The following is a 56,739-nucleotide window of genomic DNA, read 5'->3' on the forward strand; positions in this document are numbered from 1 at the left end:
CGGCGGACGAGCCGGTCGACAGTGAGCGCACGGCCGTGTTCCGGGCGGTGAAGCCCGGTTCCGCTTCCGTCGGGGGCGAGGCCGCTCCTGCTGCCTCGAAGTCCCCGAAGTCCGCTGCCGACGAGCCTGTCGACAGTGAGCGGACCGCTGTGTTCCGGGCCGTGAAGCCCGGTTCCGCTTCGGCTCCGGGTGGGGCGGCCGCCGACGCCGTGAAGCCGTCGTCCGGGACGAACCCGGGTGCGGCTCCCGCTGCCCCGAAGCCCGCGGCGGACGAGCCGGTCGACAGTGAGCGCACGGCCGTGTTCCGGGCGGTGAAGCCCGGTTCCGCTTCCGTCGGGGGCGAGGCCGCTCCTGCTGCCCCGAAGTCCCCGAAGCCCGCTGCCGACGACCCCGTCGACAGTGAGCGGACCGCTGTGTTCCGGGCGGTGAAGCCGGCCGAGCCTTCGGACAGTGAGCGCACCGCCGTCTTCCGCGCCGTGAAGCCGGGTTCCGGTACCGCCGGGGGCGAGGCCGCCCCCGCTGCCCCGAAGCCCGCCGCCGACGAGGCCGCCGACGAGGCCGCCGACAGCGAGCGGACCGCCGTGTTCCGCGCCCCGAAGCCGGCGGGCGCGGCGCCGAAGGACAGTACGTTCGTACCGCTGCGCACCGATGACTCCGGGCAGCGGCCGAAGCCGGCGGCCACGCCGACCGCCCCCAAGCCCGCGGCCCCGGCCCCCGCCGCCCCGGCACCCGCGCCCAAGCCCGCGTCCAAGCCCGCGGCCCCGGTCGCCCCCGGACCGGCGCCCAGCAGCGAGCGGACCATGCAGCAGCCGCTGCCGCCCAAGCCGCCGCTCGACCTGCTCGCGGACCTCACGAACAATCCGCCCCCGCCGCCGAGCCCGATGCGCACCGCCGTCCGGCGGTTCAAGATCTACGCGCCGATCGTGGTCCTGCTGGCGGTCATCCTCGCCGTCGTCCAGCTGGTGCGCCCGCTGCCCGAGCCGAAGCTCGTGATGACCGCGAAGTCGTCGTACACCTTCGCCGGCTCCAAGCCCGACCTGCCCTGGCCCAGCGAGGGCCAGGCCTACATGGCCGCCGCCGGCCTCGGCACGCTCGGCCAGTCCGGCGAGCAGAAGCCCGTGCCGATCGCGAGCGTCACCAAGTCGATGACGGCGTACATCATCCTGCGCGACCACCCGTTCAAGAAGGGTGAGAAGGGCGCGATGATCGACGTCGACAAGACCGCGGAGACCGAGGGGCAGAGGGACAAGTCCGACAACGAGTCCACCCTCAACACGGTCAAGGAGGGCGACAAGATCTCGGAGTACGACGCGATCGCCGCCCTCATGATCCCGTCGGCCAACAACATCGCGCGACTGCTCGCGCGCTGGGACTCCGGTTCCCAGGAGGCGTTCGTCAAGAAGATGAACGACACCGCCAAGGAACTCGGCATGACCAACACCACGTACACCGACCCCTCGGGTCTGGACGCGACCACGGTCAGCACCGCCGAGGACCAGGTGAAGCTGGGCCTGAAGATCGTCGAGATGGACGCCCTGCTCGACATCACCAGGAAGCCGAAGTGGATCGACCCCTCGGGCAAGGAGTGGCGGAACTGGAACGGCCTGGTCCCGGCCAATGACTCGCTCGGCATCAAGACCGGTACGACGACGAAGGCCGGCGGAAACCTCCTCTTCGCCGCGCAGAAGAAGATCGGCAACACCAACCAGCTGATCGTCGGAGCCGTCCTCGGCCAGCACAAGTCGCCGATCATCGACACCGTCATCGCCGCGAGCAAGCAGTTGATGCTCGCCACCCAGAAGGCCCTCGAAGGCGCGGTCGTCGTCAAGAAGGGCGAGGTCGTGGGCTACGTGGACGACGGCCTCGGCGGCCAGGCGCGGGTCGTGGCCACGGCCGACGTGCAGGCGATCGGCTGGGCCTCGGTCACCGTCAACCTGAAGCTCTCGGACGGCGCCGGCGCGATCCCGCAGACCGCGAAGGCCGGCACCGAGATGGGCGTGCTGACCGTGGGCGAGGGCGCCAGTCAGGTGAAGGTGCCGGTGGCGCTGCAGAACGACCTCGTCGCGCCGAGCATCGGGAGCAAGCTGACGCGCGTCGGCTAGGCCAACTCGACCTGGACACTGCGGCGGAGAACTGCGGAACCCGTTGGTACGAAGTACCAGGCCGGCTAGGATCGAGCATCAGCAGAGCCGGGGAGGGCTACGTGGATCCGCAGATCACCGAACTCGCCAGGGTCGCGGGGACGACCATGGTGACGCTCATGGCGACCCAAACCTGGGAAGTGGCACGGAACGGCTTGGTCTCGCTGTGGCAGCGTTTCCAGCCGGACCGCGCTGCTGCCGTTGGGGAGGACCTCGATGCGGCCCGCGAGGAACTACTCGTCGCTCGGGATCGGGGCGACGAGGCTTCCGAGGCCGAGCTTGCCGCCGAATGGCAGGTACGGGTGCGCCGACTGCTCGTCACGATGCCGGAGGTCGCTGTCGAGCTGCAGGGCATCTTGGATGAGCTGAGTCCAAGGCTTCCGGAAGCCTTGGCGCCCGCGATCACGATGCACGCCCAAGCATCCGGCAATGGCCGCGTGTACCAGTCCGGCCGCGACCAGCACATCTCCGAGTGATGACGGGCGGCGCAGGGTTCCACGGACAGGCAGCGGACCAGGGGCGGATCTTCCACGCCAGTGGCGACCAGCACATACAGGAGCACCACCACCATTACGCGGCCGAAGCCGATCCGCTTCAGCAGCGGCTGCTGTTACGCCCCACGGTGCCCGGCCAGCGCACCACGGCCCCGGACTCCGTCCGGGTCCCCCTGGTCGGTCGCGTTCCCGGCATCCTCCGGGACCGCGTGGAGCTGATGGACTCCCTGCGTGAGGCCGTCGCACCCGCCGGCCACGGCATCCACGTCATCCACGGCATGGGAGGCAACGGGAAAACGGCGGTCGCGTACACCCTGTTCACCCATGCCGTCCGGGAGCACGGGCGCGCGGGATTCTGGGTGAATGCCTCCGATCACCTCTCCCTGCGTGCGGGGATGCTTGCCGTCGCCGGCGATCGCGGCGCGAGAACCGGAGAACTGGCCGCCGCAGCCGCGGGCCAGTACGCCGCCGCCGACCTGACATGGCGATACCTCGACCAGTCCGAGGAGCCATGGCTGCTCGTCCTTGACAACGCCGACGACCCGGGAGTCCTGGCGGAGGGGGGCTGGCTCCGTGTGAGCGCACAGGGCACCGTCTTGGTCACAACCCGGCACGCCACCTCATCGCTATGGGTGGGCGACGGCATCACCCGGCACCACCTGGACGTGCTCCCGCTCGACGATGCGGCTCAGGTGCTGTGTGACCTGGCACCGGAAACGGGCACGAAGGAAGCGGCACGGAAGGTCGCCCAGCGCCTCGGCTGCCTGCCCCTCGCCCTCACCCTGGCCGGCTCACATCTGGCCCACCAACTTCTGGAGTCGTGGTCCATGGACGACTACGCACGCAAACTGACCCAAGAATCCACGGCTCTGGTCGACCAGGGAGCGAGGTACTCCGGGAGCGGAAACTCGCGCCATCTCGTCGGTCGCACCTGGCAGCTTTCTCTGGACGCGCTGACCGCGCAGGGCGTGCCCGAGGCCACGACGCTGCTGCGCCTGCTGTCGCTCTGGGCAGCCGATCCCGTGCCGCTGGCCATGCTGCTGCCGGTGGCACGCGGACAGGTGTCACTGGCAGAGCTGGAACCACCGGTCGCCGCCGAACAGCTCGAATCCGCCCTGCTCGGACTCCTGGACCACTCGCTCGCCGAGATGGTCCAGGTAGGGGGCCTGCGCTGCGTCCGCGCCCACGGTGTACTCCTCGACAGCGTCGCCGAGGGAATGCCGCACTCCGCACGGCCGGTGGTGGCTGAGCGTGCCGCGGAGCTGTTCCGAGCTGCCCTGCCCGACGAGGATGCCCCGCAGGCCGGATCGCGCGACACCCTCGCGCTCCTGGCCCCACACGCGGTCGCTCTGCTGCGGGCCACCCCCACGGAAGCCGCGGCCGAGCTGCTGGCCCAGGTCCTGCGCCGGCTCCACGAGGCGGGCGAGTGGGCCGGTTCGCTCGCGATGTCCCAGTCGGCCACCGAGCAGCTGGAGCGCTTCCTCGGGCCGGAACATCCGATCGTCCTCGACGTCCTTGAAGTTACGGCGCGGGCGTTGTTTCGCACGGGCCGGTACTCCGAGTCCGAGGTGCTGCACCGACAGGTCCTCGCCAGCCGCGAGCGCGTACTGGGGCTGGACGACCCGGACACCCTGCGCAGCTGTTTCGGACTGCACCAGCCGCTGGACCTCCTCGACCGGCACGAGGAATCGGAGCAGTACATTCGCCGCGCGATCGACGGGCAGAGCCGTGTGCTCGGCGAGGATTCTCCGGAGACGCTGCTGAGCCGCACCTTCCTCCTTGAGATCCTGTCCAAGTTGGGTAAGGAGGAGGAATACGACGCGGAGGGTCAAGCGGTCGTCGTCGACTGCGACCGGCTGCTGCCGCCGGACCATCTCACCACTCTGATGGCCCACCATCAGTACAGCAACGGACTTCAGATCCTGGGACGGTACGCGGAGGCCGAGCCCATGGCCCGCAGAGCCTGGGCCGACCGGGCTCGGGTCCAGGGACCCGAGCATCCGATGACCCTTTCCGCCCTGTACAACGTCATCCTGATCGTGCACGCGCTCGGTATGTCCGACGAGGCGATCTCCCTGATGCGGCAGCTGATCGAGGCACGGGAGCGCGCGCTCGGACCCGATCACCCCTTCAACGTCATGCACCGTGGAGAGCTCGCGGCCTGGCTCGCACCGGAAGAGCCCTGACCTCGGGAAGAAGATACGGTCAAACGGCAGCGCCCCGGGCAACCCCGGGGCGCCGGCGCGCGTCTTGGGACCCGGGGCGCGTCTGCGCGTGTGGACCGAGGTGTTGGGGAGTGCGGCAGTGACCACTGCTGAGCAGCAGGGCCGGCGTCAGGTCGCCGCCGCCGACGAGAGATCAGGGGTACCGGCGCTCCCCAGCCCTGGCGGTGCGGGCGGGAGTGTCGGTCTTCGCGTCGGCTGGGCCCGGCGGCGGCCGGTGGTCGTGGCCATCGTGGTCGCGGGGTTGTTGCACGTCGTCTGGTTCTTCAGCTTCGCCAACAGCGGCGGCGATCTGGCCGCGCAGGACGCGTGGGCCGAGTTCGTCGGCCGGCACCCCGATTCCGCGTACAACCTCGCCTGGTACGGGGGCATGCACCCCGTCTCGTACAGCGTGGTCTCGCCGTACCTCATGCACATGCTCGGTGTCCGGACCACGATGATGATCGCGGGCACCGTCTCGGCGGGCCTGCTCGCGCTGATCCTGACCCGCTGCCGGGATGCCGTGCGCGCGCCGCTGTGGCCCGCCCTGGCCGGGGTGTACGGGCTGCTGTGCAACGCCCTGTCGGGCCGTGTCACCTTCGGACTCGGCGTGATGTTCGCGCTCGGCGCGGTCGCCGCCGTCTTCTGCTGGCCGCGCAAGTGGTCGCGGCGTCGCTGGGCCAAGGCCGCGGTGGCCGCCCCGCTGGCCGGGCTCGCGACCGCGGCCAGTCCGGTCGCGGGGCTGTTCCTGGGGGTGATCGCGGCCGCCCTGTTCCTGAGCGGGCGGCGCCCGGGTGCGTACGCGCTGGGCCTGGCCCCGGTGGCCGTGGTCGGGCTGTCGTCGTGGCTGTTCCCCTTCTCGGGGACGCAGCCGATGAAGTTCGGCTCGGCGTGGCTGCCGTTCGTGTTCGCGCTGGCGATCCTCTTCCTCGTACCGAAGCGGTGGAAGACCGTCCGGATCGCCTCGGGCGTCTATGCCCTCGGGGTCTTCCTGACCTGGGCGATCGACTCCCAGGTGGGTTCCAACGTCACCCGGCTGGTGATGCTGTTCGGCGGGGCCGTGCTGCTCGCCGCCCTCCCGTACGAGCTCCCGCGCTCGCGGCGCTGGTACGCGCTGGTGCTGGCCTTCGTCGGGCTGAACGTCTGGATCACCACCAACAGCGTCATGGACATCGTCCGCACCACCCCGGTGGCCGCCTGGAACCGGGAGCTGGCCCCGCTCGTCGACCAGCTCAAGAAGGCGGGCGCCGAGCGCGGCCGGGTCGAGGTGGTCCCGGCCAGCAGCCACCGCGAATCCTCCGCCTTCCCCTCGTACGTGAACCTCGCGCGCGGCTGGAACCGGCAGGCCGACCTGGAGCGGAACCCGCTCTTCTACGACGACACCCTCGACGCCGACAGCTACCGGGCCTGGCTGGAGCGCTGGGCCGTGCACTACGTGGTGCTGCCCGCAGACAAACCCGATTCGGGCGGGGAGGCGGAGGCGAAGCTGGTGCGCGCGGGGCTGCCGTACCTCCAGCAGGTGTGGGGCGACGCGAACTGGCAGCTCTTCAAGGTCCACGAGCCGACCGACCTGGTGGCCGGGCCGGCGACCGTGGTGCGGGCGAGCGCGGACCGGCTGGTCATCGACGTGAAGGAGGCCGGGCGGGTGCTGGTGCGGATCCCGCACTCGCCGTGGCTGGGGCTGGTGGACAAGGCGGGCAAGCCGGTGCCGCCGCCGGAGGAGACCTTCGCGTCGCGGGCGCGGAGCGGGTCCGGGAGCTCGCTCCCGAAGGAGTACGCGAATACGGCCGGATGCCTCTTCAAGGCCGCCCCGGACGCGGCCGGGGACGTGTGGACGGAGCTGTTGGTCCCGGCACCGGGGGAGTACCAGGTGGCGGCGAAGTACCAGCTGCCGCGGGGGACGCCGTGCCCGGAGGAGCTGCTCCAGCAGACGCTGGGGACGCCGAAGCGGCCGGCTCCGCCGCGCCCCTGATCCGTAATTCTTTAACGTCGGTCCGGGTGCGTTCGTCCGCATATCTGCATACGATCCCAATAGTCCGATTGGGTGCTGTGCTTCCCGAGGGAGTTGACGACGGGATGACCAAAGAGCAGAAGCAGGATGTCCGGGCAGCCATCGCGAAGGCGCAGGCGCAGGACCGGGTGCCGCCGCGCACGCAGGGTCACGGCTTCGAGGGGCCGGTGCCGACCAAGGTGAAGGGCGGACTGCACACGAAGGCCGCGCTCAAGCGGGCCGGCACTCCGCAGGGCGACCGCATCGGTGAACGCAGTAGCGGCCTGAGCTGATTCGAGGTGGCGAAGCCCTTCCGGCATGCTGTCGGGAGGGCTTTCGTGCGTCTCTGACCAGGGACTTTGGTCCCGTCGGGGCCCTTGATGTCTTCGTGGGGGAGCATCCGGACAACCGTTACATTGCCGACGGATGACCAACACATGACCCTCGTAACGTCGTCGTTGTCGCCAGGGCAAACCACCCAAATCGGGCGACGTCGACCCGAGGGGAACCATCCATGCGCGCCACCTTCCGTACCGCCGCCGTCGCCGCCGGTGCCGTCACCGTTCTGGCCCTCCCGGCCGCACAGGCCTTCGCGGCCGACGCCCCGACCACCCCCTCCGCCCCTTCCGCCCAGCAGAAGAAGGAAGTCAAGCGCGAGCTCGTGGGCAGCCCCAAGTTCGACAAGGGCTGGTCCGGCAAGGTCTACGACCTGGTGGAGTACGTGAACGGCGTACGCACGTCGAACCTGGGCTTCGAGGCCGACATCGCGAAGGACGGCCAGGGCAAGGGCACGCTGAAGGGCCACGACGGCCAGGGCATGGCCAAGACGGTCACCCGGAAGATTGACGGGGTCACCTTCACCCTCACCTTCAACGGGGACCTGACCGCCAAGGGGCTGCAGGAGGGCGCGGGTCAGCAGGGCCGCACGTTCGTGAAGGAGTACAAGGACCTCGGCGGCTCCGGCTTCGACGCCCGCGTCTACAAGACCAAAGCCGGCTACGAGGCCGACATCCTCAACGGCAAGGCCGTCTGGCACACCATGAAGACGGACGGCAGGAAGACCGACCGCGCGCGGCACAACGGCGCCCACTTCACACTGAACCCGGACGGCGCCCTGAAGGGCTGGACCGAGGGCGCCGGCAAGAAGCCCACCACCGCCCCCGCCCCCGACACCTCGAAGATCACGCCGAAGGGTGCGGTCAAGGCCGGTGCGGAGGGTGTCGAGACCTCGAACGACGGCGCGGCGCTGATCGCGGGCAGCGCCGGCCTGGCCGCCGTGGGCGCGGCGGGACTCGGCTTCGCCCTCCTCCGCCGGGGCCGCACGGCAGGCTGACCGGCCCGCCCGCTGCCGCCTGCGGCGCCGCTTCCCGGGGCGCCGCCCCGGACCCCGCGCCTCAAACGCCGGCGAGGCTGGAATTGCCCTCCGGGCAACCAGCCCGGCACCCGTTCCACCTTCCAGCCCGGTCCGCCCCGGCGGACCGGGGTTCCGCGCCTGCCCGGAGTACGCCATGACCCGCACCCCCGATCCCGCCCGCCGGACCCGCCTCGCCGGGGTCGTCGCCCTCGCCCTCGCCGTCTCCGGCGGCCTCGCCGCCTGCGGCACCGGCAGTGTGGCGAAGCCGGCGCCCGACCCGAAGGTCGGCAGCACCGCCGCCCCCGCCCCCGCCTCCGCGGCCGCAGGCGCCTCCGCGCTCCCCCCGTCCAAGCCGACCGGAATGAAGATCGACGCGGCCGGTGTCGACACGAAGAAGATGGTCGACCTCAAGGTGGACGCCGCCACCGGCGAGCTCGGCGTGCCGAACGCCGACACCGACGCGAACAACCCCGGCTGGTGGTCCCAGGGCGTCACCCCGGGCGAGAAGGGCGTCTCCGTACTCGTCGCGCACTTCGACACGCGGCACGGCCCGGCCCTGATGAAGGACGTCAAGAAGATCAAGCTGGGGGACCTCGTCGAGGTGCCGCGCGAGGACGGGAAGACGGCCAAGTTCAAGATCCGCGAGATCGAGGACGTTAACAAGAAGGACTTCCCCACGGACAAGGTCTACGGCGACACCGACCGCCCCGAGCTGCGCCTGCTGACCTGCGGCGGCGAGATCAAGGACGGCCACCGCACCAACAACGTGATCTTCTACGCGGACCTCGTGGCCTGAGCAGGGCGCGGCCCGGGCCGCCCGCCGCCCGCCGCCGCGCGCGTATTACCGTGAACCGACCGGGAACGATCACGCCGCAGATCATCCGCAACCTGTCGGAGCCCAGCCGATGACCCCGCGCCCACGCCTGCCCGCCTGGACCTCGACCCTCACCTGGAAGGCCGCGCTCTTCATCACGCTCATGTGCTGCGGCCTCGCCGCGCTCCTGGGCGGTCTCGTGCACGGCGCCATGACCCACCAGACCGTCTCCACGGCCCGCGAGAAGGCCCTGGGCAAGCTGGATCGGATCATCAAGGAGTACGAGACCGGCGGGCGCATGGCGCGCGGCGAGGGCATCGACCCCGTGGGCCTGCCCGCCGACCTGCGGGCACTGGCCGTGAGCGGCAAGCGCGGTACGGCCGTCGGCGAACACCGGGGCCGGTCCGCGATGTGGGCCGCGGCGCCCGCCGACAACGACACGGCCATAGCAGTCTCCGTGGACTTCACCAGCAGCGAGCGCACCATCGCCGAACTGGACCGGGCCATCCTCGGCTCCTCGGGGCTGGCCATCGGCGGGACCCTCCTCATCGGCGCGTTCGGCGTCACCCGGATCACCCGGCGGCTGCACCAGACGGCGCAGGTGGCCCGCCGGATCAGCGCGGGCGACCTGGACGCGCGGGTCGAGGACCCCGGGCGCTCCCGCGACGAGGTGGCGGCCGTCTCCCGGGCCCTGGACACCATGGCCTCCTCCCTCCAGCGCAAGCTCGAAGCGGAACAGCGCTTCACCGCGGACGTGGCCCACGAGCTCCGCACCCCGCTGACCGGCCTGAACGCCGCCGCCGAGCTGCTGCCGCCGGGCCGTCCGGCCGAACTCGTCCGGGACCGGGTGCAGGCGATGCGCGCGCTGACCGAGGACCTGCTGGAGATATCCCGGCTGGACACGCGCAGCGAGCGCGTGGAGCTGGACTCGTACGACCTGGCCGAGCTCGCGGCGCGCACGATCCGCGCCTCCGGCACCGACACCGCCCTGGAGGTGATCGCCTCCCTCCACGTGGAGACGGACCGCCGCCGCCTGGACCGCATCCTGGGCAACCTGATTGCGAACGCCCACAAGCACGGCGCGGCCCCGGTCACGGTCACGGTGGACGGCCCCACCCTGACGGTGACCGACGCGGGCCCCGGCTACCCGCCGTACCTGCTGACCTGCGGTCCGCAGCGGTTCCGTACGGAGGGCATGAACAAGGGCCACGGCCTGGGCCTGACCATCGCCGAGGGCCAGACCCGCACCCTCGGCGCCACGCTCACCTTCCGCAATCGCGGGTCGGGCGGCGCCGAGGCGACCGTCACCCTCCCGACGCCCGCGCGCTGAACGGCACGCCACACGACGAGGACCCCCGGCCTGAACGGTCGGGGGTCCTCGTGATCGTGCCCTCGGCAGGATTCGAACCTGCGACACCGGCTTTAGGAGAGCCGTGCTCTATCCCCTGAGCTACGAAGGCGTGGTGGCAGCCCGTGAGGGCGTAGCCACCGCGGTCAGTGTAGCGGGTGGAGCATGATCCGTCGGCGGAGTTACGGGCGACCCGGCTCGGGCCGCCAGAGCCTTGGGGATCTTGGTTCGGATGGCGCGGTCGCCGGGCCGGGCGGGGCCGGCCGCGGCCGTACAGGCGTTCCGTTTTCACGCCAAATCCGCCGATACTTCCGGGCTCCACCCCACCGGGCCCGTCATTGGCCGGTTCCTCATCATCGCCATGGCCGAGAAGGAAGATGGCTGGAGTATTAACCAGGCGTGACATCGGGTGCTGACCGGGTCTCGTAGAAGTCTACGAAGAGCGGTTCTCAGCCAGGGGAGTTTTCATGTCTTCGACCGCTAGCTGACTTCCCTCGGTTGCCTGTCTACTCGTCACGAGTTGCAACGAAGCAGGGGATAGCGCATGCCGTGTCCGCGTCCCCACCACTTGTGGGGCGTTTGGTGTGATGGCGGATTGCCGGCCAGAACCCAGGCCCCTCCTGACATCCGGCCGTACGAAGGAGGAGTGCCTTGACCGAGACGTTATCGGTTCGGCGCGTTGAGATCGCCTGGCCTGATCTCTCCCCCTCCGCGTCGTATCGGCTTGATCGCTTCGGTGACCTCGACCGGGAGGACTTCCCGGGCGGGCGAGTCGGACAGTGCTTTACCTGAATTGCCTGGGCGCCCGGAACTCGGACCCGTTCCCGTGGAACCCCGGAGAACACCTGAGCCGGCAGATCCCCGCTGTGGCTTGACACCCCCACAAGAAGGGTGGAGCTCGGCGGTGTTTCCACGTCGGCCGCGCCTGGTCGTGCTGATCTCCTGCGGGTATCGCCTACCGCCCCGATCTCACGGCGACACCCGCACTACCACATGTGTTACCCAGGATGTGGCGTCCGTCACGGGCAGAGCATCCGGTAAGTCCCCCACCGTCTCCAAAACAAGGAGTGACCATGACCGCGCACACCCAGGAAACGAGCGTCCAGGACCTCGAGCGCGCCTGGCTGGACGAGGCCATCAGACTGGCCACCGACAGCGTGGCGAACGGCGGCGGTCCGTTCGGCGCACTGATCGCCAAGGATGGCGAGGTCGTCGCACTCGGGAACAACCAGGTCACCTCCAACCTGGACCCGACGGCGCACGGCGAGGTGACGGCGATCCGCAACGCGTGCCAGAAGCTGGGCACCTTCTCCCTCGAGGGCTGCGTCCTGGTCACCTCGTGCGAGCCGTGTCCGATGTGTCTTTCCTCCGCCCTGTGGGCGCGAGTGGACCGGATCATCTTCGCCGCCGACCGTGACGACGCCGCGGTGGCCGGATTCGACGACCGCAAGTTCTACGACCTGCTCGAGGTGAAGGCCTCCGCGAACTGGCCGATGGAGATCGAGCGGCTCGACCTGCCGAACCGCACGGCGCCGTTCGACGCGTGGGTGGCCAAGACCGACCGCATCGACTACTGAGCCCCGGTGCTCGCCAGGCAACGCCACCAGCTCGGAGGTGGTGGCGCTGCTTGGCGGTGCGTCGAGAACATGAAGTTCTTCCCCGCGGAGACGGCGTGCCCGTCTACCGCGGGTGCTCCATTGATCAGGCAGGGGACGTCGGTCAGGGCCGCCGGCCGCGGGGTGTCCTCATCCCGGGGCCCCGCGCGGCTCGGAGTCGCCGACCGCGACGGGCGGCCGCGCGCCGGCCGCGTACAGGGCCCGGGCAGGTCGGTCGCCACGGGCGTCAGGGGCGGATGACCCGGACCTGGTAGCTGCCGTTGCGCAGTTCACCCACCACCGAGACGCTGATGCCCGCCTTCTCGTCGGTGAAGGTCTCGCCCGGCCGGAACGGCGCGTCGGAGAGTTCCGCGTGCACATTGGGCCGCCGGGTGCAGCCGCCGCTCGCGTTCGCGCTGTCCGAGACCGTCACCGGGCCGTGCCCGGTGTCCACGTCGGAGTCCACCTTGTATATGAGGACGCCCGGTTTGCAGACGGCCTCGTCGTTCCCGGCCAGGGTGCGGACTTCGATCGCGTACCCGGAGCTCTCCGAGGTGGGGATGAAGGCCATCTTCGTACCGCCCTCCACCGCGAGCGGCGACAGGACGTGGTCGCTGGTGCCCGACTTCGCCGCGCAGCTGATCTGCGTGCTGTCCAGCCAGCCCAGCTTCCACTTGTGCCAGCCCAGCAGGTCGTTGTTGGCGCCCCAGTCCTCGCTCATGATGTCCCAGTGCCCGACCGTGCCGCCGCCGTCGGAGGTGTAGAGGTCGGGCAGTCCGAAGACGTGCCCGTTCTCGTGGGGGAGCACCCGGTAGCCGGTCTCCCGGTAGGTGCCGGAACCGTCGTCCTGCCGGCTGTAGACGAAGGACGTGTTGGCCAGCGGCACCCCGTCGGCGATCGGCGCCTCGCCGTTGCCCGAGAAGGTCACCGACAGGACGGTGTCCAGGGCGGAGGGCCCGGCGTTCGGCGTGACCAGGATGTTGATCAGGTCGTACCGGCTGAAGTCCACGTCGGGGTCGGCGGCCTTCGCGATGTGCTCGACGAGTTGGCGGTAGCCGGGTTCGTACGCGGACCCGCGCTCGATCCCGTACTGAGCGAAGGGCATCGGCATGCGCAGCCAGTTCCTTATCGGCGCCTCGGCCCGGTAGGTGAGCCGCCCGTAGGAGCTGATCCGGAACCAGTCGGACGTCTGCGGGAAGAACTCCGCGAGCCGGTCCGCGGCCGTGCCCTCGCCCTTGGCGTCGGGGAAGTCGATCATCAGGTTCAGTGCCCGGACCTCGCCGGTCGAGCGGGAGTATCCCGGCGGCGTCGGCAGCCCCTCGGACATCTGCACGCCCATCGTGCCCGCGATGCGGCACGGCGCGAGGGCCGATTCGGCGCTGGTGGCCACGGGCCCCGCCGCGGAGTGGCCACGGCTGGATATCCCGGCGCTCGCGGTCGCCGTGACGCCGAGGGCCAGCGCGGTGATGCCGATGTACGCGCTGGTGCGACGTGGTCTGCGTATCCGGTGGCGCGTCTGCGGCATGGAGATCGCCTTCGGGTCCGCGGCAGCCGGCCCTGCCCGGTCTGCGCTCTGTTCGATCACCCTCTGACGGCTCCGGCGCGGCCGCGCGCCGGACGAGGCCGAACGTGGAAAGGGGTGTGACCCGGCTCACACCTATGAGTGAAATAACCGGGGAGCTGTTCCCCGTTTGTACGTGAGTCCCGCGAAGTGGGGACCGGCTCCCCGTTTGGGGGAGGCCGTACGGATCGCAGTGCCAGGGAGGCCCCGGAATGAAGCGCGCCACCACCGCCGAGGCGGCCGTATCCGCCCCCGAGGCCCTCGTGGACCTGGCGCTCCCGGACCCGCCCGCACCCGCGCCCGCCCCCGCGCCGCGCGCGGTCCCTCGGCCGCGGGCCGACGCCGTCCGCAACCGCGAGCGCATCCTGACGGCCGCCCGCGAGGCGTTCGTCGAGTTCGGCTCCGGCGCCCCCTTCGACGAGGTCGCCCGCCGGGCGGGCGTCGGCAACGCCACGCTCTACCGGCACTTCCCCGACCGCCCCACCCTCGTCCACCATGTCGTGCTCTTCGTGATGGACCGGGTCACCGCTTCCGCCGCGGCCTCCCTCGCTGAGGAGCCCGACGCCTTCGCCGCCCTGTGCCGCTTCACGCACGCCGCCGCCGACGAGCGGATCGGCGCCCTGTGCCCGATGCTCGGCGACGGCTTCGACGGCGACCACCCCGAACTCCTCGACGCGCGCACCTCCTTGGAGGAGGCCGTCGAAACCCTGCTGACCGCCGGTCAGGAAGCGGGTCTGATCCGTACGGACATCGGCGTGGGCGACCTGATGGTGGCCCTGTCGCAGCTCAGCCGCCCCCTCCCCGGTACCGGGTGCCTCGAGATCGACCGGTTCACCCATCGTCATCTGCAGCTCTTCCTCGACGGGTTGAGGGCTCCGGCCCACTCCGTGCTGCCCGGTTCGGCGGCCACGTTGGAGGACCTGAGGCGGAAAACCATGTGACTCGTAAATCCGGCTTAACTATTGTTCTTCAGTTCATTCCAGTCATTCCGCACCGTGAAGTGGGTACCCCCATGTCAAAAACAGCCGCGACACCGCCGCAGGCTGCCGCCGACCCCAGTCGCTGGAAGGCGCTCGTCTTCATAGCCCTGGCCCAGCTGATGGTCGTCCTCGACGCGACCATCGTGAACATCGCCCTGCCCTCCGCCCAGACCGACCTCGGCATCTCGGACGGCAACCGCCAGTGGGTCATCACCGCGTACGCGCTGGCCTTCGGCGGTCTGCTCCTCTTCGGCGGCCGCATCGCCGACAAGTGGGGTCGTAAGAACGCCTTCATCGTCGGCCTCATCGGCTTCGCCCTGGCCTCCGCGCTCGGCGGCGCCGCCAACGGCGAGGCCATGATGCTGGGCGCCCGCGCCCTCCAGGGCGCCTTCGGCGCGCTGCTCGCGCCGGCCGCCCTCTCCCTGCTGGCGGTGATGTTCACCGACGCCAAGGAGCGGGCCAAGGCCTTCGGCATCTACGGTGCGATCGCGGGCGGCGGCGGCGCCGTCGGCCTGATCCTCGGCGGTTTCCTCACCGAGTACCTCAACTGGCGCTGGACCTTCTTCGTCAACATCCCGTTCGCGATCGTCGCGGCCGTGGGTGCCTGGATGGTCATCCGCGAGCCCGCCGGCGGCCGCAACCGTGCCCCGCTCGACATTCCCGGTGTGGTCCTGTCCACGCTCGGTCTGGTCGCGCTGGTCTACGGCTTCACCCGCGCCGAGTCCGCCGGCTGGTCGGACGGCGTGACCGTGGCCATGTTCGTCGCCTCGGCGGCGCTGCTGGCGTCGTTCGTCTTCGTCGAGTCCAAGGTGAAGTCCCCGCTGCTGCCGCTGCGCGTCCTGCTGGAGCGCAACCGCGGCGGTGTCTACCTCTCGCTCGGCCTCGCCGTCATCTCGATGTTCGGCCTGTTCCTCTTCCTCACCTACTACCTCCAGGTCGTGAAGGGCTACTCGCCCGTCATGACCGGCTTCGCCTTCCTGCCGATGATCGTCGGCATGATCACGGGCTCCACGCAGATCGGCGCCCGCCTGATGACCCGCGTCGCGCCGCGCCTGCTGATGGGCCCGGGCTTCCTGATTGCCGCCACCGGCATGCTGCTGCTGACGCAGCTGGAGGTCGGGTCCTCGTACCCGGCGCTGATCCTGCCGGCGCAGCTGCTGCTCGGCCTCGGCATGGGCACGGCGTTCATGCCGGCCATGTCCCTGGCCACGCACGGGGTGGACCCGGCCGACGCCGGTGTCGCCTCCGCCATGGTCAACACCTCTCAGCAGGTCGGCGGCGCCATCGGCACCGCGCTGCTGAACACCATCGCCGCCTCGGCGACCACCGCGTACCTGACCGACCACGCCGCGCAGGCGGCGGCGGGCGGCGCGGCGGGCAAGCTCGTCCAGGCGCAGGCCATGGTCGAGGGCTACTCCTCGGCGATCTGGTGGGCCGTCGGCATCCTGGTCGCGAGCGCGGCCATCGCGCTGACGCTGATCAACACGGGCCGTCCGGGCGCGGGCGGCGTGGTGGCCTCCGGTGAGGGGGCGGACTCCGAGGTCAAGGTCCCGGTGATCGCCCACTGACGGGGGCGGTACCCGCACGGGAATGACTGACCACCCCGCTTGGTTCAAATTTGAACCAAGCGGGGTTAGTCTTTTCGGGAGGCCCTGCACCCACGACGGAGGAGCCCCCCATGACCCCGGCCCCCGCATCCCCGACCGGCCACACCCCGCAGGGGAGCCGCATGCCGGCGCTGTACCTGAGCCACGGGGCGCCGCCGCTCGCCGACGACCCGATCTGGCCGGGCGAGCTGGCCGCCTGGTCCGCCGGTCTGCCCCGCCCCCGGGCGATCCTGATGGTCTCCGCCCACTGGGAGGAGGCGCCGCTCGCCCTCGGAGCGACCGAGACGATCCCGCTCGTCTACGACTTCTGGGGCTTCCCCGAGCACTACTACCGGGTCCGCTACGAGGCCCCGGGCGCCCCGGAGCTCGCCGCCGCGGTCCGCGGGCTCCTCCGGGCCCCCGGCACCCCGGTCCAGGACATACCGGACCGCGGCCTGGACCACGGCGCGTACGTCCCGCTGGTGGAGATGTTCCCGGCGGCCGACGTCCCGGTGCTCCAGATATCCATGCCCACCCTCGACCCGCGCCGCCTGATGGACATCGGCCGCAAGCTCGCACCGCTCCGCGACGAGGGCGTCCTGATCGTCGGCAGCGGCTTCTTCACGCACAACCTGGCCGCACTGCGGCACGCGGGCGTGCCCGCCTGGTCGGCGGAGTTCGACGCCTGGGGCCACGAGGCCCTCGTGTCGGGCGACCTGGACTCCCTGCTCGACTTCGAGGCCAAATCCCCCTCGGGCCGCCTGGCCCACCCCCGTACCGAACACTTCGCCCCGCTCTTCGTCACCCTCGGCGCGGCCGAAGCCTCGGGCGACCTCACCGCCCGCCGCGACCCGGTGACCGGCTTCTGGATGGGCCTGTCGAAGCGCTCCCTCCAGTTCGGCTGACCCGCGCGGCGCTCGGCCCGAAATGTGCGGCTTGCGGTGTATCGGTCCATTCGATCGCCAGTCCAGGCAACCAGAAGCCGGTGCGGGCCGTCTTCAGGGTGGGAGTGCAGCCATCGGCGGCGCTGTTCCGGGGCGAAACGACCGTGTCGCATGTGACGGCGGTCTCACGGGCGAGTGATCGGGCGCGCCCGTGAGCGGTGCCGGATCGGCCGCCGTTCCGGGCCTGACCTGCACCTCCTCGAAGTCCGGCAGCATCCGGTCCCCGTCGGCGGCGGGGCAGGATACTGCAAGATCTCGAAAAAGAGGGAGCGACGTGGGAATTCTGTCCCGATTCCAGTCGTTGTTTCCTTCGAAAGCGGGCACTCGGGAGAGTGTCCGAGGGCGCCCCACCGCACCACGGTGGCCGTCCGGCAGCCGCACCGCGACCGAACTCATCGCAAGGGAGCACGCATGGCAACCCGCGCCGTCGCCCGTCGTCAGTCCACGAGCAGCGCACGCGCTGTGGGCGGGGAGATCGCAGACCGCGACCTGGTCGGCATGTACCTGGACGAGATCGCGCGCACCCCGCTGCTCGACGCCGCCAAGGAAGTGGAGCTCTCGCAGATCATCGAGGCGGGCGTGTACGCCCAGCAGATCCTCGACGGCGAGGCAGACCGAGAGGGCAACGCCCCCGACGCTCCCGCACGCGAGGAGCTGGAAGCACTGGCCGCCGAGGGCGAGCGTGCCAAGGAAATCTTCATCCGTTCCAACCTGCGCCTCGTCGTGGCCGTCGCCCGCCGCTATCCGCGCAGCGGCCTGCCGCTCCTCGACCTCATCCAGGAGGGCAACGCCGGCCTGGTCCGCGCGGTCGAGAAGTTCGACTACGCCAAGGGCTTCAAGTTCTCCACGTACGCCACGTGGTGGATCCGCCAGGCGATCACGCGCTCCATCGCGGACCAGTCCCGCACCATCCGCCTCCCCGTCCACCTGGTCGAGGAACTCGGCCGGATCCGCCGCGTCCAGCGCGAGTTCAACCGCGAAAACGGCCGCGACCCGGAGCACGCCGAGATCGCCGCCGAGCTGGACACGACGGAGAAGCGCGTGGGCGACGTCCTGGACTGGGCGCGTGACCCGGTCAGCCTGAACATGTCGGTGGACGACCAGGGCGAGACGCAGTTCGGCGACCTCCTGGAGGACACCTCCGCGATCTCCCCCGAGCAGTCGGTGCTCTCCCTGCTGCGCAGCGAGGAGCTGGAGGACCTGCTCGGCAAGCTCGACCAGCGCACCGCGTCCATCATCAAGATGCGGTACGGAATCGAGGACGGCCGCGAGCGGACGCTGACGGAGGTCGGGAAGCAGCACGGCCTGACCCGGGAGCGGATCCGCCAGATCGAGAAGCACGCGCTGCTGGAACTGAAGCGGATGGCCCGCGACACGGGCTTCGACGCCGTGGCCTAGCGCGGCCGGCCCACCCGAGACGAGCCCCGGTACCTATCCCCCCCAGGCGCCGGGGCTCCCGCATACGCTGCGGCTCCGCTGCCGGGGCTCCGCCCCGGACCCCGCGCCTCAAACGCTGGCGCGGGTCGGATTTGGCTGATGCCGTCCCCCTGGCGAGGCTGGGTTGCCCGAAGGGCAATTCCAGCCTCGCCGGCGTTTGAGGCGCGGGGGTTCGGGGGCGGAGCCCCCGACAACGGCGCCGCACCAGTGGCTCGGGCGGAGCCAGGGGCCTCACCCTGCCGCGCCCCCTGCAAGGGAAAGCCGCGCGGCCAACGCACCGGCCGCCGCCCGCAGCGCCGCCGGCTCCCGCACAGCAAACGGCACGCCCACCAGCGCCAGCCGCGCCGCCAGCCACTCCGGCGCGTCCCCGCTCTCGAAGCGGACCACCGTCTCCGGCCCCCCGCCAGGGAGGGCAACGGCCCGGAGCCACGGCGGCAGCTGCTCCGCGCCCGCCGCGAAGGCGGCCTCCACCGCGTACGTCTCCCCGCCCCGCAGGCCCCGCCGGACGAACTCCTCCGCGTCCATCGGCAGCGGCCGCGCCGCGAACCGCGCACCCGTCGCGAACGGCTCCCGCACCCGGTCCACCCGGAAGGTACGCCAGTCCTCGCGCTCCAGGTCGTACGCCACCAGGTACCACCGGCTCCCCGTGCTCACGAGCCGGTACGGCTCCACCAGCCGCCGCGACTCCGCCCCGTCCGCCGCCCGGTACGCGAACCGCAGCCGCTCCGGCCCCGCCACCGCCGCCGCCATCGTGGTCAGCGTCCGCGGGTCCACGCTCGCCCCGTCTCCCCGCGTCAGCGCGGTCGTCGCGGACTGCAGCGCGCCCACCCGGTGCCGCAGCCGCGACGGCAGCACCTGCTCCAGCTTCGCCAGGGCGCGTACGGAGGCCTCCTCGATCCCGTCGATCGCGTGCCCGGCCCCCGCCCGCAGCCCCACCGCGATCGCCACGGCCTCCTCGTCGTCGAGGAGCAATGGCGGCATCGCGGCCCCCGCCACCAGCCGGTACCCGCCGTCCACGCCCAGCGTGGCCTCCACCGGGTAGCCCAGCTCCCGCAGCCGGTCGATGTCCCGCCGGATGGTCCGGGCGCTCACACCGAGCCGCTGCGCCAGTTCGCTCCCGGGCCATTCGCGCGGGGTCTGGAGGAGGGACAGCAGGGACAGCAGCCGTGCCGGAGTATCGGTCATGCGATCCAGATTGCCGGCGAAAGCGGACACAATCCGACCTAGATCCCGTCTAGGTTTCTCTCCATGAGCACCGAGACGTCCAAGACATCGCCCGAGAGATCGAACGGGCCCGCACAAGAAGAGCGGAACGAGACAACGGCCCCCGCAACCACGAACGGCTCGTCCGTAGACCGCCGCCGCTGGCTGGCGCTCGCCATCGTGATGACCGCGACCTTCATGGACCTGGTCGACGTCACGATCGTCAACATAGCCATCCCCAGCATGCGCCAGCACCTCGGCGCCTCCACCAGCGCGATCCAGTGGATCACCGCCGGCTACGCCCTCGCCTTCGCCGCCGGCCTGATCACCGGCGGCCGTCTCGGTGACATCTACGGCCGCAAGCGCGTCTTCCTCATCGGCATCACCGGCTTCACCGTCGCCTCGCTGCTCTGCGGAATCGCCGCCAACCCGGGCATGCTCGTCGCCTCCCGCATCTTCCAGGGCGGCATGGCGGCCATGATGGTCCCGCAGGTCCTGGCGATCATCCACGTCACCTTCCCGCCGCACGAGCGCGGCAAGGTCTTCGGCATGTTCGGCGCGATCGTGGGCCTCGGCGCCGTCTCGGGCCCGATGCTCGGCGCACTGCTCAGCGACGGGAACTTCTTCGGTCTCGAATGGCGCCCGATCTTCCTGATCAACCTGCCGGTCGGCATCGCGGCCGTGATCCTGGGCCGTGTGTTCATCAGCGAGTCCAAGGCACCCAAGGCCCTGCGCCTCGACCTCGTCGGTGTCGTCCTCGCGACCTCCGCCCTGGTCATGCTGATCTACCCGCTCACCCAGGGCCGTGAGAACGACTGGCCGCTGTGGGGCTTCGTCTGCATGATCGCGTCGCCGCTGGTCTTCGCCGCGTTCGTCGCGTACGAGAAGTACAAGATCAAGAAGGATGGCTCCCCGCTCGTCGAGCTCTCCCTCTTCAAGGTCAAGAGCTTCGCCGGCGGTATCGTCGTCCAGCTCACCTTCGGCCTCGCGACCGGCATCTTCTTCCTGGTCTGGACGCTGTACATGCAGATGGGCCTCGGTTGGAGCGCCCTGCGCGCAGGCGCCACCGGCATCCCCTTCTCCCTCGCCGTCTCGGCCGCCGCGGGCATTTCGGTCGGCAAGCTGGTGCCGCGCTTCGGCCGCAAGGTGCTCCAGGCCGGTGCGCTGATCATGGCCGCGGGTCTGCTCCTCTACATCTGGGAGTCCGAGCACTACGGCATGGAGATCGCCGCCTGGCAGATGGCGGCCCCGCTGGTCCTCATGGGCATCGGCATGGGCCTGATCGTGGCTCCGCTCAACGACACGACGCTGTCCGAGGTGCCGCGCGAGCACGCCGGCTCCGCCTCCGGCCTGATCAACACCACCGGCCAGATGGGCAACGCCCTGGGCCTCGCCCTGACCTCCGTCGTCTTCTTCGGGATGATCGAGGACGACATGGTCTTCGGCCCGCCGTACGTCGAGGCCTTCCGCGGCGCGCTGTGGTGGGTCGCGGCCGTCCTGCTCGTGATCTTCGCGGTGATGTTCATGCTGCCGCGCAAGCCGATCCCGATGGAGCAGCGCGAGGGCGGCTCGGAGTACGCCGGCCCCACCGGGTCGCCCGAGCCCGCCGCGCCTGCCGCAGAGAAGGTCCCGGCCCCCTAGGGTCCTTCGCGCTCGGTGCACGGACATGCCCCCGTTCTTGTCGGCGGGCATGTCCGTTTCCTTTTGTTCACGCCCGAAACCAGGCGTACCGTAGGGAAAGCCACAGAATCGGGCATCGAACGGATGTAAACCCACATGTACGCACCGGAGCGCCGGCAGGAGATCCTCCGCCTCGCCCGCGAGGCGGGCCGGGTCGACGTGCTCTCCCTCGCCGACCGGTTCCAGGTCACCGCCGAGACCGTACGCCGCGACCTCACGGCCCTCGACCGGGCCGGCCTGGTCCGGCGCGTGCACGGTGGGGCCATCCCGGCCGGCCGTCTCGACTTCGAGCCGGACCTCGCCGAGCGTGAGGCGACCGCCGCGGACGAGAAGGACCGCATCGCCGCCGCCGCCCTGGCCGAACTCCCCGACGGCGGCAGCGTCGTCCTCGACGCGGGAAGCACCGTCGCCCGCCTCGCGGCCGCCATCCCGGTCGAGACGGCCCTCACGGTGGTCACCCACGCCCTGCCCGTCGCCGCCCGGCTCGCCGATCACGCCGGCATCGACCTGCACCTCGTCGGCGGCCGCGTACGCCACCGCACCCGCGCCGCCGTCGACGCGTGGGCGCTGCGCGCGTACGCCGAGATCCGCGCCGACGTCCTCTTCCTCGCGACGAACGGCTTCACGGCCGAGGGCGGCCTGACCACCCCCGACCTCGCCGAGGCCGCCGTCAAGCGCGCCGCGATGGCCGCCGCCCGCCGCGTCGTCCTCCTCGCGGACTCCTCGAAGGCCGGACAGGAGCACTTCGCGCGCTTCGGCTCCTTCGCGGACGTAGACCTGCTCATCACGGACACGGGGCTCGACCCCGCCCACGAGGCGGCGATCGAGGCCGCCGGTACGGAAGTCGTGCTCGCATGATCCTCACCGTCACGCCCAACCCGTCCCTCGATTGGACGTACGAGGTCCCCTCGCTCGGCCGCGGCGACGTACTGCGCGCCACCGGCGACCGGGTCGACCCCGGGGGCAAGGGCGTCAACGTCTCCCGCGCGGTGGCCGCCGCGGGCGTCCGTACGACGGCGGTCCTCCCGCTCGGCGGCGCCCCAGGCACCCGGCTCGCCGAACTCCTGGGCGCCCAGGGCGTGGACGTCACGGTGGTCTCCATCGCCGGCCAGACCCGCTCGAACATCTCCCTCGTCGAACCGGACGGCACCCTCACCAAGATCAACGCGTCCGGCCCGGAGCTCTCCCCGACGGAATCCGCCCTCCTCCTGGAGACGGTCCGCGGCTGCTCCGGCGGCGCCTCCTGGATCGCCTGCTGCGGCAGCCTTCCGCGCGGCCTCGCCCCCCGGTGGTACGCCGACCTGGTCGCCCGAGCCCACGAGGCGGGCGCCCGCATCGCCCTGGACACCTCGGGCCCGGCCCTGCTCGCGGTGCTCCCGGCCCGGCCGGACGTCATCAAGCCGAACGCCTCCGAACTGGCAGCCGCGGTGGGCCGCCCGCTGTCCACCCTGGGCGACGTGGCCGTGGCGGCACGGGAGCTCCGGGCCCGGGGCGCGGGAGCGGTCCTCGCCTCTCTGGGCGCCGACGGCCAGCTGCTGGTCGCAGAGGAGGACACGTACTACGGCACCGCTCGGGTCCCCGCGGACCGGGTCCGCAGCAACGTCGGCGCGGGCGACGCCTCCCTGGCCGGCTTCCTCGTCGCCGGAGGCACCGGCCCGGCAGCCCTCGCCTCGGCCCTGGCCCACGGCGCGGCCGCGGTCCGACTCCCCGGCAGCGCCATGCCGACCCCCGCAGACCTGAACCGCGACGCGGTCCGTGTCACCCGGGACCTGCCCCTGGACCTCCCCCTGTCCGAACCGGCCACGCTCTGACGGTCAGGATGTGGGCATGGTGTTCACGTAGTTGATGCCGTTGGCGTAGAAACCGTCCACGGCCTTCTGCACGTCCGCCGGGGAGACGGCCTTGTCTGCCTGGAAGTAGGCCCAGTTGACCCGCATGTCCCAGGTGCGCGCACCCTTCAGGGGAAGGTCGATGAACCAGTTGCTGAAGTGGATGCCCATGGGCTCACGCGGGAAGTACTTCTTGTCGCTGGTGAAGATCACCCGCCCGTCCAGGTTGTAGGTGACCTTGTTGTCCATGGCGGTGATCACCACGGTGTGCCAGCCCTGGACGCTCTGCTTGTGCGCCTTGGTGACCCGGTCCCCCTTCTTGGCGTCGAGCCAGCTCGTCGTGTCGAGCCGGGGGCCCGGCGCACCCCATCCACCGTTCGGCGTGTACTCGAAGTCGAGTTCGCTGTACTGGGGCGAGGATTCCGCGGGCGAGATCGCGAAGAACGTCTCGACGACGTGGTCGCCGTTCGGGCCGCTCACGGGCTTGTCGGTGAGGTAGACCCGGGCGGCGAGCGTTCCTGTGAAGTACTGGGGCTTGGTGCTCTGCAGCTCGGCCTGCCTGGTGCCCTCCTTGGTGCCGTCGGTGCTCGACTGGAGCAGCATCGACTGGCCACCCTGGGCGGTGGCCTCGGCCGGGAAGCTGACGTTCGGGGCCGACCAGGTGTCCGCGATGCCCGGGCCGCCCTCGCCGCTGCGGACCTTCCAGCCGTTGTTGACGAGCGCCGGGTCGTCGTGCCCGCTGTAGCGGAACGAGTCGAACATGACCCCGGCCGGCGGCGCGGCCGCCGCCGATGCGGGTGCCTCCTGACCCGGGGCGGGGGCGGCGCCGGCCGGCTCCTCGCCCCAGGCGAGCGTGCCACCGACGTACGCGGTCACCTGCTTCGACCAGGTGAACTTGGTGGTCTTGGCCTTGAAGGAGCGGTCGTTCGCCTGGTTCAGCTCCTTGTGGTCGAGCCGGAAGAGTTGGAGCGCGATCCCCTTGCTGCTCTTTCCGGGCTCCAGGCTGCCGGCCCCGGCCGCGAAGCCGATCTGGACGTAGTGGCTCGTGGTGGAATCCGGAGCGGCCACACCGGCGATCCTCGTGGTGAGGTTGGTGCAGCCGATGTCCGACCGCACGCAATTGGACCCGTAAGCGGAAGCGTCATCCGCGCTGAAGTAGTACCGCAGAGTCACCTTGTCGAGGGCCACGGTCTCCTTGGAATTGTTCACAACTTCCAGCCACGGCTTGGCAACTGCGCCCGTGGCAGGACCCTCGGTCTTATAGCGGACCGCGAGTCCCGTGGGCGCGGATTCCGTAGAGCGGAATTTGGGATAGAGCGCCACGGCACCGGCGCCTGCAATGAGCACGACAAGAAGAACCGTCAGTTTCAGTGCAGTCCCTCCGCGACGTCGAGAGTTGCGGCGGGCACGGCTCACGGAAGCTCCTTATTGGGGCGCGGAAACGGGAGGGAATGAATCCGCTTCACCTCGGATCCCTGGGTGAGCGCATTCCGCGCCATCGTAACCATCAACATTCGAGATGCGGGGAAGTGTTCTGGATCACTCCCGGCCCGATTCGGTGATATCGGAATGCCGCAGTTGTCACGTTTTGCCATCCAAATCGGCGTGCTGTTCACCGGAATGCGGCTTTGCATTTACCGAGTGGCGTGAACTGGGCCGTTGGCCACGAAAGTGCGTGCGGTAACGTCTTTGCGGGGGATTACAAAACTCGGCATGAGCTGCCGGTTTTGCATGTTTGGACGTTACCGGGGGAGAAGGCCTTGTCAGGCACCATCGAGCGCCGGCGTGCCCGCCGCGCGCGCGGCGGGCACGCCCAAACGGCGAATGCGTCGCGCAGTAGGCACCGCAGAGGCCGTGGAGCTCCGGACGCCGCGGGCGATGAGACGCTCTACGACACCGTCATTCTCGTGCCCGCGCGCAACGAGGAAGTCGGCGTCCTCACGTCACTCGAGTCGCTGGCCGCCCAAACCCGGCGCCCCGACCTCATCATCGTGGTCGTCAACAATTCGACCGACCGCACCTACGACTTCGCGCAGCAGTTCGCGGACGACGAGCGCACGCCTCCGACGGTCGTCCTGGACCTCCCCGACAACCCGCACAAGAAGGCGGGCGCCCTCAACTACGGCCTGGACTGGCTCCGGGAGGCCCTCGGCGGGCGGTTGACCAGCGCGATACGACACGTCCTGGTCATGGACGCCGACACCGAGCTGCACCCGAAGTTCATCGAGCGGGCCCGCAACGTCATCGCCTCCGACCCCGAGCTCGGCGGTGTCAGCGCCGCCTGCCTCGGCCGCACCGGCCTGTGGCGCAACCCCTGGCAGCGCTACCTCCTCGGCATGCAGATCATCGAGTACGGCCGGGCCGCCAACTCCCGGTACCGCAAGGACGTCCACACCATGTCCGGGGCCGGCTCCTTCTACCGGTCGGAGGCCCTGCAGAGCCTGCTCGACTGGCGGGGCGAGGTCTTCTGGGAGGACCACGCCAACCTGGTCGAGGATTACGAGACCACCCTGGCGCTCAAGGAGTCCGGCTGGAAGGTGACGGCCAACCAGCTCTGCATCGCGTACACCGACCTCATGCCCACCCTGCGCGAACTCGTCCAGCAGCGCGAGCGGTGGAGCCGGGGCACTGTGGACACCCTGCGTGCCCGCGGCTGGACGAAGTTCACATGGCACTCCATCTGCACGATGATCCTGGCGCTCCTCGGATCCGCCTACGTCCTGGGATGGGGAACGTCACAACTCTGGCTGGCCGCGAAGCACGGCTTCTCCACCCAGCCGGTCTTCCTGGTGCTCGTCGGCTTCTGGATCGTCTATCCCGCGCTCCGGGTACGCAATCTCGGCTGGAAGGCGATGCTCGTCGAAGCCTCGCTGCTTCCGGAGCTGGTCTACACCGTGGTACGGACCTATTGGCTCGTGTCATCTCTCATCAAGTCGTACGTGACCCGCGTTTCCGCGTGGAAGTGAACCAAGGAGAGCAATGAATTCCCTCAAGGGCTTGGGGGTCTGCGTGGTGCTCGCGGGCATCGCCTTCGCGCTGACCAAGGTGGAGGACATCTCCCTGGTGCTCTTCGTCCTCAGCATCGGGATCATCGTCGTGTCGCTGGTCACCTACGCGGCGTCCGTCAGGCGGCGCCGGAACGACTACCGGGTCGCCGGCGAGTAGCCGCCTCTGATCGCTCGGACCTTCCGTGACGGCCCGCCGGTTCTCCGGCGGGCCGTACGCCTGTCCGCAGCGTCACCGCACTTGCGCGCGGAGCTCCATCGCTCCGCGCGCGGCCGCCTCGCTGTCGTACACCTCGCACATGTGCCGCCCGTCCGGCGTCGCCGTGTGCTCGACCTCCCACAGGCTGAGCTCCGTACCGTCCAGCAGTACGAAGGCGTGCTCGTACAGGCTGAAGCCCGCGTCCCGCCCGTCGAAGCGGCAGTGCCGGGAGCCGAAGGCCTGCGTGATGTGGTGCGCGTAGGCGGACCGCAGCAGCGCCGCCACCGGCTCGCCGGGCCGGTCCGCGTTCTCCGCGCGGCGCAGGACCCGCCGGGCGTGGTCGGCGGACTCCTCGACCGCGTACTCCCGGTGCCGCTGCGCCGGCGCCGAGGCCGCGAACAGCGCGCTCAGCACGGCCACGTCGTTCTCCGGATCGTCGTCGCCCGGCTCCAGCGCCGCGTCGGCCGGGACCGCGCCGAACAACCGGGCCACGGCCAGGCAGATCTCCGCCTTGCTCGCGAAGACCTCGTGCCGGACCGTGCGGTCGCCCTCGCCCAGTCGGTACGTCAGCTCCCACAGGGAGACCGAACCGCCGTCCGCCAACAGGTAGGTGTGCCGGTGGGTCTCCCGCCACAGCCCCGTCGCCGGGCTGTGGTGGGTGGTGTACAGCGAAGAGCTGTGGGCGAGCGCGGCGCCGAGCCGCTCGACCAACCGGTCAGGCAGGTCGAAGGAGTTGAGGGTGCGGCCGAGGAGTCGGTCGAGGTGCGCCTCGGTTGTCTCGTACGGATCGCTCAAGGTGGGTCTCCAGGCCGTCGCAGCTAGTCACTTCGCGGAAGCTCAACGTAGCCCCTGGCTCTGACATAACGTCCGGGGTTCGGTAAAACGTCCGGGAACCATCCGTGGTTCCCGCCACCCCTTCAGGTCAACTTGCGTACGGATGCGCATGGTTAGGCCTGATCTGTGGGACAGCGCGGGACTATGGGCCACATGGCAACGAATACAGTGGATGTCCCGCGTCAGCAGGGACGGCCGGGCAGTCGACACGAGGGCGAACCGGAGGCCGCGGCGGCCGCTCCGAAGGGCTTGGCCTGGCTGCTGGCCATCACCGGTGCGGCCGGACTCCTCGCCTCCTGGGTGATCACCCTCGACAAGTTCCTCCTGTTGGAGGACCCGGACTTCAAGCCGGCCTGCAGCCTCAACCCGGTGGTCTCCTGCGGCAGTGTGATGCAGAGCGAGCAGGCGCAGGTGTTCGGCTTCCCCAACCCCATGCTCGGGCTGGTCTCGTACGCCGTCGTGGTGTGCGTCGCCGCGGGCCTGCTGGCCGGTGCCCGCTACCGCGGCTGGTTCTGGCTCGGCCTGAACGCGGGCACGCTCTTCGGCGTCGGGTTCTGCTCCTGGTTGATGGCCCAGTCGCTCTACGAGATCAACGCGCTCTGCCTGTGGTGCTGTCTGGCCTGGCTCGCGACCCTGCTGATGTTCTGGGCGGTCACCGCGCACAACGTCCGTACGGGAACCCTCCCCGCCCCCGGCCCGGTGCGCGGCTTCTTCGGCGAGTTCGGCTGGGCTCCGCCCGCCCTGCACACCGGGGTGATCGGGATGCTGGTCCTCACCCGGTGGTGGGACTTCTGGACGGGGTGACGGCCCCACATGGGGCGGGGCGCGCGAGGGCCCCGGCAGCCGGACGCTGCCGGGGCCCTCGTCGCTCGACGCGGGTGGGGGTCCCCCCGGACGGAGTTTGGGGGGAGGAGATCAGCTGCCGACGGAGCCGTTGCCCGAGAGGACCGGGATGTTGTCCAGGATGTGGGAGAGCGGCTCGTCGCCCTTGGCCTGGGTGGAGTTCTCGGTGCACTGCTGGTTCTGCGGGTTGGACAGGACGTTGATGTCCTGGACACCGACGTTGACCAGGGCGATCAGCGACTCGGCGTTGACCTTGGCGGGCAGGCCGATGCAGGGCTTGTTCAGGGTGCCCTGGACCAGGCCGAGCTGCGGGCTCTGCTCGCCGTGGGTCTTCTGGTTGCCGTAGATCTGCTGGGCACCGTTGCCGTTGACGGTGTTGACCCCGTTGTCGTTGCCGATGGCCATGGCCGGGGCTGCGGCAGCGGCGCCCGCGCCGACCGCGACGGCGGAGACCGCGGCGGCGGTCATGAACTTCTTGAACATCTTGATCCTTTTGTCGCACGAGTGCCCGCTGATGGAGCGCCCTGGTCAACTGCCCCGCCGGGGGGTTGGTTCCGGTGCTTCACTCAAACGGCCCGCGTGCCGCGGGGTTTTCCCCGGAGGGGGTGAGCCTTCTGCGGACGCGTGCGCGAAGCCCGTACGCACCCTGCACCGGTTCAAGATCCGGTTGCGCTCCGTGCGAGGTGTTCGCACGGTGAGTAAGGAAGCGGATCGCTCTGGTCCGTTTGTATGCCACCACCAGAAGGAACACCCATGCACCGCACCAAGCCGTCCCGCGCCCGCATGATCGTCCCGTCGGCCCTCGCCGTCGTCATACTGACCGGCGCGGCAGCCCCCGCGGGCGCCGCGGACGGTGAGGGCGCCGCCGCGCTCGACCAGCGAGCGGCGGCAGCCCAGCGGCAGATCGAGAAAGTGGAGGGACGGGCCGCGGCCGGCCCGATCGACGACCTCCTCGCCGGCCTGACCAAGACCCTTGCGGATCTCCTCAAATCGGTCGGGGGCCTGCTGCCCGGCGGGGTGACACTGCCGTCGATCGAGCTGCCGAAGCTCCCGGAGATCGAACTCCCCGACCTGTCCGACCTCATCCCCAAGCTACCGGTGGAGCTGCCGCCGCTCGACGGGGTCGTCCCGGCCCAGCCGGCGGTCCCGCTCACGCCTCCGGCGGAACTCGCCCCCGAGACCCCGGACATCCCCGAGATCCCCGAGATCCCCGAGATCCCCGACCTCCCGGGGATCCCCGACCTGCAGTAGGGCGGAGCGGACGGCCCGGAACCCTGCGTGCGACGAAGGCCGTTGAGCTGAACAGGTCTGATCCCGCGCGGGGCCGTGTCGTCCGGGAAGCCGGGACGTTTCGCTCGATGTGAGCCCCGGGATCGGGGCAGTACATCGAACAGAAGGTGCACTTCCCATGAACTCTGCCAAGAAGGCCGCCATGGTCCTGGCCACCGCCGGTCTCGCTGCGGCCGGCGCCGCCGGCTCTGCCGCGGCCGACTCGTCGGCCGACGGCGTGGCCGCGGGTTCCCCCGGTGTGCTCTCGGGCAACCTGGGACAGGTTCCGGTCCACGTTCCGATCAACGTCTGCGGCAACTCCGTGAACGTCATCGGCGCTCTGAACCCGGCGTTCGGCAACATCTGCGTCAACAGCTGACGTCAGCGGTTCGACGGCTCAACGGACTGTGGGCGCCCCGGCCTCGCCGGTGGCGCCCACAGTCTTGTCCGGGCGGCTCAGCCCTGGCCGCCGTTGAGCTGGACGCCGCCGAGCATCGGCGACGCCTGGGTGGCACCGTTCGCGAGGCCGAGGACCGTGCCGGGCACGTCGTTGCGGACCTTGTTGACCTTCTGGGCCGTGCCCACGACCTTGTTGATGGCGTCGCCCTGCTCGGCCAGCGCGTTGCCGGCGGTCTGCGGGAGGGCCTCGGTGACGGGGTTGACGGCGTTCAGCACCTCCGTCGCCCCGCTGGTCACGCTCATGGGGGGCATGGCGGCGGCCGGGGCATCGGCGGCGAAGGCGGGGGCGGAGGCGCCGAGGGCGGCTGCGGAGCCGACGACGACAGCGGCGACCTTCGAGAGCTTCATTATTCGAAATCCTCTTCTTTTCGTGGACAGAGGCGTCAGCGGCGACCGTCGCGCCGCTTTCGCCATGGGTAACGATCGCCCGCCGGTACGGAAACGCGGAGGGGCGCGGCGCAGAGTGTGGTCATGACAGCGGCCGGAGAATCCGACGAGGGATCCTCCGGCCGATATTTCTTCCGATTACCGGTATTCCCGGTCAGGCGATTCGCGACCGCCGGTACAGAATGGCGCCGCCCAGGATCAGGGCGGACGCGAGGGCCGCCGCGGCCGCGGGCTGACCCGCGCCGGTCTCGGCCAACACGGGCGCCGTCACGTGCGCCGGTACGGGAACGGGCGCGGGCGCCGGGGCCTGCGGAGCCGGCGCGGGAGTCGGGGCCGGGGGCAGGTGGACGGGGGTGTCACCCGCGGGGGCGGCCGGCGGCTGGTCGGTCGGGCGCTCCACGGGCTGGCTCCCGCGCGGCGGTCGGGGCGCGGGGGTCTCCTCCGCCTCGGGCGCCGGGTGCTCCTCGTCGCACTCCTCCTCGTCGGGGCCACCGTTGCCGTCGGGCGTCGGTGCGGGCGCCTGCGGAGCCGGGGCGGGGAGCGGCTGCGGAGCCTCCTCGACCGGGGCCGGTACGGGCATCGGTGCGGGGAGCGGCGCGGGGGCTTCCTCGACGGGGGCCTCGGGAGCCGGGGCGGGGGCCGGGGCCGGCAGCGGCGCGGGGGCTTCCTCGACGGGGGCCTCGGGGACCGGGACCGGGGCGGGGGCCGGCAGTGGCGCGGGGGCCTCTTCGACGGGCGCCTGCGGAGCCGGTGCGGGGAGCGGCTTGGGGGCCTCCTCCTCGACCGGGGCGGGGAGCGGCTGCTCCTTCTCGGGCTGTGGCTGGGGCTTTGGCCGCGGGGGAGCGGGGGGAGCCGGGTGGGGTGCGGGGGCCGGGCGCTCCGCCTCGGGCCGGGGGTGGTCGTCGCACTCCTCCTCACCCTGCTGCTGATGCTGCTCCTCGTGGGAGTCGCCGTAGCCGCCCTGGTCCCGCTGGACCGGCTGGTCCCGCTGGACGTGCTGGACCGGCTTGACCTGCTCAACGGGCTGCGCCCGCTGGTCGTGCCGGGATTCGTGGCGCTGCTCCGGCACCCGGCGCCGCGCCTCGCGCTCGTCGAGGTAGCGCTCCAGGGCCTCCGCGTTCTCGGGGCTGAGGTAGCGCGAGTAGTCGTGGTCGTCATCGGCGTGCCCGCCCGTCGTGGTGGCGCACGTGTTGCCCATCGCGGGGTTGAGTCCCGCCCCGGCGTCCACGCTGTTGCCGCACACGTTCGGCGCGAAGGTGATCGGTACCGAGACGCTGTTGCCGGCCAGCACACCCGGCGAATGCGAGGCCTCGGCCGTCGCTCCGGGATGTGCGTAGGCCGCGCCGGTGGCGATCGAGAGCAGACTCGACGCGGCTGCCGCCGTGAGCATCCCCTTGCCCAGTACCTGTCGGCTCAGTACCTGTCGCATGGGTCCTTCCCTGTCTACCGGCGGTGGTGCCGGTGCTGAATCGAAGGTGGCCTCGGAGTGCACCGCCGTGCACTCCGAGGCCACTCCGAGGAGGTTGCCCTTGCGGGCACAGAGCTTCGTCAGGCGTTGACGCAGGTGTTGCCGAACGCGGGGTTCAGCAGCGCGATCACGTTGACGGTGTTGCCGCAGACGTTGACCGGGACGTGCACCGGAACCTGGAGCAGGTTGCCGGAGAGGACGCCGGGGGAGCCCACGGCCTTGCCGTCGGCGACCGAGTCGGCCATGGCGGGGGAGGCGGCACCGGCGGCCATCAGAGCGCCGGCGGCCAGCACCACTGCCTTCTTGTACGTCATTTTTTTTCGATTCCTTCCCGCAGGGGCGTATCCACTGCAGAATTAACAACGAGCGGCCGGGGCAAAAGAAACCCCACATTTTCGGCTACGGCTCGGTAATTCACTCCGATGCCCTGCTCGAATTCTGCTTCCGGTCCGCCGGTGGATTTACGGAGATGTTTTCGGGACCTACACGCGGCGAGGCCGTCGCGACCCGAAGGTGCGACGGCCTCGCAGGCACGGGGCTCGGTCAGCTGCCGGCGGAGGCGTTGCCGGAGAGCACCGGGATGTTGCTGAGGATGTGTGAGAGGGCCTCGTCACCCTTGGCCTGGGTGGAGTTCTCGGTGCACTGCTGGTTCTGCGGGCTGGACAGGACCGGGATGTCCTGGACGCCGACGTTGACGAGGGCCAGCACGGACTGCACGTTGGCCTTCGCGGGCAGGGCGATGCAGGGCTTGTTGAAGGAGCCCTGGATCAGGGCCATCTGCGGGCTCATGTTGCCGTAGGTGGCCTGGTTGCCGTAGATCTGCGAGGCGCCGTTGCCGTTCACGGTGTTGATGCCGTTGTCGTTGCCGACCGCCATCGCCTGCGGCGCCATGGCCGCACCCATGCCCACGACCGAGGCGGCAACCGCGGCCGAGGCCATCATCTTCTTGATCATTGTCGTCCCTTTTTTGCAGGATTGCCCGGTAGTGGAGCACTCGGATCAACGGCCAGGCCCTGGTTTGGGTTGCGTGGCTTCACCCGGATGCAGCCGTTTCGGGCGGCACGGTTGACGGTCAGACGTTCACGCAGGTGTTGCCGAACGCCGGGTTCAGCAGGCCGATCACGTTCACGGTGTTGCCGCAGGCGTTCACCGGGATGTGTACCGGCACCTGGCCCAGGTTGCCGCTCAGAACGCCGGGGGACTCGCCCGCGAAGCCGCTTGCCGTCGCGCCGTCCCCGCCGTGCGCGGAGGCGAGGCCCGCGCCGCCCATCAGCATGGCGGCGCTCGCGACGGCCATGGTGGTGCCGCGCACCAGCCTCTTCTTCATCTCCGTAATTCCTTTCGGTTCGAACAATGGTGCAACCCATAACGACCCGTCGGTCCGGAGGGTGCGCATCATCGCCCAAAAGGCCGTACGAGCGAGTCCGACGTGATTTCCAGCCCGATTTCTGACAAAGTGCACTCCTGTTTTGTCCCGTTGATCGAAAATGGAGACAGGGGTCCATGGGTTCCTCACGCAGAATCCTCGGCACGCTTGGCCTGCTGTCCTGCCTCACACTTTCCGCGTCACCCGCTTCGAGTGCCCCTGCTCCGAAAGAACTTCCCCGGGTCACCTTCACCGAGCGTTACCAGGCCGTGCAGCACGGCGGGCTGGTCCGGGCGTCCAACTCCGCCATCGGCTGCCGCAAGGAGCAGTCCCCGGAGGCCGAGCCGTGTGCCGAGGTCAAGCGGGGTGCGGCGGGGGTCAACGGCGACTTCGAGATGTTCTACAGCGAGGTCGACGTGGACCCGGACACCTACAACTCCACCCGGGCCGAGCTCAAGGTCCCGCAGGGCGCGAAGGTCTCGTACGCCCGGCTCTACTGGGGCGGGAACCTGCGCGTGGGCGAGCAGAAGCCGCCGCAGGACAACGGGCGCGTGCTGGTCGCCGAGCCGGGCGGTGCCTACAAGGAGGTCCTCGCCGACACGGTGATCGGCCACCGCACGGACGCCGGCAGCGATGCCTACCAGGCCTCCGCCGACGTGACCCCGCTGGTGCGCAAGGGCGGGGCCGGGATGTGGACGGTCTCCCAGTTGAACGTCGCCATGGGTCACTCCGAGGTGGGGGCCTGGGGCGGCTGGACGCTGGTCGTCGCCTACGAGCACCCCAAGGAGCCGGTGCGCCGGATCTCGCTGTGGGACGGCTTCGAGGTGCTGGCCGCCCGAGCCGGCGACGGGATCGTCGAGGTCGAGGGCTTGGACGCGCCGCCCGGGGCCGCGGGGAAGGTCGGGCTGGTCGGCTACGACGGGGACCGCGGGGTCCTCGGGGATTCACTCACCGTGACGTCCGACAGTGGGCGCCGGGTGGTCATCGGCGATGCAGAAAATCCTTTTAATGATGTTATGAATTCCACGGTCGCGGAATTCGGAGACCACTCGTTCGTGCGACAGCCCGAACATATTAACAATCTCGGATATGACGCGGACGTGTTCGACCTGAGTCCCGCCCTGTCCGGTGGCGCCCGCAGCCTCAACTTCAGGTTCACGGGCGAAAGTCAGGGTCATTTCCTCGGTGTGCTCTTCGTTCAGACAGACGCGCGCCGCTGAACGTAGGAGCACTCCACGTGCCCACACAGCCGCGGGCCGCACGGCCCACGACCGTCCTCCACCTCGTCCAGCCCGTCGACGGCGGTGTGGCCAGGGTCGTCATCGACCTCGTCCGCGCCCAGACCGCCGAAGGCCTGCGCACCGTCGTCGGCTGCCCGCGCGGCGGCGTCCTCGCCGACGCCGCCCGGGACGCCGGGGCCGAGGTGCTCACCTGGCGCGCCGGCCGGGCCCCCGGCCCCGGGCTGCCCGCCGAACTCCTCGGGGCCCGACGGCTGCTGCGTCACGTCCGGCCCGACCTGCTGCACGCCCACAGCGCCAAGGCGGGACTGGCCGGGCGGCTCGCCGCGCGCGGCGCCGTGCCCACCGTCTTCCAGCCCCACGCCTGGTCCTTCGACGCCGTGGGCGGGGCCACCGCCGCCCTCGCGCTGCGCTGGGAGAGGTACGGGGCCCGCTGGGCCGACCGGGTGCTCTGCGTCAGCGAGTCGGAACGCCGCGCGGGCGAGACCGAGGGCATCACCGCCCACTGGTCGGTGATCCGCAACGGCGTCGACCTGGACCACTTCCGCCCCGCCGCGCCGGACCCCGACCACGACAAGGCCATGGCGCGTGCCGAACTGCCGCTGCCCGCCGCCTTCCGGGGTGAGGGGCCCCTCGCCGTCTGCGTGGGCCGGCTCTGCCGGCAGAAGGGGCAGGACGTGCTGCTGCGCGCCTGGCCGGAGCTGCTGGGCACCGTCCCCGGAGCCCGCCTCGCGCTCGTCGGCGACGGCCCCGACACCGAACGGCTGCGCCGCACGGCACCGCCCGGGGTGCTCTTCGCGGGAGCCGCCGCGGACATCCGACCGTGGCTTCGGGCCGCCGATCTCGTTGTACTGCCGTCGCGGTGGGAAGGCATGGCGCTCGCCCCGCTCGAAGCCATGGCCTGCGGCCGCCCGGTCCTGGTCTCCGACGTCAGCGGTGCCCGCGAAAGCCTGCCGCCCGGCCAGGGACGCCTGTGCCTGGTACCGCCGGAGGACCCGACGGCGCTGGCCAAGGCCCTGGGAGGGCTGCTCGCCGAACCGGGGCTGCTCGCCGAACTCGGCGAGCAGGCCCGGCAGCACGCCCGGACCGACTTCGACGTGCGGCGGACCACGGACGCGGTCACCGGTCTGTACCACGAACTGCTGGGCCGGCCCCGGCCCTTGAACCAGGAGCGCATCAGCCGATGACGATGGACAGCGCACCCGCCCGGCGGCACACCGGGCAGGGCGGCACGGGGCCCGCCTTGGCGCCTGCGCCGAACACAGCGGCACGCCGTGCCGCGCCCGCCATCCACCCCCCGCGCGGACCCAAGGCCGACCGGGCCCGGACCGCCGTGCGCCCGCAGCGGATCCGCCGCCGCGGGCTGGTGCTCCCGCTGCTCACCGCCGACGCGCTGGCCGCCGTACTGACCGTGACGGCCCTGCCCGTACCGGCCCTGCCCGTCGAGGCGGCCGCCCCTGCGGCCCTGCTGCTCACCGTCCTGCACGCGCAGGCCGGGCTTTACCGGCCGCGGCTCGCCCCTTCCGCGCTCCTCGAACTGCCCGCGCTGGCCGGGCGGTCCGCCGTCCTGTGGTGTACGGCCGCGGCGGTCGTCGCCGCCGTCGACCCGGGCCGGGCCCTGGGCTGGAGCGTGCTGCTGGCCGCCGTGTGCCTTCAGGTCGTACTGACGTGCGCGGGACGCGGGTTCGTCAACCAGTGTCGGCGCCGCACGGCCGTACGCAGGCCCGCCTCCGCCCTCGTCGTGGGGCCCGGCGCCGGTGCGGGCGCGGTGGCCGCCGCCCTGCACGGCCGCCCCGAGTTCGGGCTGCGCCCGGTCGGGGTCGCCGACACCGCGGGGGGCGAGGAGGGGGAGGGCGGCGCCCTGCCGCTGCTCGCGACCCACGAGGACGTCCGGCGCGCGGTCATCCAGAACTCCGTCCGGCACGCGGTGTTCACCCTCCCGCCGGAGGCCGACGCGCGCACCGCCTCGCTGGTCCGGCTGTTCCACGACCACGGCTGCCGGCTCTGGCTCGCCGACCCGGCCGGCACCGCCAAGGTCACCGGCATGCGGGTGGCGTGCCCCGCCGACCAGCTGTGGGGATACGCCGTGCAGCCGCTGCTGCCGCGCCCGGCACGGCCGTTGGAGCGCTGGGTGAAGCGGGGCCTCGACGCCGTGCTCGCGCTGGTCGCGCTGATCGCCGCCGCGCCCGTGATGGCCGCGTGCGCGCTCGCCGTACGGATCGGGGACGGGCCGGGGGTGATCTTCCGGCAGGAGCGCGTCGGCCTGTACGGGCGGCCCTTCACCCTGCTGAAGTTCCGTACGCTGCGCGCCGACGAGCACGAGGCCGCCACCCGGTGGACGGTCGCGGGGGACCGCAGGATGAGTGCGGTCGGCTCCTTCCTGCGCAAGTCCTCGCTGGACGAGCTGCCGCAGCTGTGGAACGTCGTACGAGGTGACATGAGCCTGGTCGGACCGCGTCCCGAACGGCCGTTCTTCGTCGCCAAGTTCTCCACCGTCCACCCCGGCTACGAGGCCCGGCACCGGATGCCCGTCGGCATCACCGGCCTGGCCCAGATCAACGGCCTGCGCGGGGACACCTCCATCGAGGACCGGGCCCGCTTCGACAACCACTACATCGACACCTGGTCGCTGTGGCAGGACCTGTGGATCCTCGCCCGCACCGCGGCCTCCTTCTTCCGCTTCAGGCTGGGGGGCAGCTGATGAGCCTTGCGGTATCCCTCGACGGTTCGAGTCCCGACGTGCCGGGCCTGCTGCGGCGGCACTGGCCGCTGCTGCCGCTCGCGGCGACCGTGCTGTTCCTCCTGGCCCCGCTCCCGGCGGGAGACGCGACCGCCTCCGGGAAGGTCGGCCCGGCGGACGCGGCCTCGCTGCTGCTCGTGTTCGTGTGCGCCGTGCAGGCGCTGCGCGGCCGGGTGCGGGAATTGAGCCCGTTGGGGGTGCTCGTGCTCGGGGCGCCGGGGGTCGGGCTCGCGGTGGCGACGATGACCGCGGGGGACCCGTACGCGGCGCTGCCGGGCTTCGTGCGCTACCTGCAGGTCTTCGTCCTGGTCCCGGGCGCGGTGGTGCTGCTGGTGCGCGACGCGGGGGAGTTCCGGCTGGCCGCCGGGTGCTTCGTGGTGCTGGCGCTGGTGCAGGGCGCGATGGGGGTCGTGCAGTACGCGACCCACACGGGGGCCTCGTACCAGGGCGAGGACATCCGGGCCGTGGGGACCTTCGGTCCCGGTGACGTCATGGGCATGGCCACGGTGGTGGCGTACGGGTTGATCGTGGCGATCGCGCTGGCGCTGGCGCCGGGAGCGCCACGGCGGGTCCGGAGGATCGCCGCGGGCTGCGCGCCGGTGCTGGTGGTGCCGTTGGTGCTGTCGTTCAGCCGGGGCGCGTGGATCGCCACCCTCGGGGCGGCGCTGCTGGTCATGACCCTGGCCGGGATCCGGCGGGCGCTGAAGGTGCTGGTCGCGCTGTGCGCGGTCGGGGTGGTCCTGGTGGGCGGGCTCGGGGTCGGCTCCGAGATGGTCGCCGAGCGGCTGACCTCGATCACCCAGGTGTCCAGCGCGCCCGACCAGTCGGTGACCGACCGCTACACGATGTGGGCCGCGGCGGAGTCGATGTGGCGCGACCGGCCGGCGGTCGGGGTCGGGCTGAAGGGCTTCCCGGCCAACCGGGACGGGCACTCCTCGCTGGGGCTGTCCTCCGGCAGCGACACCGCGGGCGCGGGCCAGGGCTACGTCCGCCAGCCGCTGCTCTCCCCGCACAACATGTACCTGCTGGTCCTGAGCGAGCAGGGGCTGATCGGCCTGACGGCGCTGGCGGGCGGCTGGGCGGTCCTGCTGGTGGCGGGGCTCGGCCGGCTCGCCTCCGGTCGGTTCGCCTCCGGCCGGCTCGCCTCCGGCGCGGGCACGCGGGACTGCGGGTTGATCGCCGTCGGACTGCTCGTGTGGCAGCTGACCGACTTCCTGTACGCGGACATCGGCGGGCCTTCCACGGTCCTGACCGGCGTGATCATCGGACTGGCCGCCTGGTGGGCCCTTCCCTCCCCGGCGGTTGCCGGTCCGCCGGGCGCGGCCATCGCGGCGGGTTCCGCCTCCGCCTCCGTCGGGGCCGCGGGTTCGGGAGGCCGCCGGCGCGGCGGTGCGGTGGCTGCCGCGGGCGGGCGCAGCGGCCGGCCGGCCGGCCGGCGCGCCGTTCCGGGTGCGGACGGCCGGTGACGGACACCACGCCTTGGCGGCCCGCCTCCGGCCCTCCGGCCGGAGCGGGCCCCACCCATGTCCCGGGCACCCCGGACCCGACCCGCATCCCGGCGGCCGCGGACCCCGGCTTCGTGACCGGCGGCCTGCCGCGCTCGTCCGACGGCCCGGCGGGCCCGCGTCGACCGGACGCGGCCCGGGTCCCCGCGGTGTCGGATCCCGGGTTCGTGACCGGGGGGCTGCCGTGGTCCGCCGACGGCTCGGCGGGGTCGGGCACCGACCCGGGTTCGCCGGAGCCCGGCTTCGTGAGCGGCGCGCTGCCCCGTTCCACCGACGGGCTGGCGGAACCGGGGCCGGGCGGGCTCGCCCGTACCTCCGGGGCCGGACCGGTGTCGGGGGCCCAGGCCTCGCCGGAATACGGCCCCGGCGGATACGCGGGCGGCGATTCCGGGCCGCGGAGCGTGCGGATCGCCGCGCGGGCCGGTGGCCCGGTGGGCGCCCGCACCGGGCGACCCGGGCCGGCCGGGCAGGAGCCGGGCGACGGCCGGGACGCGCCGGTGCGGGCCCGGGGGCGGCTCGGCTACGCCCGCCGCACGGGCGAACCCCCTACGGCCGCGCCCCCCGCCGGCGCCGGCGGGAGCCCCCCGCTCGGGCGGTTCCTGGCCAAGGCCGCCGCGGTCACCGCCGGACTGACCGCCGCCGGGGCGGTGTTCGGGTTGGTGCGGGACCAGACCATCGCGCACCTCTTCGGCGCCGGTCACGACAGCGACGCCTTCCTGATCGCCTGGACCGTGCCGGAGATGGCCTCGACGCTGCTCATCGAGGACGCCATGGCGCTGCTCATGGTGCCCGCCTTCAGCCATGCCCTCGCCCGGCGGGCCGCCTCCCGGGCCGGCCTCTCGCGCAGGGAGGCCCGCGCGCAGGATCCCGTACGACTGCTCGTGGGGGCGACCCTGCCGCGGCTCGTGCTGTTCCTCGCCGCCGTCGCGTCCCTGCTCGTCGTCGCCGCGCCGGCCGTCGTCGCCGTGCTCGCCCCCGGCCTGCCCGATCCCGAACTGGCCGTCCAGTGCACCCGGCTGACCGCCCTGACCGTGCTCTCCTTCGGAGTCGCCGGATACTTCAGCGCGGCGCTGCGCGCGCACCGCACCTTCGTACCGCCCGCCGCGATCTACGTCTCGTACAACATCGGCATCATCGGGACGATGGTCGCCCTCCACGCCCTGTGGGGGGTCCGCGCCGCCGCGGCCGGCGTCGCCGTCGGCGGGCTGCTGATGGTGCTCGTCCAACTGCCCTCCTTCATCAGGAACGTCGGCTTCGGCCCGCCCCGGGCCAAGGGCGCCGCCCGCAGCCAGCGCGACCGCGACCGGCCCACGCTGATCGCCTTCGGGGTCATCGCACCCGTGATCTTCTTCGCCGTCTTCCGGCAGTCCCAGGTGCTCGTCGAGCGGTTCCTGGCCGCATCCCTGCCGCCCGGGGCGATCTCCCACCTGAACTACGCGCAGAAGGTCGCGCAGATGCCGATGGTGCTGTCGCTGATGATCTGCACCGTCACCTTCCCCGTCGTCGCCCAGGCCATGGCCGGCGGGGAGCGGGAGAAGGCCCGGCGCCGCGTCGAGCAGGATCTGGCACTGGCCGCGCTCGCGGTGCTCATGGGCAGCGCACTCGTCATCGGCTACGCACCCCAGATCATCCAGGTGCTGTTCGAGCGGGGGGCCTTCACCCGCCAGGACACCCTTGCCACCGCCTCCGTCATGCGGGTGTACGGGCTCGGTCTCCTCGGCCACTGCCTCGTCGGGGCGTTGTCCCGGCCCTTCTTCTCGACCGCCCGGCCCACCTGGTTCCCGGCGTTCGCGATGGGCGCCGGGCTCCTCGTCAACATCGTGGCCGGAGCCTTCGCCGTCCGCTGGTGGGGCACCTACGGCATCGCCGCCGCCAACGCGGCCGGCATCTCCACCACCGCGGCCCTCCTCCTCACCGGCCTCGGCTCCCGCATCATCGCCATCCAGGTCCGCCGGGTCGCCGTCAGCATCGGCCGGCTCGGCGTCGCCGCCGTCGCCGCCTGCGCCACCGGCTGGATCGCCGGCCCCATGATCCCCGACCCGCTGCTCAGCGCCGCGCTGGGCTGCCTGCTGGTCCCGGCCATGTTCGGGGCCACCGGCATGGCCATACGCGCCCTCGAAGTCACCGCCCTGCCCGGTCAGATCTCCCAGTTCACGCAGAGGTTCCGCAATGTCCGCTGACACCGACACGGCGCCCGCCGCCATGGTGGACCCCGCCCGCCGGACCGCCTCGCCGTGGGTCCTGATGTACCACTCGATCGCCGAGTTCACCGACCCCGCGGAGGACCCGTACGGGATCACCGTCACGCCCGGCACGCTGGAGGCGCAGCTGCTGTGGCTGCGCTCCCGCGGTCTGCGCGGGGTGTCCGTCGGCGAACTGCTGCGGGCAAACGCGGCCGGCCGCGGCGCCGGGCTGGTCGGGCTGACCTTCGACGACGGCTACACCGACTTCCTGACCCAGGCGCTGCCGCTGCTGCGCCGCTACGACTGCACCGCCACCCTCTTCGTGCTGCCCGGGCGGCTCGGCGTGGACAACGTGTGGGACCCGCTGGGACCGCGCAAGTCCCTGCTGACAGCCGAGGGCATCCGTGAAGTCGCCGGATCCGGGCAGGAGATCGGCTCGCACGGGCTGCTCCACCAAGACCTCACCACGGCCACCGACGACGTGCTCCAGCAGGAGCTGCGGGGCAGCCGAGACCTGCTGCGCGAGCTGACCGGGAGGCTGCCGGAGGGGTTCTGCTACCCGTACGGGCACCTCGACGCCCGGGTCGTCGAGGCGACCCGGGCCGCCGGGTACGCGTACGCCTGCGCCATCGACCCCGGGCGGCTCGCCGGCCTGCACGCCCTGCCGCGGACCCACGTCAGCCAGGCCGACGGCGGCGCGCGGCTGCGCGTGAAGCAGCTGCGGCACCAGGTGCGGGAGCTCCGGCGGGTGGTCCTGCCGTGAAGGCCCTGCACATCATCACCGGACTCGGCGTCGGCGGCGCCGAGCAGCAACTGCGGCTGCTGCTGCGGCACATGCCGATGCGGTGCGACGTCCTGACGCTGACCAACCCCGGGCCGGTGGCCGAGGGCCTGCGCGCCGACGGGGTCCGGGTCGTACACCTGGGCATGAGCGGCAACCGGGACCTGGGGGCGCTGCCGAAGCTGGTGCGGTTCATCCGGCGCGGCCGGTACGACCTCGTGCACACCCACCTCTACCGGGCCTGCGTCTACGGGCGGCTCGCGGCGCGGCTCGCGGGCGTCGGGGCGGCCGTGGCCACCGAACACTCCCTCGGGGAAGGGGAGATCGAGGGCCGGCCGCTGTCGGGCGGGGTGCGGGCGCTGTACCTGGCCAGTGAGCGGCTGGGCGCGGCGACGGTCGCGGTGTCCGACACCGTCGCCGCCCGACTGGAGGCGTGGGGGGTGCCGGCCGCGCGGGTGCACGTCGTCCCGAACGGGATCGAGGCCGTCCGCTTCCGCTTCGACGAGGGTGTGCGGCGTTCCACGCGGGCCCGGACCGGTCTGCCCGAACGGGCCTTCGTGGTCGGCGGGGTCGGGCGGCTGGTGCCGGGCAAGCGGTTCGACGTGCTGGTGCGGGCCGTGGCGGCGCTGCCGGGGGCGCACCTGCTGCTGGCGGGGGACGGGCCGGAGCGGGCCGCCCTGCGCAGGCTGGCCGCGGAGCTGGGCGCGCAGAGCCGGATCCACCTGCTGGGGGAGCGGGACCCGCTGGGCGACAGCTCGGACGGGCGCACGCCGGGGATCCCCGCGCTGCTGGCCGCGATGGACGTGTTCGTTTCCCCCTCGCGGGAGGAGGCGTTCGGGCTGGCGGTGGTCGAGGCCCTGGCGGCCGGGCTGCCCGTGCTCCACGTGACCTGCCCGGCCATCGACGACCTGCCGGCCGCGCAGGCGCCGGGGGCCCGTCGTATCGGTACCGGGACGGAGGAGCTCGTCGCGGCCCTGCGCGGCCACATGGAGGCGGGCGCCAAGCGACTGCCGCCGCCGCCGGTGGTCCGCCGCTACGACATCGCCCGCAGCGCGCGGCAACTGCTGGACGTCTACGACCTGGCCCTCGACACCGCTCGGGTCGCCGCCCCGGACCCCGCGCCTCAAACGCCGGCGGGGCTGGATGTGGCCGGTCCGGGGCTTGCGGTGCGGGCGCAGGATCCGCTCGGGCCACGGCCGGCAGGGACGCCGGGTGGTGCCGACGCCGGCTGATGCGACCAGGCCCCCGCAGGACCGAAAGAACTCCCCTCGACACAGGAAGCGAGCGCACGCTCATGGCCGACACCGTCGATCAGAAGAAGTCCGACCACCGCTCCGAACGCCGGCTGCGCCGGCCACGGCCGCCCGCGTGGTGGCCGTTGCCCGTGTGCGCAGTGCTCGGGCTGGCCGCGGGTGGGGCGTACGGGGTGCTCAAGGCGCCCGAGTACGCCGCCACCAGCTACGTCGTCGCCGTCCCGGACGACACCACCGAGCCCGCCACCGCCCTCGGCTTCGCGCAGGCGTACGCCCGTATCGCCACCAGCAGCTCCACTCTCGCCTACGCCCAGCCCCGCGCGGGGATCAGTGCCCGGCAGCTGCGCACCCACGTGCGGGCCGAGACCTCCCCCGAGTCCCCGATGATCGCCATCACCGGCACCTCGAAGAGCCCCGCCGAGGCCGCCGACATCGCGAACGCCGTCGCCGACGCGCTCTCGCTCAGCAGCAACCAGGCCGCCAAGAACACCGGTGTGCAGCTGCTCCTCTTCAACCAGGCAGTGGCCCCGACCGACCCCGCCTCCCCGTCCGCCGCCATCAGCGGCGCCGTCGGGCTGTGCGCCGGAGGCCTGCTCGGAGGGCTGTGGCTGCTCGCCCGGCCCGGCCGCGCGCGACGCCCCGAGGAGCGGGACACGGTCGTGGAGCCGGTCGTCGAGGAGTACGCCTCCCTTCCCGCGCAGGGTGAGCACGCCGAGACCAAGGAGAAGGAGTCCGTGCGATGACGCGGGGCTCCGCAGGCCGGCCCTTGTCGGTGACCCTGTGCCGCGACCCCCGGCAGTTCGCCGCCTTGGAGGAGCCGTGGAACCGTCTCGTCCGCGGCTGTCCCACCGCCACCCCCTTCCAGAGCCACGCCTGGCTGCACTCCTGGTGGCTGTCGTACGGGAAGGACGGCCGGCTGCGGATCGTCCTCGTGCGGCGCGGCGAGGAACTGGTCGGCGCGGCCGCGCTGATGCTCGTACACCGGCCGCTGCCGCTGCTGGTCCCGCTCGGCGGTCCCATCACCGACTACTTCGACGTGCTCGTGGCCGCCGAGCACGCGGACCAGGTCGTCCCCGCGCTGGCCCACGGGCTGCACCGGGCCGCCCGGGGCGCGGTCGTCGACCTGCGCGAGGTCCGTCCCGGGGCGGCCGTCGAGCAGCTGTCCAAGCACTGGCCCGGGATCGGGGCCCAGCTCACCGACTCCACCTGCATGGAACTTCCCGCGCTGCCCTTCGACGAGCTGGTCAAGCGGATGCCGGCCTCGGGCGCCCAACGGGTCCGGGCCAAGCTGCGCAAGACAGACGCGGCCGGGATCGAGGAGCACGAGGTCACCGAGCAGGAAGTGCCGCGTGCCGTACGGACCTTGCTGCGGCTGCACGAGAAGCAGTGGCGGGGCCGCGGGGTGACCCCCGAGCACCTGAAGCCGCGCTTCGCCGAGCACCTGACCCGGGCCACCCGGCGGATGGTGCGGGCGGGGGAGGGCCGGCTGACGGAGTTCCGGCTGGACGGGAAGGTGGTGGCGGCCAACGTCACGCTGCTGTCGGCCGGACTGAGCGGCGGGTACCTCTACGGCGCCGACCCGGACCTGCGCGCGCGGAAGGTGGACGTGGCGACGCTGCTGCTGCGCTACGAGGCCGGGCGCGCGCTCGCCGACGGGCGCCCGGTGGTGAGCTTCCTGCGCGGCAACGAGCCGTACAAGAACCACTGGCGCCCGGAGCGGGTCGTCAACCAGCGGTTTCTGCTGGCCAGGACCGCGCTCGCGCCCCTGCTGCGGCTGCACGAGTCGCAGGTGGCGGGGCGCGAGCGGGCGGTGGACGCGCTGCGGGAGGCGCTGCCGGCCGCCAGGGACTGGCGGGCGCGGCTCAACGAGCTGCGCGTGCGATGACCCGTCTAGAAGGGCCAGTAGCCGGAACCCTTGCCCCAGTCGACGTTGACGCAGACCGACTGCTTGCCGACCAGCTTGGAGAGCCACTCGCCGAAGTTGAGCGGCACGCACCACTGCTTGCTGTTCGTCGGCGGGGTGTCCGGCTTGGGCGTCGGCTTGGGCGTGGGCCTCGGCGTCGTGGTCGGGGCGGCCGGGCTCGCCGGGGTCGGCTCGGGTTTCGGGACGAGGGGGCTCGGTGCGACGGGCGACGGCACCGGGCTCGGGGTCGGGCTCGGGACGTCGGGGCTCGGTACGAGGGGGCTCGGGGGCGCCGGGAGGGTGGGCTCCGGCGTGGGGACGACCGGGCTCGGTGTGACCTCCGGGGTGGCCTCGGGTGTCGGGGACACGGGCCAGGGCGTCGGGATCGGGATCTGCGGCGTCGGGATCTGGGGTGTGGGGATCTGCGGCGTCGGGATGACGGGCGTGGGGACGACCGGGGTGGGGATCACGGGGGTCGGGATCACCGGTGTCGGGATCACGGGGGTCGGGATCACCGGGCCGGCCTTCTCCGGCGTGAGGGCCTCGCGGAAGACCTTCGCCGAGTCGGGGTTCTGCTTGCACTGCCACACGCCGTGCGGGCAGTAGTCGGTGATGGTGTGGTAGAGCGGTTTGTGGACCTCGATCCACTGCAACATGCGCCGCACGTACTCCGGATTGTCCCCGTGCCGGAACAGTCCCCACTCCGGGTACGAGATCTCCTTGCCGTGTGCTTCTGCGAAGTCGACGTGCTGTTGGAGTCCGTACGGCTGGGTGACCTGGTCCTCGAAGGTCCGGCCGGGCGCCTGGTCGTACGAATCCATTCCGATGACGTCGACCACGTCGTCGCCGGGATAGCACCGGGTCCAGCCGATCGCGTCCGGACCCCGGTTCGGGGCGAAATCGAACTTGAACCTCTGACCGGGGACGGACCGCATCGCGTTGACGATGCGCTTCCAGTACACCTTCCAGTTCTCCGGGTCCGGCGCGCAGCGGTGCGTGTAGGTGACGCCGTTCATCTCCCAGCCGAGCACGATCACCGTGTCCGGGACGCCCAGCGACACCAGCCGCTCGGCGAGCCTGCGGAAGTGCAGGTCGTACTCGCCCCGCGCGCCCGCCCGGATCAGCCGGGCCACCTCGGAGTCGGACACCCGCTCTTCGTTGCGCTCCTGCATGGGCACGTTGAGCACGAACATCCGGCCGGGGCGGGCCAGGCGCCACCCGGCCCAGTCGGCCAGGAAGGAGACCCTCCCCTCGATGCCGGCCCACTGGTCGCCGGGCAGGTAGGTGTGGCCCACCCGGATCTCCTTGCCGCCCAGCCAGTTCGACAGGTACGGGATGCGGGCGACCCCGGGCGGCCCGTAGTCGAGATAGGCGCCCATGGCGATGTCGTCGTGTCCCGACCGGTCCTTCTGGGGCGCCGACAGCGCGGCGCCGGTGACGAGCAGTCCGGCCGCGACCGTACCGATACAGGTGCTCGCCAGTCGGCGACGTGGTGTGCGCATGGCGTGTCTCCCGGACTTTCCCGAATCGGTGTGCTTGCCAAAGACGTTAGACATCAGATCTGACGAATGGCCTGTCCGGTGACCGCCCCATAGGCCATTCGCATCTGCGTATCCTCCCCGCTTGGTCCGACTAGGTGAAAGACACCGTTGCCATGTACGCGCATCCCAGTCATGTGCCCGCTGTTGTGCTCAGACTCGACCGGAATCCGTTCCACCACGGAACCCTTGGCGCCGTCAGATCCCTCGGCCGCAAGGGCGTGGAGGTCCATGCCGTCGTCGAGGCCGGGGGAGGTCCCATGGGGCGTTCGCGGTACCTGCGCGCCGTGCATCCGGGGCCGGCGGGCGGGCTGGACCCGGAGGCGCCGGAGGCGCTGCTGGAGTGCCTGACCGGGGTGTCGGAGCGGATCGGGCGGCCGGCGGTGCTCATCGCCATGGACGATCTGAGCGCGATCGCAGTGGCGCGGGTCGCGCCGATGCTGGGCGGCCGCTTCCGGATTCCCCATCAGCCCGACAACCTGCCCGCCCGGGTCGCGGACAAGGCCGAGTTGGCGCGGCTCTGCGCGCGGTGGGACATCCCGCACCCGGAGACGGCGGTCCCGCGGAGCGGGGCCGAGGCGGCGCGCGCCGCGTGGCGGCTGGGCCTGCCGCTGGTGGCCAAGTGGAGCCGGCCGTGGCTGCTGCCCACCGGGAGCGAGGGGTTGCGGAGCACCACGCTCGTGCGGACCACCGCCGAGGCGGTCCGGCTGTACGAACGCTCCGCCGAGGCCGGGAGCGCGCTGCTGCTCCAACGGTTCCTGCCGGCCGGTCCGGACACCGACTGGTTCTTCCACGGGGCCTTCGCCCGGGGCGGGCGTCCGCTGCTCGCCGGCTCGGGCCGCAAGGAGCTGTCCTGGCCGTTGCGGACGGGGCTGACGGCGGTCGGCCGCTGGCTGCCGGATCCGGCGGTGGAGGAGGCGGGGCTGCGGCTCGCCGAACGGCTCGGCTACCAGGGGATCCTGGACCTGGACTTCCGCCGGGACGAGCGGGGCGTCTTCCGGCTGGTGGACTTCAACCCGCGCCCGGGCGCGCAGTTCCGGCTGTTCACCGACTCGGCCGGGCTGGACGTCGTACAGGCGATGTACCTGGACCTGACGGGTCAGCGGGTACCGGATCCCGTGGGCGGCCCGGGCCGGGTGTTCCTCGCGGAGAACTACGCCCTGCTGGCCGCGGTCCGGGGGCGGGCCCTGCCCAGGCGGGGCGGCCGCGGAGCGGTGGCCGCGGGCCGGGCGCCGGCCGCCGGACCCGGCTCCTTCCCGGCGACGCCCGCCCGGGCCCGGCGGGGGCGGGTGGAGGCCGCCTGGTTCGCCGCCGACGACCCGCTGCCGTTCCTCGCGATGATCGGGGCCTTCCTCGGGCGCGGGCTCGGCAAGGGGGCGCGCGCCCTGCGGGACGCGCCCGGGCGCGGCCGGCGCACCGCCCGCGCGGCGGTGCGGGCCCCCCGCCAACGGGGCCGGGACCGGCCGGAGCCGACGGTGGTCCCCCGCCCCGCTCCGCCGGAGGCTTCGGCGGAGCCGGACGAACTGGTGACCCGTTGACCACGCCCACCCGCCGGGGGCGCGCAGCGGCCCGGGTCGGGTCGGTGCCCATCGAGCTGGAGGAGTGGCCATGACGCGGATGGACGATCTCGTGGTGGTCGGCGCGGGCCCGTACGGGCTGTCGATCGCCGCCCACGCGGCCGGCGCGGGGCTCGACGTACGCGTGCTCGGGCGGCCCATGGCCTCCTGGCGCGACCACATGCCCGACGGGATGTACCTGAAGTCGGAGCCCTGGTCGTCCAACCTCTCCGCGCCGGACGGCCGGCACACGCTGGCCGACTACTGCGCCACCCGCGGAGTGCGTGCGGAACACGGCACTCCGCTGCCGATCGGGACGTTCAGCTCGTACGGGATGTGGTTCGCCCGGCAGGCCGCGCCCGAGGTGGAGGAGGTGACCGTCACGGAGGTGACCCCGCAGGGCGAGGGCTTCCGCGTCCGCACCGCCGAGGGACCGCCGCTGCTCGCCCGTACGGTGGCCCTCGCGGTCGGGGTGATGCCGTTCGTCCACGTTCCCCCGGCGCTGCGGGAGCTCCCGCCCGGCCACTGCTCGCACAGCAGCGGCCACCGAGACCTGGCCCGCTTCGCCGGTCAGGAGGTCGCCGTGCTCGGGGCCGGGCAGGCGGCGCTGGAGACCGCCGCGCTGCTCGCCGAGCAGGGCGCCCGGCCGTGCCTGGTCGCCCGGCGCACCCGGCTGAACTGGAACACGGTGCCGCAGCCGCTGAGCCGGCCCCCGCTGCGCGCCCTGCGCGATCCGCACAGCGGGCTCGGCACCGGCTGGCGCAGCTGGGTGTGGTCGGAGCTGCCGTGGGCGGTGCGCCGGCTGCCCGCGCAGAGCAGGGAGCGGATCGCGGCGACCGCGCTGGGCCCGGCCGGCGCCTGGTGGTTGCGGGAGCGCTTCGAGCGGCACGTGCCCGTCATGCTCGGGCACCGACTGCACCGGGCGGTGGCCGCGGGCGGGCGGACCAGGCTCGGGCTGACCAACCGGTCCGGGGAATCGGTGGTCCTGGACACCGCGCACGTCATCGCCGCCACCGGCTTCGCCCCGGACCTGGCCCGGTTGGAGCTGCTCGACGCGGGGCTGCGGGCCGCGCTGGTGACCGTGGGGGAGACAGGGACGCCGGAGCTCGGCCCCGGGTTCGAGTCCTCGTGGCCCGGACTGTTCTTCGCGGGGCTGCTGACGGCTCCCTCATTCGGCCCTTCCATGCGATTCGTGCACGGTGCGGGCTTCACGGCGGGGAGACTGGTGAGAGGAGTCCGAAAGCGCCTCGGCGCCGGGGGCCGGTTGCCGGGCGCGAGACCGATCGCGCCCCGCGGGGCCGCCGCCGGACATCCGAGGACGTATCTGCGGTGAGAGACGGAACTGCGGGTGAGAGAGGTCTGCGATGAGCGCGGAGCGAGCACAGGGCCGTGGATGGGTGCGGATCCCCGCCAGCCGCGGGGAACAGCCGGCGGCGCCCAGGACCGCCGGGTACGAACCTGCCAGGGCCCCGGCGGCCGGATCCGCGGCCGCGTCCTCGCACCGGGCACCGTACGGATCCGCATGGGGGTCCCCCCGGACGGAGTCTGGGGGAGGGTACGGGGCCGCGTACCAGACGGGGCCCGTCGCCGATCACGCCACGATCTACCTCACCCTCGTCAAACGCTGGCGAGAGGCCGGGCGCACTCTTCCGGGGCATCCTGACGAGGAGTGGGAGCGGCTCATCTCCCAGCCGTGCTGGCCCGGCCGTTAGGTGGTGTGAGTCTTGGCAGCGGCGGAGCAGGACGGACCCGAGCGGGACCTGCGGCCCGACGGGGGCTCCCCGGCGACCGGGCCCGGGGAACGGCTCGCGCTGAACGGCATGGGCAGCTTCGAGTGGGACCTGGGCGCCGGGACGATGGTGCTCGACGACGCCGGCCTGGCCGTCTTCGACGTGGCGCCGGAGGAGTTCGACGGCACCCCGGAGGGGCTCGGACTGCGCATCCCGGCCGAGGACGCCGCCCGGCTCAACGAGAGCGTGGTCTCGGTCCTGGACTCCGGCGGGGACACGTACGGCTCGTACTTCACGGTGCGCCGGCGCGACGGCAGCGACCAGTGGACGCACACTCAGGGCCGGGTGCTGCGGCACCCCGACGGGCGGCCGTACCGGATCGTGGGGATCGTCCGGGACGCCACGCCGGAGCTGGCCCACGCCACCCTGCTGCGCAAGCTGGAGACGGCGCGCGCCCAGCAGACCACGATCGTGCAGCGGACCACGGAGGCCCTGTCGCGGGCGGTGACGGTAGACGACGTGACGGCCGCCCTCACCGGAGCGGGCGCCCTGGAGCGACTCGGCGCGGACGGGCTGGCGCTCGGGCTGGTCGAGGGAGCCTCAATCAAGATCATCGCGCTGAGCGGGGAAACCCTGGAGATCCTCAGCGAGCGGAAGTTCACCCGGCTGGACGGCTCGCTCCCGCTCTCGCAGGCGGTGCTCTCCCGGAAGGCACGTTTCGTCACCTCGCTCACCGAGCTCGGCGGCGAGTTCCCGCTGCTCGCCGAGTACCTGAGCCGGATCCAGTACGACGCGGCCGCCTACCTGCCGCTGATCGCCCAGGCCAAGGCCATCGGCGGACTCGTCCTCTTCTACCGGCGGCGCAGCGAGTTCAGCCCCGAGGAACGCAACCTCTGCCTGGGCCTGGCGGGCATCGTGGCCCAGTCGCTCCAGCGGGCGCTCCTCTTCGACCAGGAGCGGGAGTTCGCCACGGGCCTGCAGGCCGCGATGCTGCCGCGCCGGATCCCCGAGATCACGGGCGGTGAGATCGCGGTCCGCTACCACTCCGCCTGGAGCGGGCGGGAGGTCGGCGGGGACTGGTACGACGTGATCTCGCTGCCCCGCGACCGGGTCGGCCTCGTCGTGGGCGACGTACAGGGCCACGACACGCACGCGGCCGCCATCATGGGCCAGCTGCGCATCGCGCTGCGGGCGTACGCGGGGGAGGGGCACCCGCCGTCCACCGTGCTGGCGCGGGCCTCGCGCTTCCTCGCCGAACTGGACACCGAGCGCTTCGCGACCTGCATGTACGCACAGGTGGACCTGGAGACCGGAGGCGTACGGGCCGTCCGTGCGGGCCACCTCGGCCCGCTGATCCGGCACACGGACGGGCGTACCGGCTGGCCCAACGTGCGCGGCGGCCTGCCGCTGGGGCTGGCCTCGGTCTTCGAGCAGGAGGAGTTCCCCGAGACCCGGCTCGACCTGGTCCCCGGCGAGACGCTCGTGCTGTGCACCGACGGGCTCGTGGAGGAGCCCGGGACCGCCATCACCCAGGGCATGGACGCCCTCGCCCACGCGGTGCGCAGCGGGCCGCAGGAGGCCGGGGCGCTCGCCGACCACCTCTCGGACCGGCTGTGGGAGCGCTGGGGTTCCGGGGACGACGTGGCCCTGCTGGTCCTGCGCCGGGCCCCCGACCCGGGCACCCACCGGGCCCCGCGCATCCACCAGTACGTGCACCAGGCCGACCCGGAGGGGCTGTCGGAGGCCCGCTACGCGCTGCGGCAGGCGCTGCGCGACTGGGGCATGCCGGAGCTCGCCGACGACGTGGAGCTGGCCGCCGGGGAACTGCTGGTCAACGCTCTGCTGCACACCGACGGCGGGGCGGTGCTGACCATGGAGGTGCTGCCGGAGCCGGTCCGCCGGATCCGACTGTGGGTCAAGGACCGCTCCAGCGTGTGGCCGCGCCGGCGCTCCCCGGGCGAGGCGGCCACCACGGGGCGCGGGCTGCTGCTGGTGGACGCGCTGGCCACGCACTGGGGAGTGGAGTCCCGTGGTGACGGCAAGGCGGTGTGGTGCGAGTTCGACGCGGGCGGCAGCCCCCGGAGCGTGGGGTGACCGGCCCGTCACGCCGAGTTGTGGGGTGTCCGGGGTGGGGTGATGATGCGGGCTATGACAGCTTTCGTAGCGAATCGGCTCCGCGGGACCGCGCCGTGCGCGGGCTGAGCAAGGGCGCGGTGACGGGCATCCTGGCCCTGCTCCTGCTGGCGGCCGGAGTGCCGACCGTAGTGGACTGGACGACGGGACGGCCGCACGCGGACCCCGGGTGCCAGGCGGTGGCGTTCATGTCGATGACGGACGTCGCACCCGAGTGCCGCTGACGGGGCTTCCGGCGCGGATGCCGGTGCGTCGGCCGACGGCGCCGCACGGGCGGGCCGGGTACCGAGCGCCCGGGCCCCGGTGGCGGCGGCCACCGGACCGCCGGGCGCGTGCCATGGGCCCGGTACCGCTCAGCGCGCCGCGTGAACCTCGACGTCCTGCGTGTCGTGGGCGACCGTCGTGACCGACGTCGGCATCAGGCCCGACAAGCGGATCTCCTGCAGTTCCGCGGCGACCGTCGCGCGGCCCGGGTGCACGCTGCCCGAGACGAAGCCCGGCGCTTGCGCCGCCCACGTGCGCTCCGTGCCGTCGCAGACGACCTCCCCGCCGCCGATGCTGAGCCGGGTGCCCTCCTGGATGACGGTCGCCTTGATCTGGATCGCCCCCATGGGTGACGCCTGCTCGCAGTGGTAGCTGCCGGAAAGGGTGACGGCGCCGTCCTCGGCGATGTGAACCTCAGGATGTACGGAAATACCCTGGTCGAAAACGGTGGCACCGGCCGGGACGGTGAATACGGTGGTGGCGGCCAGTGCGGACAGGACTGCCAGTGCCATTCGGCGGCCGGACATGCGCATTCTTCCTCCAAGTGGGTCGCGGCGGCGGGAATCCGCCGGAACGAATTGTGCTGGCAGGCGGGCGTGCCCACTCGCTCCGCGCACTCGTGTCGGTGTGTGCAATTGCCCGCTCGGGGGCGTGAGACTGGCCGGAATACATCCCGAAGGGATCCCGAATGCGCCAGTCCCCCCGCCCGCTCCCCGTCCTCGGGGCCGCCACCCTCCTGCCGCTGCTCCTGCTCGGCGCCACGGCCTGCGACAGCGCCCCCGAGCGCGCCGCGCTCGCCCCCGCGGCCGCGCCCGCCGTCCCCGTGGACGACGGGGCTCCGGGCGCGGCGGCCCCCGCCCGGACCGGGGCGAAGGATGCCCATGTGGGTGACTCCGTACGGGTGCACGGCCGACAGGTCGGCCGTCACCTCCAAGTGGTGCTGGGCGCGTACGTGGACCCGGCGATCAGCGTGGAGAAGAACTTCGCCCCGGCTCCCGGGAAGCGGTGGGTGGCCGCCTCGATGTCCTTCGTCAACGTGGGCGGGGACTCTTACGGGGCGCTCGGACGCATGTGGGCGCACGACAGCGCAGGAGGGCGCCACGGGGTGGTGCCCACCGGCGAACTGACGACCGGCAAACCGCTCGTCTTCGATTCCCTCGCGGTCGGTGAACGGGTCGAAGGCTGGGTGGTGTTCGAAATCCCGGAAAACGCGCGCATTGACCGGCTCCAGTACCAGGACACGAACATTCGGGCGAATTCCGGAGAGGGATTCTGGGCCGTCTAGCCCGCCCGGGTGAAAGGCCGTGAAATGCTCGGCGGCCGGACCACTAGGGTGCGGCGCATGACTTCTACTCAAGCCGAAATCGACCGGACCCAGCTCGGCACCCTTTCCGTGCTCGCCTGGATCGGCGACCCCTCCGAGGCGCACGACATCCCGTACCTCCTCGCCTACACCCTCGGTGACGGCCCGGGCGGCCCGGAGGCCGGCGAGGCGGCGGCCCGCGGGCTGCTGGAGGAGATCGGCCTGCCCATCGGCGACGTCGTCATGGACGGGACCCGCAACCCGGCCAACTTCCCGGTGCAGATCCTGCTGGAGGGCAACCAGATCGCGCTCACCCTGCCCGGGATGAACGCGCGGTGCACCGCCCCCGACGAGTGGGTCGCCGCGGCGGACGAGAGCGGACAGGCGTACTTCCTCTTCGCCACGCGGGCCTGGCCCGAGGCGGTCCCGGGCGAGCCGGTCGCCCCGGAGACCCTGCAGGCCTTCGCGGGCGACGAGGCGGTGCTCACGGGCAGCGCCCACTGCGTCCTCGCGGTGCGGCGCCTGCAGAAGTAGCCGCGCCGCACGGCATCGTGCTCCGGCCGCCGGGCTCCCAGCCTGCCCGGTGGCCGGCCCTCAGGGCTGCTCGAAGGCGAACTTGAGCGAGCGGACCCGGTTGTCGAAGTTCGACCCCGCCAGATCGGGCAGGCCCACCGCACGCAGCCCCACCGGCCGGGTCAACAGCTCGTGGAAGAGGGCCCTCATCTCGACCCGGGCCAGGTGCGCGCCCAGGCAGAAGTGCGGTCCGCCGCCGCCGAACCCGAGGTGGGGGTTGGGCGAGCGGGTGATGTCGAAGGCGTCGGGGTCGGGGAAGACCCCCTCGTCGCGGTTGGCGGAGGCGTAGTACAGCACCACCTTGTCGCCGGGGCGGAACAGGTGTCCCTCCATGGTGTGTTCGGCCACGACCGTCCGGCGGAACTGGATGATCGGCGTCGAGTGCCGGATCATCTCCTCGACCGCGCCGTCCGCGTACTCCTCGAAGTCCGACAGCAGCAGGTCCCGTTGGTCCGGGTGGTCGGTGAGCAGGGTCAGGCCGTGGGTGATCGCGTTGCGGGTGGTCTCCACCCCGGCGACCATCAAGAGGGAGAAGAAGGCCCCGAGTTGGCGGGCGCCGAGGGCCTGGCCGTCCACGTTCGCGCAGACCAGCGCCGAGATCAGGTCGTCGGTGGGGTTCTTGCGGCGCTCCCGCCCGATGCCCGACACCATCCGCTGCATGCGCGCGAGGGCGCGCAAACCCCGACCGGGCATCCGCAGCCGGGAGGCCAGGCCGCGCTCCACGCCGATGTTCTCGGAGGCGTGGTTCACGCGGTCGGCGATCTCGGGGCGGTAGCGCTCCGGGATGCCCATCATGTTGCAGATGACCTCCAGGGGCAGGCGGGAGGCCACCGCCGAGACGAACTCCTCGGGCCGGTCAGCCAGTACGTCGTCGACGATGCGGGTGGCCACGGCATGGATGTCCGCCTCGGCGGCCGCCAGCAGGCGGGGGGTGAACGCCCGCTGCACGATCTTGCGGAGCTGGGCGTGGTCGGGGCCGTCCAGATTGACCATCGAGTCCCCGAACAGCGACCTGACCCAGCGGGCGGGCTCGGGGGTGGTCACGCCGGGGGCACTGGCGAACACCTTGGGCAGCCGGCTGGCCTCTTGCACGTGGGCGTGCCGGAGGAGGGCCCAGTGTCCGCGGGGCCCGTCGGGGACGAACACCGGGCCGCCGATCTCCCGTAGCCGGGCGAAGGCGGCGAGGCGCCGCTGCGGGGGCAGTTGCCAGAACCCTGGCTCGGCCAGTTCCCTGCCGGGGGCTTGGCCGTTGCGCTGTGCGGGGAGTGTCATGGCCTGCCAACGCCGCCGGGGGAGCAGGAGTGACGGTTCGGCTGAGCGCCGCTGCCGGGGCTCCGCCCCGAACCCCGCGCCTCAAACGCCGGCGAGGCTGGATTTGCCTCCGGCGGCGCCTCAATCGCCGGCGGGGCTGGAATTGCCGGGCGGTGATCCGGTCGGTGCGGCCTTTCCGCGTGAGCGCAAGAGCGCGCTACGCGCACGTACAGGCTGACGCCAGGCCGAAACCAGCCCCGCCGGCGTTTGAGGCGCGGGGTACGGGGCGGAGCCCCGGGGCAGTCAGGGGCTGCTGCGAGTGGCCAGGGTCAGGCCCACCGTGACGGTGGCCGCGCAGACGAGGCCCGCGTAGAGGACCGCGTACGGCCCCGTCCACGTGCACGCCAGGACGACCACCGCCGAGAGCGGGAGGGTCAGTTGTTGCGCCAGGCCGCGCTTGAAGTGGCGGGAGTGCAGGAGCCAGACCATCAGGAGGAACAGCGCGGTCGGGACGGTCACGGCCGCGTTCGCCGCGAGTTGGGAGATGTGCGCCTCGCCGACCGCGTGTTCCACCGCGACCTCGATGCCCGCCCCGATCGCCGCGCCCGAGGCGAAGATCAGCAGGTGGCCGTACCCCCACGGGATGGCCTCCCGGTTGGAGGTCAGCCGTTCGTGCATCGGCACCACGAAGTAGATCCACCACGCGGCGAAGACGATCAGCAGCCCGCCGCCCGCGATGGGCAGCAGCCGGCCCAGCGCCTCGTGTTCGTCGATGGCCGACTTCACCGCCACGGTGCTCGCGGCGATCGTCTCGCCCAGCACGATGATGGTGAACAGGCCGTACCGCTCCACGATGTGGTGCGCGTGCCACGGCGTCTCGTGCCCGCGCTCGGCGAGCGCCGGGACCAGCAGCTCCGCAGCGGCCAGGACCAGGAACAGCCAGCGCTTCGCGCCGTCCGGGGCGAACAGCAGCGCCACCCAGCCCGCCTGGCAGATCATCAGCCCGGCCGCGTACTTCAGCGCCGAAGACCTCGCCGCGCCCTCCTCCCCGGCCGCCGCCCGCAGCCACTGCGCGGTCAGTGCGACGCGCATGATGATGTAGCCGATGACGGGGACCGTCCAGTCGTTCTCGTCGAAGGCGCGGCTCACCCCGGCCGCGTAGACGAGCACACCGGCGATCTGGACGAGGGTCGCGATCCGGTACGGGACGTCGTCGACGTCGTAGGCGGAGGCGAACCACGTGAAGTTCATCCACGCCCACCACACGCCGAAGAAGACGAAGAAGTAGCCGATCACCCCCGTCCCCGGATGGCCTTCCGCCAGCGCGTGCACCAGCCGGGCGCCGGCCTGCGCGATCGCGACGACGAAGCACAGGTCGAAGAACAGTTCCAGCGGGGTGGCCGTGCGGTGGTGCTCGTCGCGGCTGCGGGCGGTCATCGGGAGGTACGCCATACCGGCCAGGAGACCAGACGGGCGCCGGTTCAGCAGGCCGGACGCGCAGCCCGCACCACCCGGTTGCCCCGAGCGGACCGATAGCCGGGCCGAGGACGGCGGGGACGGCCACGCGGCAGTGGTGGCCCTCGCCCAGCAGCAGCGGGACGACCACCGAGCACGGGTCCTCCCACGGAGCTGAGCTTCGCCGAGCCGAGCGACAGACCAACGCACTGTGGGCGACGGGACCTTGTCCCCGCGCCCCCACTGGGGTATCCACTGCCGCCGGGCCCGGGCCGGGGCGGAATCAGGATTGGGAAGGACCCCCCCCGGGGCGTATAAACAACTACCAGCCCCCCAGAAAAGACAC

The 56,739-nt window shown here is 72.0% G+C and carries 50 protein-coding genes and 1 tRNA gene; 36 read left to right on the forward strand and 15 right to left on the reverse strand.

Annotated elements, in window-relative coordinates; translation table 11 throughout:
* From ACFV9H_RS21695 to ACFV9H_RS21730, 8 genes are all read left to right on the forward strand, one after another.
* A partial coding sequence (locus ACFV9H_RS21695) for a hypothetical protein (RefSeq protein ID WP_385400603.1) occupies positions 1-2,102 on the forward strand: 2,102 nt, incomplete at its 5' end.
* Positions 2,103-2,203: 101 nt separating this feature from the next.
* Positions 2,204-2,617 (forward strand): hypothetical protein, encoded by a 414-nt coding sequence (locus tag ACFV9H_RS21700; RefSeq protein ID WP_385400606.1) that lies wholly within the window; start codon positions 2,204-2,206, stop codon positions 2,615-2,617.
* A complete protein-coding gene (locus tag ACFV9H_RS21705; RefSeq protein WP_385400608.1) occupies positions 2,617-4,821 on the forward strand; it encodes a tetratricopeptide repeat protein in 2,205 nt (734 codons plus the stop codon). Before ACFV9H_RS21700 ends, ACFV9H_RS21705 begins: the two co-directional genes overlap by 1 nt.
* 118 nt (positions 4,822-4,939) lie before the next feature.
* Entirely contained in the window at positions 4,940-6,808 is a 1,869-nt protein-coding gene (locus ACFV9H_RS21710) for an MFS transporter (RefSeq protein WP_385400610.1), read from the forward strand.
* Between the two features lie 104 nt (positions 6,809-6,912).
* The gene (locus ACFV9H_RS21715; RefSeq protein WP_385400612.1) at positions 6,913-7,119 is read left to right on the forward strand and encodes a hypothetical protein; all 207 of its coding nucleotides are present in this window, start codon (positions 6,913-6,915) and stop codon (positions 7,117-7,119) included.
* Between the two features lie 221 nt (positions 7,120-7,340).
* On the forward strand, positions 7,341-8,159 hold the full coding sequence (locus ACFV9H_RS21720; RefSeq protein ID WP_385400614.1) for a hypothetical protein: 819 nt from the start codon (positions 7,341-7,343) through the stop codon (positions 8,157-8,159).
* Positions 8,160-8,334: 175 nt separating this feature from the next.
* A complete protein-coding gene (locus ACFV9H_RS21725) occupies positions 8,335-8,976 on the forward strand; it encodes a sortase domain-bontaining protein (RefSeq protein WP_385400617.1) in 642 nt (213 codons plus the stop codon).
* Between the two features lie 109 nt (positions 8,977-9,085).
* Positions 9,086-10,324 (forward strand): ATP-binding protein, encoded by a 1,239-nt coding sequence (locus ACFV9H_RS21730; protein ID WP_385400620.1) that lies wholly within the window; start codon positions 9,086-9,088, stop codon positions 10,322-10,324.
* A gap of 57 nt (positions 10,325-10,381) precedes the next feature.
* On the opposite strand, the gene ACFV9H_RS21735 is transcribed toward ACFV9H_RS21730, so the two are convergent.
* A tRNA-Arg gene (locus tag ACFV9H_RS21735) sits at positions 10,382-10,454 on the reverse strand.
* A gap of 961 nt (positions 10,455-11,415) precedes the next feature.
* Here ACFV9H_RS21735 and ACFV9H_RS21740 point away from each other — a divergent pair.
* Positions 11,416-11,919, forward strand: coding sequence for a nucleoside deaminase (locus ACFV9H_RS21740; RefSeq protein WP_385400623.1), 504 nt, complete (start codon positions 11,416-11,418; stop codon positions 11,917-11,919).
* 265 nt (positions 11,920-12,184) lie between these two features.
* Here the strand turns inward: ACFV9H_RS21740 and ACFV9H_RS21745 are convergent, their stop codons facing one another.
* On the reverse strand, positions 12,185-13,462 hold the full coding sequence (locus tag ACFV9H_RS21745) for a M6 family metalloprotease domain-containing protein (RefSeq protein WP_385400625.1): 1,278 nt from the start codon (positions 13,460-13,462) through the stop codon (positions 12,185-12,187).
* Between the two features lie 248 nt (positions 13,463-13,710).
* Between ACFV9H_RS21745 and ACFV9H_RS21750 the strand changes: the two genes are divergently transcribed.
* The 4 genes from ACFV9H_RS21750 to ACFV9H_RS21765 all read left to right on the forward strand — a co-directional run bounded on the left by ACFV9H_RS21750 (position 13,711) and on the right by ACFV9H_RS21765 (position 18,406).
* Positions 13,711-14,439, forward strand: coding sequence for a TetR/AcrR family transcriptional regulator (locus ACFV9H_RS21750; protein ID WP_385400627.1), 729 nt, complete (start codon positions 13,711-13,713; stop codon positions 14,437-14,439).
* Positions 14,440-14,510: 71 nt separating this feature from the next.
* Positions 14,511-16,046, forward strand: a complete 1,536-nt coding sequence (locus ACFV9H_RS21755; protein ID WP_385400630.1) for an MFS transporter — start codon at positions 14,511-14,513, stop codon at positions 16,044-16,046.
* A gap of 110 nt (positions 16,047-16,156) precedes the next feature.
* Positions 16,157-16,969, forward strand: coding sequence for a dioxygenase (locus ACFV9H_RS21760; protein ID WP_385400633.1), 813 nt, complete (start codon positions 16,157-16,159; stop codon positions 16,967-16,969).
* 450 nt (positions 16,970-17,419) lie between these two features.
* Positions 17,420-18,406 carry an RNA polymerase sigma factor RpoD/SigA gene (locus tag ACFV9H_RS21765; RefSeq protein ID WP_385400635.1) on the forward strand — a complete coding sequence of 329 codons (987 nt, stop codon included), beginning with the start codon at positions 17,420-17,422 and terminating at the stop codon, positions 18,404-18,406.
* A 270-nt stretch (positions 18,407-18,676) separates the two neighbouring features.
* On the opposite strand, the gene ACFV9H_RS21770 is transcribed toward ACFV9H_RS21765, so the two are convergent.
* Positions 18,677-19,630, reverse strand: coding sequence for a helix-turn-helix transcriptional regulator (locus ACFV9H_RS21770; protein ID WP_385400638.1), 954 nt, complete (start codon positions 19,628-19,630; stop codon positions 18,677-18,679).
* Positions 19,631-19,693: 63 nt separating this feature from the next.
* Between ACFV9H_RS21770 and ACFV9H_RS21775 the strand changes: the two genes are divergently transcribed.
* The 3 genes from ACFV9H_RS21775 to pfkB all read left to right on the forward strand — a co-directional run bounded on the left by ACFV9H_RS21775 (position 19,694) and on the right by pfkB (position 23,139).
* Positions 19,694-21,289: an MFS transporter gene (locus ACFV9H_RS21775; protein ID WP_385400641.1), complete on the forward strand. Its 1,596-nt coding sequence runs from the start codon at positions 19,694-19,696 to the stop codon at positions 21,287-21,289.
* Positions 21,290-21,424: 135 nt separating this feature from the next.
* Positions 21,425-22,186: a DeoR/GlpR family DNA-binding transcription regulator gene (locus ACFV9H_RS21780; RefSeq protein WP_385400643.1), complete on the forward strand. Its 762-nt coding sequence runs from the start codon at positions 21,425-21,427 to the stop codon at positions 22,184-22,186.
* Positions 22,183-23,139 carry a 1-phosphofructokinase gene (gene pfkB, locus ACFV9H_RS21785; RefSeq protein ID WP_385400646.1) on the forward strand — a complete coding sequence of 319 codons (957 nt, stop codon included), beginning with the start codon at positions 22,183-22,185 and terminating at the stop codon, positions 23,137-23,139. The genes ACFV9H_RS21780 and pfkB overlap by 4 nt, the downstream gene beginning before the upstream one ends.
* 3 nt (positions 23,140-23,142) lie before the next feature.
* Here the strand turns inward: pfkB and ACFV9H_RS21790 are convergent, their stop codons facing one another.
* Positions 23,143-24,573: a cellulose binding domain-containing protein gene (locus ACFV9H_RS21790; RefSeq protein ID WP_385400648.1), complete on the reverse strand. Its 1,431-nt coding sequence runs from the start codon at positions 24,571-24,573 to the stop codon at positions 23,143-23,145.
* A 491-nt stretch (positions 24,574-25,064) separates the two neighbouring features.
* On the opposite strand from ACFV9H_RS21790, the gene ACFV9H_RS21795 reads away from it, so the two are divergent.
* Together ACFV9H_RS21795 and ACFV9H_RS21800 are read left to right on the forward strand one after the other, a co-directional pair.
* On the forward strand, positions 25,065-26,123 hold the full coding sequence (locus tag ACFV9H_RS21795; protein ID WP_385400650.1) for a glycosyltransferase family 2 protein: 1,059 nt from the start codon (positions 25,065-25,067) through the stop codon (positions 26,121-26,123).
* Between the two features lie 13 nt (positions 26,124-26,136).
* Positions 26,137-26,322: a hypothetical protein gene (locus ACFV9H_RS21800; protein WP_385400651.1), complete on the forward strand. Its 186-nt coding sequence runs from the start codon at positions 26,137-26,139 to the stop codon at positions 26,320-26,322.
* A 72-nt stretch (positions 26,323-26,394) separates the two neighbouring features.
* Here the strand turns inward: ACFV9H_RS21800 and ACFV9H_RS21805 are convergent, their stop codons facing one another.
* On the reverse strand, positions 26,395-27,156 hold the full coding sequence (locus ACFV9H_RS21805) for a DUF6227 family protein (protein ID WP_385400653.1): 762 nt from the start codon (positions 27,154-27,156) through the stop codon (positions 26,395-26,397).
* Between the two features lie 183 nt (positions 27,157-27,339).
* On the opposite strand from ACFV9H_RS21805, the gene ACFV9H_RS21810 reads away from it, so the two are divergent.
* Entirely contained in the window at positions 27,340-27,999 is a 660-nt protein-coding gene (locus tag ACFV9H_RS21810; RefSeq protein WP_385400655.1) for a vitamin K epoxide reductase family protein, read from the forward strand.
* A gap of 111 nt (positions 28,000-28,110) precedes the next feature.
* Here the strand turns inward: ACFV9H_RS21810 and ACFV9H_RS21815 are convergent, their stop codons facing one another.
* On the reverse strand, positions 28,111-28,521 hold the full coding sequence (locus tag ACFV9H_RS21815; protein ID WP_385400657.1) for a rodlin: 411 nt from the start codon (positions 28,519-28,521) through the stop codon (positions 28,111-28,113).
* Positions 28,522-28,791: 270 nt separating this feature from the next.
* Between ACFV9H_RS21815 and ACFV9H_RS21820 the strand changes: the two genes are divergently transcribed.
* Entirely contained in the window at positions 28,792-29,289 is a 498-nt protein-coding gene (locus ACFV9H_RS21820) for a hypothetical protein (protein WP_385400659.1), read from the forward strand.
* A 157-nt stretch (positions 29,290-29,446) separates the two neighbouring features.
* The gene (locus ACFV9H_RS21825; RefSeq protein WP_385400661.1) at positions 29,447-29,686 is read left to right on the forward strand and encodes a chaplin; all 240 of its coding nucleotides are present in this window, start codon (positions 29,447-29,449) and stop codon (positions 29,684-29,686) included.
* Between the two features lie 77 nt (positions 29,687-29,763).
* On the opposite strand, the gene ACFV9H_RS21830 is transcribed toward ACFV9H_RS21825, so the two are convergent.
* The 5 genes from ACFV9H_RS21830 to ACFV9H_RS21850 all read right to left on the reverse strand — a co-directional run bounded on the left by ACFV9H_RS21830 (position 29,764) and on the right by ACFV9H_RS21850 (position 32,948).
* Positions 29,764-30,114, reverse strand: coding sequence for a hypothetical protein (locus ACFV9H_RS21830; RefSeq protein ID WP_385400663.1), 351 nt, complete (start codon positions 30,112-30,114; stop codon positions 29,764-29,766).
* Positions 30,115-30,307: 193 nt separating this feature from the next.
* A complete protein-coding gene (locus ACFV9H_RS21835; protein ID WP_385400665.1) occupies positions 30,308-31,582 on the reverse strand; it encodes a chaplin in 1,275 nt (424 codons plus the stop codon).
* A 119-nt stretch (positions 31,583-31,701) separates the two neighbouring features.
* Entirely contained in the window at positions 31,702-31,935 is a 234-nt protein-coding gene (locus ACFV9H_RS21840) for a chaplin (protein ID WP_385400667.1), read from the reverse strand.
* Positions 31,936-32,164: 229 nt separating this feature from the next.
* Positions 32,165-32,575: a rodlin gene (locus ACFV9H_RS21845; RefSeq protein WP_329384344.1), complete on the reverse strand. Its 411-nt coding sequence runs from the start codon at positions 32,573-32,575 to the stop codon at positions 32,165-32,167.
* A 118-nt stretch (positions 32,576-32,693) separates the two neighbouring features.
* Positions 32,694-32,948, reverse strand: coding sequence for a chaplin (locus tag ACFV9H_RS21850; protein ID WP_385400670.1), 255 nt, complete (start codon positions 32,946-32,948; stop codon positions 32,694-32,696).
* Positions 32,949-33,124: 176 nt separating this feature from the next.
* On the opposite strand from ACFV9H_RS21850, the gene ACFV9H_RS21855 reads away from it, so the two are divergent.
* The 9 genes from ACFV9H_RS21855 (at position 33,125) to ACFV9H_RS21895 (ending at position 44,572) form a co-directional block, all read left to right on the forward strand.
* Positions 33,125-34,207 (forward strand): DUF3344 domain-containing protein, encoded by a 1,083-nt coding sequence (locus tag ACFV9H_RS21855; RefSeq protein WP_385400673.1) that lies wholly within the window; start codon positions 33,125-33,127, stop codon positions 34,205-34,207.
* 17 nt (positions 34,208-34,224) lie between these two features.
* Positions 34,225-35,412: a glycosyltransferase gene (locus tag ACFV9H_RS21860; protein WP_385400676.1), complete on the forward strand. Its 1,188-nt coding sequence runs from the start codon at positions 34,225-34,227 to the stop codon at positions 35,410-35,412.
* A complete protein-coding gene (locus ACFV9H_RS21865; protein ID WP_385400678.1) occupies positions 35,409-36,926 on the forward strand; it encodes an exopolysaccharide biosynthesis polyprenyl glycosylphosphotransferase in 1,518 nt (505 codons plus the stop codon). Before ACFV9H_RS21860 ends, ACFV9H_RS21865 begins: the two co-directional genes overlap by 4 nt.
* A complete protein-coding gene (locus ACFV9H_RS21870) occupies positions 36,926-38,431 on the forward strand; it encodes an O-antigen ligase family protein (RefSeq protein WP_385400680.1) in 1,506 nt (501 codons plus the stop codon). The genes ACFV9H_RS21865 and ACFV9H_RS21870 overlap by 1 nt, the downstream gene beginning before the upstream one ends.
* A 470-nt stretch (positions 38,432-38,901) precedes the next feature.
* Complete coding sequence (murJ, locus tag ACFV9H_RS21875; protein WP_385400710.1) at positions 38,902-40,650, forward strand: murein biosynthesis integral membrane protein MurJ; 1,749 nt, start codon at positions 38,902-38,904, stop codon at positions 40,648-40,650.
* Entirely contained in the window at positions 40,640-41,416 is a 777-nt protein-coding gene (locus ACFV9H_RS21880; protein WP_385400682.1) for a polysaccharide deacetylase family protein, read from the forward strand. Before murJ ends, ACFV9H_RS21880 begins: the two co-directional genes overlap by 11 nt.
* Entirely contained in the window at positions 41,413-42,666 is a 1,254-nt protein-coding gene (locus ACFV9H_RS21885) for a glycosyltransferase (protein ID WP_385400683.1), read from the forward strand. The genes ACFV9H_RS21880 and ACFV9H_RS21885 overlap by 4 nt, the downstream gene beginning before the upstream one ends.
* Before the next feature lie 62 nt (positions 42,667-42,728).
* Complete coding sequence (locus tag ACFV9H_RS21890; protein WP_385400685.1) at positions 42,729-43,430, forward strand: lipopolysaccharide biosynthesis protein; 702 nt, start codon at positions 42,729-42,731, stop codon at positions 43,428-43,430.
* A complete protein-coding gene (locus ACFV9H_RS21895) occupies positions 43,427-44,572 on the forward strand; it encodes a GNAT family N-acetyltransferase (protein WP_385400686.1) in 1,146 nt (381 codons plus the stop codon). The genes ACFV9H_RS21890 and ACFV9H_RS21895 overlap by 4 nt, the downstream gene beginning before the upstream one ends.
* Before the next feature lie 5 nt (positions 44,573-44,577).
* On the opposite strand, the gene ACFV9H_RS21900 is transcribed toward ACFV9H_RS21895, so the two are convergent.
* Positions 44,578-46,092, reverse strand: coding sequence for a glycosyl hydrolase (locus ACFV9H_RS21900; protein ID WP_385400689.1), 1,515 nt, complete (start codon positions 46,090-46,092; stop codon positions 44,578-44,580).
* A gap of 296 nt (positions 46,093-46,388) precedes the next feature.
* Between ACFV9H_RS21900 and ACFV9H_RS21905 the strand changes: the two genes are divergently transcribed.
* The 4 genes from ACFV9H_RS21905 to ACFV9H_RS21920 all read left to right on the forward strand — a co-directional run bounded on the left by ACFV9H_RS21905 (position 46,389) and on the right by ACFV9H_RS21920 (position 51,771).
* Positions 46,389-47,666 (forward strand): ATP-grasp domain-containing protein, encoded by a 1,278-nt coding sequence (locus ACFV9H_RS21905; RefSeq protein ID WP_385400691.1) that lies wholly within the window; start codon positions 46,389-46,391, stop codon positions 47,664-47,666.
* Between the two features lie 79 nt (positions 47,667-47,745).
* Positions 47,746-49,017, forward strand: a complete 1,272-nt coding sequence (locus ACFV9H_RS21910) for an NAD(P)-binding domain-containing protein (protein WP_385400712.1) — start codon at positions 47,746-47,748, stop codon at positions 49,015-49,017.
* Between the two features lie 427 nt (positions 49,018-49,444).
* Positions 49,445-51,508 carry a SpoIIE family protein phosphatase gene (locus tag ACFV9H_RS21915; RefSeq protein ID WP_385400714.1) on the forward strand — a complete coding sequence of 688 codons (2,064 nt, stop codon included), beginning with the start codon at positions 49,445-49,447 and terminating at the stop codon, positions 51,506-51,508.
* A 95-nt stretch (positions 51,509-51,603) separates the two neighbouring features.
* The gene (locus tag ACFV9H_RS21920; RefSeq protein ID WP_385400694.1) at positions 51,604-51,771 is read left to right on the forward strand and encodes a hypothetical protein; all 168 of its coding nucleotides are present in this window, start codon (positions 51,604-51,606) and stop codon (positions 51,769-51,771) included.
* A 129-nt stretch (positions 51,772-51,900) separates the two neighbouring features.
* Here the strand turns inward: ACFV9H_RS21920 and ACFV9H_RS21925 are convergent, their stop codons facing one another.
* A complete protein-coding gene (locus tag ACFV9H_RS21925; RefSeq protein ID WP_385400696.1) occupies positions 51,901-52,338 on the reverse strand; it encodes a DUF6299 family protein in 438 nt (145 codons plus the stop codon).
* Between the two features lie 161 nt (positions 52,339-52,499).
* On the opposite strand from ACFV9H_RS21925, the gene ACFV9H_RS21930 reads away from it, so the two are divergent.
* The gene (locus ACFV9H_RS21930; RefSeq protein ID WP_385400698.1) at positions 52,500-53,096 is read left to right on the forward strand and encodes a hypothetical protein; all 597 of its coding nucleotides are present in this window, start codon (positions 52,500-52,502) and stop codon (positions 53,094-53,096) included.
* A gap of 57 nt (positions 53,097-53,153) precedes the next feature.
* The gene (locus ACFV9H_RS21935) at positions 53,154-53,648 is read left to right on the forward strand and encodes a DUF5949 family protein (RefSeq protein ID WP_385400700.1); all 495 of its coding nucleotides are present in this window, start codon (positions 53,154-53,156) and stop codon (positions 53,646-53,648) included.
* 60 nt (positions 53,649-53,708) lie between these two features.
* Here ACFV9H_RS21935 and ACFV9H_RS21940 read toward each other — a convergent pair whose 3' ends face one another.
* Both ACFV9H_RS21940 and ACFV9H_RS21945 read right to left on the reverse strand, forming a co-directional pair.
* Entirely contained in the window at positions 53,709-54,959 is a 1,251-nt protein-coding gene (locus ACFV9H_RS21940) for a cytochrome P450 (RefSeq protein ID WP_385400702.1), read from the reverse strand.
* Between the two features lie 282 nt (positions 54,960-55,241).
* Positions 55,242-56,390, reverse strand: coding sequence for a low temperature requirement protein A (locus tag ACFV9H_RS21945; protein ID WP_385400704.1), 1,149 nt, complete (start codon positions 56,388-56,390; stop codon positions 55,242-55,244).
* Positions 56,391-56,739: the final 349 nt, after the last annotated feature.

This window comes from Streptomyces sp. NPDC059874 (assembly GCF_042731135.1).
Taxonomy (GTDB): Bacteria; Actinomycetota; Actinomycetes; order Streptomycetales; family Streptomycetaceae; genus Streptomyces.

Coding starts and splice junctions, on each gene's coding strand:
- ACFV9H_RS21705 (WP_385400608.1), top strand. CDS start 2,617: ATGACGGGCGGCGCAGGGTTCCACGGACAGGCAGCGGACCAGGGGCGG.
- ACFV9H_RS21715 (WP_385400612.1), top strand. CDS start 6,913: ATGACCAAAGAGCAGAAGCAGGATGTCCGGGCAGCCATCGCGAAGGCG.
- ACFV9H_RS21720 (WP_385400614.1), top strand. CDS start 7,341: ATGCGCGCCACCTTCCGTACCGCCGCCGTCGCCGCCGGTGCCGTCACC.
- ACFV9H_RS21725 (WP_385400617.1), top strand. CDS start 8,335: ATGACCCGCACCCCCGATCCCGCCCGCCGGACCCGCCTCGCCGGGGTC.
- ACFV9H_RS21730 (WP_385400620.1), top strand. CDS start 9,086: ATGACCCCGCGCCCACGCCTGCCCGCCTGGACCTCGACCCTCACCTGG.
- ACFV9H_RS21740 (WP_385400623.1), top strand. CDS start 11,416: ATGACCGCGCACACCCAGGAAACGAGCGTCCAGGACCTCGAGCGCGCC.
- ACFV9H_RS21745 (WP_385400625.1), bottom strand. CDS start 13,462: ATGCCGCAGACGCGCCACCGGATACGCAGACCACGTCGCACCAGCGCG.
- ACFV9H_RS21750 (WP_385400627.1), top strand. CDS start 13,711: ATGAAGCGCGCCACCACCGCCGAGGCGGCCGTATCCGCCCCCGAGGCC.
- ACFV9H_RS21755 (WP_385400630.1), top strand. CDS start 14,511: ATGTCAAAAACAGCCGCGACACCGCCGCAGGCTGCCGCCGACCCCAGT.
- ACFV9H_RS21760 (WP_385400633.1), top strand. CDS start 16,157: ATGACCCCGGCCCCCGCATCCCCGACCGGCCACACCCCGCAGGGGAGC.
- ACFV9H_RS21765 (WP_385400635.1), top strand. CDS start 17,420: ATGGCAACCCGCGCCGTCGCCCGTCGTCAGTCCACGAGCAGCGCACGC.
- ACFV9H_RS21770 (WP_385400638.1), bottom strand. CDS start 19,630: ATGACCGATACTCCGGCACGGCTGCTGTCCCTGCTGTCCCTCCTCCAG.
- ACFV9H_RS21775 (WP_385400641.1), top strand. CDS start 19,694: ATGAGCACCGAGACGTCCAAGACATCGCCCGAGAGATCGAACGGGCCC.
- ACFV9H_RS21780 (WP_385400643.1), top strand. CDS start 21,425: ATGTACGCACCGGAGCGCCGGCAGGAGATCCTCCGCCTCGCCCGCGAG.
- pfkB (WP_385400646.1), top strand. CDS start 22,183: ATGATCCTCACCGTCACGCCCAACCCGTCCCTCGATTGGACGTACGAG.
- ACFV9H_RS21800 (WP_385400651.1), top strand. CDS start 26,137: ATGAATTCCCTCAAGGGCTTGGGGGTCTGCGTGGTGCTCGCGGGCATC.
- ACFV9H_RS21810 (WP_385400655.1), top strand. CDS start 27,340: ATGGGCCACATGGCAACGAATACAGTGGATGTCCCGCGTCAGCAGGGA.
- ACFV9H_RS21815 (WP_385400657.1), bottom strand. CDS start 28,521: ATGTTCAAGAAGTTCATGACCGCCGCCGCGGTCTCCGCCGTCGCGGTC.
- ACFV9H_RS21820 (WP_385400659.1), top strand. CDS start 28,792: ATGCACCGCACCAAGCCGTCCCGCGCCCGCATGATCGTCCCGTCGGCC.
- ACFV9H_RS21825 (WP_385400661.1), top strand. CDS start 29,447: ATGAACTCTGCCAAGAAGGCCGCCATGGTCCTGGCCACCGCCGGTCTC.
- ACFV9H_RS21830 (WP_385400663.1), bottom strand. CDS start 30,114: ATGAAGCTCTCGAAGGTCGCCGCTGTCGTCGTCGGCTCCGCAGCCGCC.
- ACFV9H_RS21835 (WP_385400665.1), bottom strand. CDS start 31,582: ATGCGACAGGTACTGAGCCGACAGGTACTGGGCAAGGGGATGCTCACG.
- ACFV9H_RS21840 (WP_385400667.1), bottom strand. CDS start 31,935: ATGACGTACAAGAAGGCAGTGGTGCTGGCCGCCGGCGCTCTGATGGCC.
- ACFV9H_RS21845 (WP_329384344.1), bottom strand. CDS start 32,575: ATGATCAAGAAGATGATGGCCTCGGCCGCGGTTGCCGCCTCGGTCGTG.
- ACFV9H_RS21850 (WP_385400670.1), bottom strand. CDS start 32,948: ATGAAGAAGAGGCTGGTGCGCGGCACCACCATGGCCGTCGCGAGCGCC.
- ACFV9H_RS21855 (WP_385400673.1), top strand. CDS start 33,125: ATGGGTTCCTCACGCAGAATCCTCGGCACGCTTGGCCTGCTGTCCTGC.
- ACFV9H_RS21865 (WP_385400678.1), top strand. CDS start 35,409: ATGACGATGGACAGCGCACCCGCCCGGCGGCACACCGGGCAGGGCGGC.
- ACFV9H_RS21870 (WP_385400680.1), top strand. CDS start 36,926: ATGAGCCTTGCGGTATCCCTCGACGGTTCGAGTCCCGACGTGCCGGGC.
- ACFV9H_RS21880 (WP_385400682.1), top strand. CDS start 40,640: ATGTCCGCTGACACCGACACGGCGCCCGCCGCCATGGTGGACCCCGCC.
- ACFV9H_RS21890 (WP_385400685.1), top strand. CDS start 42,729: ATGGCCGACACCGTCGATCAGAAGAAGTCCGACCACCGCTCCGAACGC.
- ACFV9H_RS21895 (WP_385400686.1), top strand. CDS start 43,427: ATGACGCGGGGCTCCGCAGGCCGGCCCTTGTCGGTGACCCTGTGCCGC.
- ACFV9H_RS21900 (WP_385400689.1), bottom strand. CDS start 46,092: ATGCGCACACCACGTCGCCGACTGGCGAGCACCTGTATCGGTACGGTC.
- ACFV9H_RS21905 (WP_385400691.1), top strand. CDS start 46,389: ATGGGGCGTTCGCGGTACCTGCGCGCCGTGCATCCGGGGCCGGCGGGC.
- ACFV9H_RS21910 (WP_385400712.1), top strand. CDS start 47,746: ATGGACGATCTCGTGGTGGTCGGCGCGGGCCCGTACGGGCTGTCGATC.
- ACFV9H_RS21925 (WP_385400696.1), bottom strand. CDS start 52,338: ATGTCCGGCCGCCGAATGGCACTGGCAGTCCTGTCCGCACTGGCCGCC.
- ACFV9H_RS21930 (WP_385400698.1), top strand. CDS start 52,500: ATGCGCCAGTCCCCCCGCCCGCTCCCCGTCCTCGGGGCCGCCACCCTC.
- ACFV9H_RS21935 (WP_385400700.1), top strand. CDS start 53,154: ATGACTTCTACTCAAGCCGAAATCGACCGGACCCAGCTCGGCACCCTT.
- ACFV9H_RS21940 (WP_385400702.1), bottom strand. CDS start 54,959: ATGACACTCCCCGCACAGCGCAACGGCCAAGCCCCCGGCAGGGAACTG.
- ACFV9H_RS21945 (WP_385400704.1), bottom strand. CDS start 56,390: ATGGCGTACCTCCCGATGACCGCCCGCAGCCGCGACGAGCACCACCGC.